Source organism: Candidatus Enterococcus murrayae (assembly GCF_017315985.1).
Lineage (GTDB): Bacteria > Bacillota > Bacilli > Lactobacillales > Enterococcaceae > Enterococcus_A > Enterococcus_A murrayae.
The window spans coordinates 115,343-157,006 of the sequence record NZ_JAFLVR010000021.1 but is presented as its reverse complement, the minus strand read 5'-3'; the positions used below and the strand labels follow the sequence as shown (position 1 = coordinate 157,006).

Sequence of the window (41,664 nt, the reverse complement as noted above, 5' to 3'; positions counted from 1 at the left end):
TGTTTTATTTAAAAATAAGAAATCTGATATATAACCAGAAAAAACACTTGATATTTTGTTATCACCATCATTACATTACAAATTATAAGATATTATAAAAGGAATTGCAATATTAATTTAAATATTAAAATTCGTTTTTAATTTTTGGTATCAGAAAATAGTAGAAACTATCTTGAAAGTATACAGAAAAAGTGAATTATTAATAAGTCGTCAAGAATACTCGTCAACGAGGATAGAGAGAGTGGTTATTTTATGAATGAGCAAGTGCGCAAAGGCGAGAACATTTACTATAGAAGGGACGGTCGTTGGGAAGGACGCTACGCGATTGGTCGAAAAAGCGATGGCCGATTGAAGTATGGCTATGTCTACGCCAGAAGTTATCAAATCGTAAGAGAGAAGCTGTATCCGTTAAAACAGCGAGCGGAGAGAATGCTCCAATTATATGGAAAAAGTTTAATGAGCTACGATGAATGGATCGTTAGCTGGAAGAAAAGCATTCAAACAACGGTCAAAGCTTCGACATTTTCAGACTATTGCTACAAGCTGCGTCATTACATCTTACCGTATGTCGGAGAAAGCCCGTTGTATCAATTAACTTCGGAAAAGATACAAGAATTAGTAAATCAGCTATGTGATGCAAATTTATCTCCAAATAGCATCCAGATCATCATTTGCTTAATGAAAAAAACATTGAATGATGCAAAAAAACTCGGATTAATAGCGGAAAATCCCTGTGATATCGTTCAATTACCAAAAAGAGCCGTGAAAAAAATCCACGCTTTAACAGTCAACGAGCAGCAAACCTTGATGGAAGCTGTAGAGACGATTGGAAGCGACAAAGGCCAAGCAGTGACGCTTGCTTTAAATACAGGTATGCGAATCGGTGAGATATCCGCATTAACTTGGGACAAGGTTGATTTTAATAGAGGGATGATCTATGTCGATCAAACCTGTCAACGTTTGACTAACGAGGAAGAACATCAAACAGTTGTGCACTATGATTCAGTCAAAAGCGCATCCTCCAATCGCATCATTCCGATGAACCAAAAGGTAAAACGAGTCCTAAAAAGAATAAAGGAAAAAAGTACTAGCAACTATGTTTTCTCTATAAAAGAAAAAGGCTGTGAGCCAAGACTATTGACATACTACTTCCACAAAATCCGAAAAAAGGCGAAGCTAGAAAACATTCATTTCCATCAGCTTCGCCATACCTTCGCGACCAGATGCTTAGATGCCAAAGTCGGGATTACATCCGTCAGCGCCCTATTAGGACACGCATCTACAAAGATGACACTGGACGTCTACTCAGATTCCATGCTGGAAGAACGTATCACCGCTGTCTATGCAATCGAAGGACTCATAAAACAGACCTGAAAATAGTCATATGATAGAAATAAATTTAAAAAAAACGAAAAAACGAGTCCATAGGGGAGAATCGTTTTGCCCTTTTAAAGTAAGCGCTAACAACATGATCCGACTTATTTCGCATCCCAATCATTCACTAATCCCAAATTGTTAAGAAAATATTAAGATTAAAAACCGTAAAAACCCATATTTTTGTTATTTTAAATTTCTTAATATTTGAAAACGAGCCGTCAGCTCAAACCGTCACCAAAAAAATAAGTACTGAGAATGCTTCTTTTTAAATACTACTTATTTTTAAATAAAACAGGAAAGAATAACATCTTAGTATTAACAGACTATTAAGCCATTTTACCACGTAATTGTACTATTTTTAAATATTTTTCGGTATCAACGGCAGTCAGCCTTTTGATATAAATCTCAAAAAAATAAAAAAGAGGGAGAGATTAAGAGATGAAGAAAAAATTATTTGCGGGCATGTTGGCTAGCGCAACCGTCTTAGGAATGTTTGTGGCAGGAGGAACGGTACTAGCGACAGAAGTGGATACGGTAGATACTGAGGTTGGGATCGGATTTAGTGATCATATTCCTGGTACAAAACCTGGACCGTTAAAAATCCAATGGGCGCCAATTAGTTTGGATTTCAAAAATGACAACCAAGTAAATACAGCGACACACAATTTTGCAGAGAAAAGCGGAAAGAACAGATATGTAGTAATCAGTGATGAGCGTACCACCGCAACACCAGGGGATAATGTATGGAAATTAACCGCTGCTTTAAGTGATTTGGAAAACGCTACGGCAACCGAACAATTAACAGGAGCTACGCTTAAATTTAATGCAGCTCTTCAAGGATTCCAAGGAACGGACGCACCGGAAGCGCCTGGATCAGTGGTTGCACCTGGTGCGCGCACCGCAGATATCGGGGTTGCTGCAAAATCAATTGCAGCTGGTGCACCAGCAACGCAGATGATGGAAGATGGTACGACTGGTACAGCAGATGCGTTCCAAGGAAAATCCGCTATGGAAATGACAGGAATCAACTTGGAAGTACCGGCCAGTGCCGCTAAAGAAGGGGTGCAATATAAAGGAACCCTGACTTGGTCATTAGACGATACGATCTAAATCATTACTTCATTGGGGGAGGAGGGCATACTTCCTCTCCCTTTTCCATTTCTTATTGAAATGGGACGTGATGAATAGACATGACAAGTTTTCAGGAGGACACACGGTGAGACGAGAAAAACGACAGATAATCATCCCATGCCTATCTTTATTTCTGCTATTTCTGTTTCCAACTATTAGTCATGCGGATGACACTTCGACAGAATCTAAGATGGGGTTTTCGATAGAAAGTGTGATTCCCGAGAATCAGTTGGACAAAACAAAGTCCTACTATTATTTATCGATGCAGCCCGGACAAAAACAAACGATTCAGGTTAAAGTCAAAAGCTTACAAAAAGATCCAGTGACTGTGACGGTCGCAGTTCACGATGCGGTGAGCAGTTCGGTGGGTGCGATTGATTACGCCAAAGAAAATCCTAAGCTAGACAAAAGCTTGAAGAACCCAATCACTAGCTTGGTCAAACCGCAAGATGGTGTGAAGGAAGTCACAGTAAAGGATAAAGAGGAAAAGCTAGTTTCCTTTGATATCACCATGCCGGAAAAAGCATTTGAAGGAGTAAAGTTAGGTTCTCTGCGCTTCGTTAAAAGAGACAAAGTGGCCGAAAAGCAAAAAACAGGATTGGTTCCGAAGTATGCGCGAGTCGTAGCGTTGATGCTGACGGAAGACGATGAAACCTTTAATCATGGGGCAGACATAAAGTTGAAAGATGTTGGGCTGCAGCTTTCTAACGGCAGAAAAGTCATTGCGGCGAGAATTCAGAATAATCAACCGAAAGTCTTGCAAGAGATGAAGATTCAAGGTGATATTCGTAAAAAGGGTGAACAAAAAAACTTGGATAAACATAAGATAGATAATTTTTCGGTTGCCCCCAATTCGAATTTTGACTTTGAGATTCCACTAGGCTTAGAGAAGTTTAATCCAGGAACATACATTTTCACAGGGAAGGCAGAGGGAGACGGACGGATCTGGAAATGGGAAGAGGAATTCACGATCGGCAAGGAACAAGCAGATAAGGTTAATGATGAGACTGTTTACAAAGTGGTTGTTCCATCATGGGTGCCATGGGTAGCTGGGCTGCTGATTCTAGCTCTTGTTGGCTTGATTGTTTCGCTTGTGTATCGTCAACGACAATGGCAGGAAAGGAAGTGAGGGGTGTGATACGAAAAAAAGGGTTGTTGTTAATGGTAGTATTCTGCCTATTAAATCCGATCATCGCAAGAGCTGAGGGGCAATCAGGGACAGTCGGAATCGGATTTAGAGAAAGTCAGAAAGTTCCCAAAGAAACACCCGAAGCACCAATCGAGAACGTTCTACCCATGACAACAGGCAGAAATTATTACCAAGCAAGAGGAAAGAGCTTACCGCAAACAGGCACCTACCAGAATCATTGGTTTCAATACATCGGCTTGTTTTGTTTGATCAGCTGGTTTTGGTTATTCCTATTCTTTCGATTCAAAGAAGATGAAGAATCAGAAGAAGGGAGGAGTCTGAATGAGGGTGAATAAACAGAAAGCAGTTCGTACGGTATTAGTGGGGTACTTATTGGCGAGTACTTTTATTCTGAGCAGTGTGGCATTCGCCAATACAGAGTCAAGTACGGAAGTCAGCACAGTACCAAGTACAACACAGTCGAAAAAAGCAACCTCTTCTGTTGGGCCTGAGATACCGACGATTGCTTCTTCAAAGGAAGATGTTCCAGAAGTAACGGCATCAAAAATTGAAGAACCTAAGCGCGAGTTGACTTATGAGGATCATCAGTTGTTGGAAGAGGCAAAGGCTGATTCGGCTGTTCCTACGGTGGTTTTTGAGGAAAAACAATTAGATAAGGAAGTTCATTTTCATGGAACCGTTTCAGCTGGTTCAGAGATTCAAGGAAATGAATCCAGTGAGACTGCACTTCAATCATTAATCCTACAACGAAAAGATCAAAATGGAGAATGGAAGAATCATTATATATTTTCGATTGATTCAGAAGGAATTCAACTTTTAAATGCCCCCTATTCTTTTGTGTTCAATGAAATGCTTGAAAATTTTGGTGAGTATCACTATCGATTGGTTGCGGATTACGTAGTTAAGCGATTGGAAGACGAACACCACCAGAAAGGTTCTTTGGAGTTGGGGTCGGTAACTGTTGTTGAAGAAGTAAGGGAATCCATACCAACAGTTGAATCATATACTTCGATACCAGAGACAGGGAAATCAATAGAAACAACAGAATCGTCCGCAGAGGAAGCCAAGAAAAGCGCTGATTCTGAGGAGATAGTACCAAAAGAGGATGAGAAGCCGCTGATTGGGACTCCCTCGGAAACGACAGAAAAACCAAAAACACTGATAAACAATCAGCAAATTCCGGAAATACAAAATAATTTTATGAATGCGTTTCAACGTGGGATGGGGATAATGCCGCTTGCTTCCGCTACTTTCAAACCAGTAGGATCAAACTATAAGCCATATTTTTCTGGTAGTCATACACAAATCGAATCTCAACCAATAGCGAAAGCGAGATATACAAGTAAGACCAAAATCGAATTAACACTTAATTTTTTCTGGAACTATCTTAGTTATGGTGTTAATGGTACGAATCTGAGCTTAGAAGACGCGACTGTCGGAATTGATACAAATATTGCGGCTCGAAAATATGGGTTGGACTTTCAATTTGGAGAATCAAAATGGACCACATATGGCAGAACTATTTTAGGAATTGTAAAGCAATCTGACATGGTAAAACAATCAGGAACGGATGCTGATGGGAAGCTAAAGAAATTTGAAAATTTACGAACTGTCAGAGTTGATGTAACATCCGATAATGGCTATCCAACTTGTAACGCTTGGTCAGATAACGTCACAACTATAGTGTTATCTGATATACCAGTTAATACAAAAAAAACTTTTAGCTACGACCTGATCTATGCTTGGAGTGCAAATGCGCGGATTGATTATGCATTACCTGCACCGAATTTTATTGATCTCTCCTATGTTTCTACTCCGACTTTTAAAGCAATTGATGAAGTAACGGATAAAGTTGTGATGCAACAAGGAACATTCGTTGGTGAAACAACAGACGATACTACGGATGGGGTTTTAAAGGCTACGAGCAACGGAGTAAGCTTGGATTTAACAGTCCCAAAAATTGAGCATTCAAAAGATCCGAATGATAAATACTATGCAAAAACTATCGGAGGTTTGACACCCGGCTCTGAGTATAGAGGCAGAGTAGAATTACGAAATTGGCTTGAAGATTATTACGTACAATCAGGGTATGGTTATTTTTACACACCAAATGCCGTGAATAAACCTACTGTACATTCTAAAAATCAACCTACTCATTATGGAGATGCTAGTTTAACTATGGTTGGAAATTATACCGTAGGAACTAAACCAGCACATCCGACTGAGTTAGAAGCTCAAATAAGTACAAATAATGGAGCAACATGGACAGGTCTTGTTCCTAGTTCAAAAAAAATTAATACAAGTAGTAAGAGTGTTTCCTATACTTTTTCAAACCTCAGTGCAAACGTAAATTATTTAACACGATATAGGGTGAAAAATAAAAGTGATGCTTGGTCTCCGTGGGCTCAGAATCAGAGTGAGGTTGCTACAAATGCAGTGAAGCTTATCATTAGTCCTCCTGTTGTAGATAAGACCGCGACCACGACTAATCAATTAGTTGTGAGGGATGGTACGTATATAGGAAATATAACTAATAAGCTCACCGAGGCTAATTCAGGTCGTTTGCATTATTATAATGGACTTGGAGGCTGGCAGACTGTGACCACATCGCTAAAACATGATCAAACTTTAGGCGGAACCTATAAGGGAGAAACGATAACAGGATTACAACCAGGCACTATGCATATCCTGCAACTCCAATTAATGGATACTAATGGCGTTCTTCAGCGAGCCGATTCACAGGCGGCCACTTTAAATACGGTTACTAATCCAGTAATCGATACGATTCATCCTAGTACCAGCAAATACAATGCCTCTGTAACTATTTCAGGTGTATATGGTATTGGACCAGCAGGAACAACTCCAGCACATCCAGATAAAGTGAAGGTTCAAATAAAGCAAGATGGAGCTCCGAATTGGACGGATGTTACTAGTATTTCAACTCCTAGTTTGGACAATCAATCAATTGATGAATCGAGTACAAAAGGTATCTTCAAAATTAATAAGTTAAAGGCGAGTACAAAATATCATGTACGTTATCAAGTTGAAAATAAAGGTGGCTGGTCTGAATGGTCCGCTTCTGAAGAGTTCACGACGTTAGGTGCGCCACCAGCACTGGAAATCATCGATGCACCACAACTTGATTTTGGCTTGTTGGAAATCAAAAATTACGCGCAAACCGCGAATCTTTCAGCGGCGAGTCAGAAAAACCATTTGATTATCGATAACACCGACACGACAAAAAGGTGGAAATTGACCGCGTCATTAGAACAACTGAAGAGAAGAGATGATCCAAGTATTGTAATGCCATGGGCAATCTTATCAATGAAGATCAATTTACAGGATTCTTCAGATGATGGGGCAACGTGGGGAAACAACAGTAACGGAGGCACACCAAGAACAGTCAGCTTTAATTCTGGTGATCCTGCACAAGATATGTGGGAAATGGCGAATTCAACAGATGCACAGGGGTTGTTCCGAACCGAGATCGATTGGAATAGTGTCGAGCTCCGTGTTCCCGAAAATCAAGTGGGACATTACAAAGGAAATCTAGTATGGAGTCTCGACGACACACTCTAGTGAAGGGGGAAAGAAAGAGATGACGATTCCAATGTGGCTGGGTGTCTTTGGAGCGATTGCGTTGATCGGTTTGATCAGCTTCTTGCTTTTCTTTATCAAGGACAGCCGATTACGAATAGAGCATGGGAAGAAATCGATGGTATTACTCGTCGACTGCGGCTTATTGTTCGTCATGCTATTGGCGATTGCCGCCGCGATCTTCTTATACCTCGATTGGCAAACACAGTTGAATTACTTTTTAGGAAATTAAAACCTGAGGGAGTGAGTCAAGTGCTCGCTCCCTTAAAGAAGGAGAGGGTCAAGGCATGCGACCAATTTTGATTTTGACCAAGAATCTGGTCATCGAGCAAGAACTGCAGCAACGTCTTCAGCATCTGAACTACGAGGTGTTTTGCTCAGTAGAATTATTTGACCGTTTACGAATCAGCGAGTATGACCAGAAAGAGCAGAAGGAATGGCTGGACCAATTTTTAGCCAATTATCAGGTGGTCATCATCAGCGAGACGATCTCAGATAACGAGATCCAAGCGATCCTACCGAACCTGCGATCAGAGGAACGCATTCTTTTACGCAAACTAGGTGCGCATCCTTCCGCAAAAGAAGAGGAGCAGATCAGAGCTCTAGGCCTGAATGACTGGATTACCGCCGATCAATCGATTGATGTACTGCGGGAACAGCTGTCTGAAAAGCTAGTGACACTCCCAAGAGAAGAACCCAATATCGTTGTTCTTTATTCAGGGCAAGCAAAATCAGGCGATATAGACAACCTGAAAAACAATCTCTCCAATCGTGAACTGACCGTACTGGACTGCTTGATCCAAGCACAAGGCGAGGTCGTCTCACGCGAGGCTCTGTGTACCCACTTGTGGAATGAGGCGCCGAATAATTCTCACCTGTCTCAGGCATCTGTCCTGATCAAACGCATCAAAATGAAGCTGGAAATTGCCGGCTATGATCCAGAGCTGCTCAAGACGATCTGGGGCAGAGGCTACCTATTAGCCAAAAGCAATCTAAGCAACAGCTTTTCCGTTCAAGCGAGATGACCGATTCATTGGGCATCTCTTTTTTTTCGTTATCCGTTAATTATTCGAACATTTTTCTTATCCATCATCTGGTAAAATAATAGGAAGAAAAGAAAGGATTGAGCCCCTTGAAAAAGACAGATGATTTTTCCTCCTAGTAAGGCATGAATAGATTATTAGGAGGAAGCTGAAATGAAATTTATTGTAATCAATTTATCAGAATGGGAAAGAACTGAGGTCTTCAACCATTTTTTGGCTCAAAAAACATCCTTTAGCATGACAAACGAGATGGATATTACGAATCTGTACCACTATTTGAAGGAACAGGATCACTCATTTTATCCAGGCTTTATTTATCTTTTGACAACGATTGCCAATCAGGATAGTCACTACCGGATGAGCTTCGATGAGAAGGGACGGCTAGGGTACTGGGACAAACTAGTCCCCCTCTATACGATTTTTGCCGAAGAGACTCATCAATTTTCAACCTTATCCACCGACTTTTCTGCTGATTTTAATACCTTTAAGCAAAACTATTTAACGGACGTAGCTGCATTTAGCGCTACGGGGAAACTATTTCCGCAGCCCTCTGTGCCTGAAAATGTCCTGAGTATCTCGATGATCCCTTGGGTTTCTTTTACAGGCTTCAATTTGAATGTCACGAATGGCACGCCGTATCTTTTGCCAATCGTTACCGGAGGAAAATTTATTTTTCGCAACGAGCGCGTCTTTCTTCCTGTATCCTTGCAGGTTCATCACGCCGTCTGTGATGGGTTCCATGCGGCTAATTTCCTTAATCAATTTGGGGAGATGTCTGCAGCTCCTTGGAAGTATTTTCAATAAATGACAACAAGTAATAGCTATTTGTACCGAACTCCAGAAGTTAGATTTTTGGTCTAACTTTTGGGGTCGGTACATTAAATCAATGTTACTTTTTTTGAATGTTCACTACTCAATGACTTAGTGACAGGGGATTCTGTGTTTTTCGACGTTGATATTCTATAAATTAGATTGGACGGATAGATATGAATCATTCTATATCAACAGATAAACAAATTGAAAGTATCCTTCAGCTACTCTCTCAGGAGTTATCTGAAGGAATTCTTGGAATATACTTATGTGGTTCTGCTGTGCTAGGAGGTTTGAAACAAAATAGTGATATAGATATCTTAGTCGTCGTTTCTGAAAAGCTTAGTAAGGAAACGAAAAAGAGTTTAATAAAGAAAATAAAGCCATTATCTAGAAAAATTGGAGAGAATAACGCATTAAGATATGTTGAAATCATAATAATTGTTGCAAAACAAATAGCAACGTGGGAGTATCCACCATATCAAGACTTCATTTATGGCGAGTGGCTTCAAGAGGACTATGAAAAAGGATATGTCCCAAGCAACGAACAGAATGCAGATCTAACAATCATACTATATCAGTCAAGGAAACATTATAAGAGGCTCTTAGGAAGCTTTGAGTTAGAAAAAATTATTCCTGAAATACCTATTGAAGATGTTAAAAAAGCCATAATGGATTCGGTTAGCGACCTTTTAACTCATTATGACGGTGATGAAACGAACGTACTTCTAACCCTCTGTAGAATGATATTAACTTTAAAGGAAAATAGAGTTTATCCTAAAGATTTGGCTGGTGCAATACAAGCTCGAACTTCACCATTCAATCACCGCCAACTAGTTCTATTGGCGGTGAGCGATTACAAAGGAGAAAAATTAGTAAAATGGGAAAATTACAGTATCAACGAAACGATAAATTATCTTTACCAACAACTAAAAAAAGAGACGTAAAGTGAGCAAAGTAAAATTTTTTACCTAAACTCTTTCTAAATGATTTTGAACTATCCAGGATTTGAAGCCATTTGGCGAAGCTAGAAGCATCCAATTTTCTAAAAATGCTTATGTAAGTTGAAAGTGAAAGATAAGTGAATTTTTTCGAACTTAATTTGTTTTTTTAGTAACTATTGATATAGCAAGTTGGATCAGATAAAGTACAATGATTTCAAAATGGACTTTATTTCGATTTATTCAGGATTAAGTTAGAAGAACTATATTATAAGTAAAAATTAAACAGTCGAGCAACCATTAATAGAAGATGGTCAGTTCGACTGTTTATTTCGATTGATTTAGAATCACTCTTCTAACAAAAGTTCTTTACACGCTAATTCAATGAGTATTTGGGTGAGACTCAGCATATTGATACGTGAATTGACATCTGTTCCATTATAGGTCAACGGCGTGTCATTGCTGAATAAGCAGTGATCGGCCAATTTCTCATTTTTTTTTGTTTTTTGAGAAGTAATAAGAATAGTTTTGGCTTTATTTTTTCGAGAATTCTCAAAAACTTCTTGGTAAATATCAGTAGGGACATTGGCGGAAGTGATTACAATGATCGACTCTGGCTGGATCGTACGACTGATACTCTTGATCAAATGCAAATCTTCTACTAGTATACAACGGCGATTCAATGTATTCAAAACAGTATGAAGATACTTTGCAGGAATAGCGCTTAAGCTTCGCCCGTGAATGTATAGTGGCTGATCGTTGCAAAGCAGTTGAACGATTTTATCCAATTCATCTAAAGGAACGAATTCTAAGAAGTAATTGAACTCATTGATCTGTTGGTCAACCTGTTCACGAAAGAAGTTATGGCTTTTTTTCTGCATCTTTAAGTCATTTTTGATTAGATATTTTAATTCGCTAAAGCCGCTAAGGCCAAGCTTCTGGCAAAAACGAAGCATGATTGTATCGGATACATATAGTTTGCTAGCTAAGTCATGAAGTGTCATCTGAATAATTAAGGCTGGATTTTTCTGAATATAATTTAGCATTGTCCGTTCATTTTCGGATAATTCTTCCATTACTATATTTGTAAAAAAATCATTCAATTGAGATCCCCTCCAACGATGCAAGATAAGCTTTGAATATTGTGTCAATGATGAAGAAAATCGGTAGCCGTGAAGTAAACTCAGTATTTTTGTTTTGTCGTGGATGCCCAAAGAAGCGAAAAGTTAGATCAGCAGTTGTCGCCAAGACATTATCGGTATATGGCGTAATCGCTACGACTGTGGCTCCTCGCATTTTTGCCAAATTAGCCATGCGAATTGTAGGCTCATACGTACCGCTGCAGCTGATTACAAAAAGAACATCTTGTTCAGTCAAGGTTTCGGCGATGTGAAAAGCTAGTCGAGAGGCCTCGTAGCGATAGACATTTTGTCGTCCGTAGGAGAAAAGCATTTTCTCCCAATAGTCCAAAACTCTACCAGAAATTCCGCCACCGCTGTAGAGATGAATATGTCTGGAACTGTTCAGGATTTCGATCATTTGCTGGACAGTTTGATTTTTCATCAATAGCAGTGTATTTTCGATCTCCTGTGACATTTCTTGTAAAAGGGCAGAATTGGGTTTCTTTTTCAGTGTTTCTTTTGTATAAAAAGCTTTGTCTTGTTTGATTATATATTTTAATTCACTGTAGCCGGCTAGTCTGATTTTTTTGCAAAAACGTAAAATAGTTGTAGTAGAAACGGTTAACTGGTCAGCCAGTTCTCTAATTGTTGCGTTTTCAACCACATGAGGATTGGTATAAATATAGTGTAAAATCGCTCGTTCATTGGGATTAAGACTGGTCAATACTTCATTATCTAAAATATCTGCTAACATACAAAACCTCCTATTTTGAAACGAAATGTTTATCGCAATTTGTCACACAAACAGTAACAAATCACATTATTAGTGATCCTCACGTAAAATAATACAGGATATTGTATTCGGTTTCAATTGATGGCATAGTAAATCTATATTAAGTGGCCATTAATAGTGAAAATAAATTTTATATAAAAGGACTGTTGAACATGAGAGAATATAATGTTTGTATCGTTGGCGGAGGAAGTACCTTCACATTGGGGTTCTTAAAATCCTTCGTTAAAATGAAAAAGGATTTTCCATTAAAAAAATTAGTGTTGTTTGATATTGATAAAGAACGTCAAAATCTAGTTGGCAAGTTTGGAGATATTCTTTATCGGGAGCAATTTCCTGAATTAGATTTCTCTTACACGACAGATAGTAAGGAAGCTTATAAAGGAATGGATTTTGTCTTCATGCAGATGCGCGCTGGCGGATTACCAATGCGTGCCCAAGATGAACATATTCCCTTGAGTATGGGATTAGTTGGTCAAGAAACATGCGGAGCAGGTGGAATGGCGTATGGTTTGCGTTCGATTGTTCAAATGATTGAGGCTGTTCATGACATTCGGAAATATGCCCCTAACGCTTGGATTTTGAATTATTCAAATCCAGCAGCGATCGTAGCGGAGGCTTTACGTAGAGAATTTCCAAGAGATCAGCGGATTTTAAATATTTGTGATCAGCCAGAAAATGTAATCCGTTCATGTAGTCGTTTACTAGGTTGTTCATGGGAAGATTTAGATCCTGTTTATTTCGGATTGAATCACTATGGCTGGTTCACACATATCTATGATAAAAATACTGGGGAAGATTTATTACCGAAGATAAAAGAGTTAATAAAGAAACAAGGTTTCCTACCGCAAGATGCGGAACAGAGAGATCCTTCATGGTTAGATACCTATGGCATGGTCGAGACAATGATGAATGATTATCCAGAATATTTACCGAATACTTATAATCAATACTATTTGTATCCAGATTATAAAGCAGAAACGTTAGATCCTAATTTCACTCGTGCTGATGAGGTGATGGCAGGTCGTGAAAAACGAGTTTTCGCTGAGTGTGAAAAAATCATTGCTGATGGTACTTTAGGAGATAAATTTGATGATATTAGCGATGCTCACGCTGAAATGATGATTGAAGTCGCAGTAGCAATTGCATTTAACAAGAATAGCCGTCATATCTTGATTGTTGAGAATAATGGTGCAATCGCAAATATGCAGGACGATGCTATGGTGGAAGTTGTCTGTGAATTAGGGGCAAATGGACCGCGACCAATGGGTGTTGGGAATATTTCTCAGTTTTACTTAGGGTTACTGGTTAATCAAGTATCCAGCGAAAAATTACTAGTGGATGCCTATTATGAAAACTCTTACTTAAAAGCACTACAAGCTTTAACGTTAAATCGACTAGTCAACGATGGGAAGAAAGCACGTCAAGTGTTGGATGTATTGATTGAGGCAAACAAGGGCATGTGGCCTGAGTTAAGTTAAGCCGGCGAGGCGAGGAGGAAAAGGGAATGAAGAAGAATAAAATAATGGATTTTTTCTCAACATTGGGCAGTAGTTTAATGATGCCGATCGCCGCTTTAGCAGCCTGTGGGATTCTATTAGGAATCTCAGGGGCTTTGCTGAAGGATCAAGTAGTTGCGGCATTACCATTTTTAGAAAATCCAGCGGTCTTTTATATCATTGATACCTTGCGAACGATCTCTGGTGTAGTATTCACGTTGATTCCAGTACTATTTGCGATTTCTATTTCGTTAGGTATGGCGAAAGAGGATAAGGGAATCGCTGCCTTTGCTGGTTTTGTCGGTTATTATACTTTTTTAGTGAGTGCCAGCACCGTTGTCAATTCAGGGTTTGTTAATTTTGATTCTCTACGTGTTGCGCCAATTCTGGGCATTGAAACAATCGATATGGGAGCAGTAGCGGGAATATTGACTGGGATAATCGTAGCTTTTTTGCATAATAAATATCATAAAATCCAATTTCCAGTTGCTATTGCCTTTTACGGAGGAAAACGTTTTGTAGCCATTGTCGTTATTTTAGTGATGGGGCTTTTGGGTCAGGTCGCACCGTTTGTTTGGCAGCCGGTCTCAGCTGGGATCACAGCATTAGGGACATTGATCGGAAGCGCGGGCTCAGTGGGAGTATTCTTCTTTGGATTCTTGGAGCGGCTGCTGATTCCTACTGGGTTGCATCATGTGCTGAACAGTATTTTTCGGACAACTGCAGTCGGAGGAGTCTATGAAGGAGTCGAAGGCTGTCTGAATATCTTCCTGCAATTCTTTGATAAAGTAGATATTGATACGTTACGACCCTTTACACAATTTTTAGGTCAAGGAAAGATGCCATTCATGATGTTTGGGCTTCCTGCAGCGGCGTTAGCAATCTATCATTCCAGCCCTTCAGATAAAAAGGATCGTGTGAAAGCTTTGATGATCGCTGGTGTAGCCGCCAGTATCATTTCAGGAATTACAGAACCGTTGGAATTTTCATTCATGTTCATTGCACCTATGCTTTTCTTGTTCCATGCTTTAATGGGCGGGATTTCTTTCCTGCTTATGTCGGTTTTGGGTGTAGCGATTGGAAATACAGGCGGTGGACTGATTGATTATATCGTTTGGGGCGTGATGCAGCCGGGTTCCCGTTGGTATATGGTTCTGATTGTTGGTCCGATTTACGCGGTACTATACTATTTTGTCTTTAAGAAATACCTTAGTGCGAAAAACTTATCGATCGATGTAGCAGAAGAAGTTGACGAGGATGAAGCTATTGAAACTATATCATCTAATGGAGATAATTCGTTGGCGCTGCAAGTGATCGCTGGCTTAGGCGGTAGAGAAAATATAAAAGTAGTTAATAATTGCATTTCAAGGTTGCGGGTGGATATAGGAGATATGAACTTGGTTCAAGAGAGTATCCTAAAGAAGACCGGCAGTTTGGGAATCATCAAACCGTCTGAAACTCATATCCAGGTAGTTTACGGTCCCAAAATTGAAAAAATAGCAGATGCTGTCCGCAAGTCATTATAAGAAATTGAAGTCGCTGAGTGATGAGAAATCATCTCTCTTAGCGACTTTTATTAGGTCCAATTATTCAATATTTTAGTGATTGAAAACTTGCCAGTCGCCAAGAGATTTAGGAAGCCCTTGATTTACAAAAAAAGTAATACATTAGAAATTATATCTATTTTGAAGAAAATGGATATCACTGGTTCTGAAAATAGAGGCCAGCTATTAGATGCAGTTTAGAAGTAATGGAAAACAATAAAGTGATACTCATTAGTTGTCAGGCAAACGAAGCAAAAAAATTACAGAGAATAAATAATTATTTTCCACTGGTGTAAGCTATATATCTAGCATTACACTAGTGGTTTTTTTCTATTTCCAGAATATATCCTAATAGAAAGGTTTGTAAAAATACCATTAACTAGTGATTAGGTGACTGATTTGTATTGATATCATAGTTCTTTTGGGAGAAAATGCAGGACTAAATGATAATGATACGGGTATTATTGTTGATCCGCAAAGAAATCAAGAGGTAGAGAATAAACTTGTCTAGAAGAGGAGGTAGTTCAAACATGAAAAGAGTTTACCAGTAATCAATGACAAGGGAGTTGAAAGAATTTTGCAGCTAGGGAGCATAGAGGAGCTAATAATATTCCCACTTTCAGTTGAGCAGTGCCATGCGGATTGGAAAATAGCACAAAATATATGCGTTGAGTTGTCGAACGATTCTGATGAGCGAGTTCGAGCAAATAGTGCATTAGGGTTTGCTTATATTGCTCGTAAAAAAGGTAAAATAGAAAAGCACATTGTTAAACCAATCTTGTTGGGATTATTGAAAAATAGCAGTGATCGCTGGGCTAGAGTGGTTGATTCGATTCAAGATATAGATAGTTACATGAACTGGCAAAGGCTATTGAGCGACTAGAGAAGTGTGATTAAAGCAACATCGAATAATTGAACTCAAAACTAAAGTAGCTTAAATGATATAAAATAGCCGACAAAATCTTAGAGCAAGATTTTGTCGGTTTCATTTTATCAAAAAGTATCGTATTTAACTGTACAAGTACCTCGCTTTTTTGAGGGATTAACAGTTTAGCCTACCGATTAACGAATTGCCAAGTCCTTATAAGTAATACTTTTTTTAGTTTTACTGGTTACACAGAGAAGGTTGACGGATATCAAAGGTCTGCTATTTCATAGAGATCAAAAAAATTAGAACTGTTTATTGGATAATCCATATCAGAGAAAGTTTACTCTAAATCAAGAGTCATTTGCTTGCACATTAATTATTGAAAAAAAAGCTCTTATTCTTTTTGCGATAACAAAAGGAATAAGAGTTTTGCTATAGAAATATATTTTTACAAAATTCGACTGTATTCTTATTGCTACACTACAAATTATTAAAAAATAAATGTATAGTCCTTTTTATTACATAGTTTGATTAAAACTACGAAACAAAAACACCTTAAATAATAAGATATTAATCAAAAGTCTAAAGTTATTATAGAATATAATCAATTGATAATCAAGTTGATTATTAAAATTTATTAGAAAATATTCATGACAATGAAAGATTGTCAATTTCATACAGTATGGAAGAAAAATAGACGGAAACAGGGTGATTAGAGCTTTCTATTCACCGTCATTTAAGCCGTCAAAAGGAGAACATTTATGCGAAGAGGAGAAAACATTTACAAAAGAAAAGATGGTCGTTGGGAGGGAAGGTATAAAAAAGGATACAAAGCGAACGGACAGATCAAGTACGGATATATCTATGGAAAGAAGTTGGGGGAGGTTCGTATGAAGCTTTATTCGTTGAAAAATTATTACCATACGCATCAGGAGACCCATGGAGCAGCTTGTATTCCGCTAGAAGAATGGGGCAATATTTGGCTGCAAGATATACAGTATCAAATAAAACCATCGACTTATAGTTCCTATCACTACAAACTGACTAAGTATGTATTTCCTTATATAGGAAAAATATTTCTTAGTGATTTGACTGTAGATAGCGCAAAAAACATAGTCGAACAGTGGGAGAAACAGGGGTTGAATCCATCGACAATGCAGGTCATTTTAAGGGTGATTAATCAATGCTTAACTAGTGCCCAACAAAAGTCCCATCTAAAAGTGAATCCTTTCCAATCGGTAAAGCTGCCAAAGAGAAAGAAACAGCCGATTCGTTCTTTAACAAAGAAGGAGCAGAAGAAACTAGAAAAAGCAGCATTGATGGAAAAGAGTACAGGTTTGCCGACTTATTTATCTTTGTATACAGGGCTTAGAATTGGTGAGATAGCCGCGTTGAGGTGGGAAGATATTGATTTCGATCAAAATATGATCTATGTAAAACACACCTATCAGCGCGTTTCATTAAGTTTGGAAAGCAGAGCAACACAGCTGATTTTTGGTCCAACAAAAACGGAATCCGGTGTTCGTTCCATACCGATGGGAAAAACTTTACGACGCTATTTGATAAAGCATAGACGTCAATCCAAAGGTTCCTTCGTTTTTACTAGTAATAATCGTCCTATGGAGCCCCGTTTATTGACCTATCATTTTCATCGAATTCGTAAGAAATGTGGTTTAGAAAAAATCCATTTTCACCAATTGCGTCATACTTTTGCAACGAGATGCTTGGAAGCGCAGAGCGACATATTATCTGTCAGTGCACTTTTGGGGCACGCATCCACTAAATTGACACTGGATACCTATGCAGATTCAATGATAGAACAGCGAATAGAAGTTATTTATCGTATGGAGTCAGCGATTAACTAAAACGTTTCTGAATATAAAGCGATTTCGAAAAAAGCTTTTTTAGCTTCACTAGACTATTCTTTTTTCTTTTTCAAAGAAAGCGCTTACTTCATTTCGCAAACATATGATAGGGAATATTTTTTGAAGATTCAGTATTCAAAACTTTTTTGTTTTTTTTATAGCCGTCAGCTCTCGTCAAAAACAAACTAGAGAAGTTGATGTACTAAGGATTGTGAATGAGATCTTAGTTTTAATCAGACTAGGAAAAGCGAGTGAATCGAAAGTACTGTATTTATTTTAATATCAATTGTACGAATTGTACATTTTTTGATATAAAAAAAATTATTGAGGAGAGAAAAGAAATGAAAAAAAATAAGATTGTAGCAGGATTAATAGGGACAGCCTTTGTCGGCAGTGTTCTGATTCATACGGGAGGAACGGCAAGCGCGGCTACCTTTAATGGTTCGTCAGATGCGTCGGTATCATTCAAATCAGGTTCACTTATTACCCCGCCTATTACACCACCAGTTGTGCCGCCAGTAACTCCGCCGGCGTCTGATTTTGGACTTTTGCATGTGCCAAAAGAATTTAACTTCCAAGAAACAGCTGTTCCTGCAGCAACGGTTACGGCTAATACGTCTATTCCAATTGATAGCAATTGGGAAGGTAGTCCTGCGAGTGATACGAGTGGAGCAGGCGGGACAAACCCAACGACGAAACATGTTGGCGTTGGGGATGTTCGAGGAAAACGTGCAGCAGGTTGGAAACTAGAAGCAAAATTATCGTCAAGTTTAGCATCAGGTGCGAAACAGCTGACTGGTGCAACGATTCAAATGGGACAAACCTTGAATGAGTTGAATCCAACTACATGGGCTCAAACACCAACCGCTGTCGGCAGTGGTGTACACGCGCCTGATACTGTACCGACATCAGTAACGATTAGTACGGCTTCATCAGTTGTTGCAAGTGCTTCTGCTGAAACAGCTTCTGGAGCAGCGGATGGTCGTGGTGAAGGATATTGGGAAACAGAATATACAAATATCAATTTGGTAGTACCAGCGGCAGCGATGAATAGTGTAACAGCTGGCGAGCAATATTCTGGAACTGTTGATTGGACTTTGACTGACGCAATTTAAGCGAATAATGACAGCTGGAGATGCATAAGAATCTTCAGCTGTTTTTAGGAGAGACGTATGAAGCAACGAACAAGATTTTTGATTGGATTGTCTTTGTTATTCCTGTTTCTATTTTTACCTGATAGAGGCTATGCAAAAGAACAAAATAGAATTGATGAGACAGAACAGCGTGCAGGCTTTACTATTCGTGCAGAAATTCCAGAAAACCAAGTTGATAAAGCAAAAAGCTACTTTCATTTGGCAATAGGAAAAGACCATGAGCAAACGATCAAGGTTAAGATTTTCAATAACACTGATAAGGAACAAACTTATCAGATTCTGGTCAATCCTGCTAAAACCAATAAAAATGGAATCATTGTTTACGATGATTTAGATACACCTTTGGATTCTAGTTTAAAATTGCCTATCACTGATATTGTCAAACCAGATAATAAGACGGTGACTATCCCGGCTTGGAGCGAAGGTGAAGCCAGCCTTACGATTAAACTAAACGATCAAGTTTTTTCAGGAGTGATTCTAGGCGGTGTTCATATTAGTCAAAAAGAATCCGAAGAGAAGACACAAAAGGGAATGTCTGTCTCAAATCGCTACGGGTATGTAAGTGGAATTGCACTGGTACAAAATGCAGAGACAAGTATTTTTGGGAACACAGAACTTAAGCTCAAAAAAATTAATCCTATGGTTGACTATGGAAGTAAGGTTGTTGAGGCACAAATTCAAAACCCAAATGCTGAGACCTTTGATAAAGTCAAAATAGAAGGAAACATTACAAAAAAAAGCAGTCAAAAGATATTGGCGGAACATACCATCGACAGCGCACGAATCGCCCCTAATTCATTTTTGCCTTTTCAAATTGATTGGGGAAAAGATAGTGTAGCCCCAGGAACTTACATCTTCGAAGGTGAGGCCAAAGATAAAGAAAAAAGCTGGAAATTCAAGAAAGAATTTACCATTACAGCGAAAATTGCAAAGGAAATGAATGAACAAGCTGTCGTGAAATTCATTTTGCCGGATTGGTGGAAGCAATGGACAATCATTTGTAGTATTTCTTCTGTTTTAGTCATTGGTTACCTTGTGTATCGAAGGATTCATCGATCGAAAAAGGAGGGGGAAAATGAGTAAAAGAAAAAAAGTGTATATTTTTTTTGTTGCGGCTTTTCTCTTAGCAAGTTTAAAAAGTGGCATATCTGAAGCTAGTACTACTATAGGGAAAACAGAAGTTGGCGTGGGGTTTGTCAAGGGGAGCGACAGTTCTAGCAGTAGCAGCTCTACAAATACTGAGCCATCTACTAGCCATACTCAAGACAGCAGCAGTTCCTCCACTAGTAGTGATTCACAGAGCGAATCGAATAATCTTCATCGAGAAATACCTAAAGATGGTAACGGGACTGGAGGTAATACGCCTGTCTCAGCTGGAGCCAATAAGATGCTGCCGACAACAGGAGAGAAGAGTACTAGTCTCTGGATTATAGTGGGAATACTTGTCCTATTGATGGCGTTTGTATTGAATCGGTTGTATGAAAGGAAAAAATATGAGTAGCTCAACCAAACGCTTCGTTCGATTTTCGCTACTTATATCGTTAATGGTAACTTTTTTTCCTGTGAATCAATCTGTTTATGCCGAAGAGAAAACGGAGCTGACTAAAGAAAGCACAATAGAAAAAACTAAAGAAACAAAAAATACAAATGAAAGTCAAGAAGTAACAACAAAAACTTCTGATACAAAGGAAGTCGAGAAGGGGAAAGAGGAGAGCAGCGAGGAAGCGATCAAAATACAACCGTTTGCAGCGGGCCAACCATTAAGACCAGAGCATTTATATTATCCAGATACTCTGGTACAGGTTCGATTTCAGTATCCTACTGGGGCACCAGTAGAGAATCTAGATGTTGAACTGGAGCTTAGGGATACCACAGTTGGAGGTGGTGGACCTATGCCATCCAGCACTTATAGGTTTTCATATAATAGTACAACTCAATTATATGAATGCGTAGTTCGTTATCCCTATGCATTTCCTTATTCACCACCTCCGTCGGTTAGTTATTCAATAACAATGCAGAGTTATTTAATAATCAGAAATTTAGATTTAGCTACCTCAATTACTGAAAATTATAAAAATACGATTACTACTACAACTAGACGTAGTGGTTTCTATGGAGGGATAACCATTCCTTCATTCGATCCAGATAACCCTACGGTTGGTTCGATAACGAATAATCCAGTGGGGCTATATAAGCAAGCTGACAAATCATGGATAGGCTATCTTTCCCCTAGTACTAGTATCTCGTATTCTGCATCTAGAGAGCCAGCTTCTATAACTAACTATAAACCTGCAACCCCTTTTTCTTTCAATGTTAATTATAACTATATGACAGAACATATTGTGAATGAAAAAGGTGATACGATTGCGGCGCCGACTGGTTTTTGGAACTATCGGCAATGGTATATCAACACGCCAACAACACTATATGAATTTGGTAGAACAAATGTGGTCGGGCCTAAGGAGACGGATGTTCCCATGAAATATGTAGCTGGTGGAATCACGTATAATTATGAAGGCTGGTATACAGGGTGGACAAAGCCATCTACTTTGAACACGGCTCATCCGATTACTGTAAATGTAAAACAAAATGAAGGATTCCCAATCACAGTGGTCTATAGTTCTCATGTACTAAAGACAGAGAAATATTATAAAAGTGATGGAACCAGTTTGGAGTCTGGACTTCATGATAAAACTGCGGAAGAGGTTCCTTTGGATTCTACTTTTACGGGAACACCTAAGAATATTATAAAGGCTTCAAATGGGGACTATTATGTTTATCAAGGATGGCTAAAAGATACCGAATTACCTGGAACAGATACTCCTCGTTCTGGAAAGCCAAATGAAGCCATGACACAAAATACAGAGTTCAAATATGTTTACAAAAAAGCAACTCCTAGTAGAAGTCTTTCCTTAACACCAAACACTACTCATATAGCAAGCGGAGATCAAGTAACATGGACAGCGAAGGTGAAAAATACTTCTGTAGAAGCGATAAATTTGGATGATACTGACATGCGCTTACTCTCAGTTCCCGATTACGTCTCTGGAAGTACAGTGGTGGATGGAGTGCCACAATCGGATTCTTTTTGGACAGGCACGTCTATTCCATTGATAGGACCTGGCGGAGAGGTGACTATCCAATTTAAAACACAGCATGTTGGTGTTCCTAATTCCTATCACGGGACAGTCATCAGTGCAGAATCCACGAAGGTAAGTCGTGATATTGCACGTGGAAATGTACGTATTAAGGATGAGGACTCCAAACCGGTTCCCCCTACGGCAGATATCGGGCTAGAAAATGTACCGAGTAAGTTTGTCTTTGAGGATGTAACGGTCAATAATTACTCTCAAGTTTCACTATTAAAGCTAAGTTCGTACGCATCTCACACAATCAGTGATGGACTGTTCGTTCGATTGTTTGACGATCGAGCGGGTGCACCGGGGTGGAGACTGACAGCCAAATTAGATAGTTTCAAACAAGCAGCACATCCTTCACGAACTTTGAGTACAGGGGTTTCTATGGATTTCAAATCAAAACTAGAACAGGTGAATAATCCAAATACTTCTACAGAAACGATTGATCCGAGCCCAGCTGGAAGCTTACCGACCATTCAAAGCACGGTTCATTTGTCGTCAAATAATACTGATGTCTTAGTGATGAATAGTCCTATAGGTATTGGTGATGGGACTTGGCAAGCTAGGATACCACTAAATGATGTGCAGCTGACATTGCCAGCAAATAGTGGAATAGCTGGGGAAACGTACGAATCAACATTAACTTGGACATTGAGCGATGCTCCTTAAAGGAGAAAAAAATCATGGTTAAAACATTGAAAAATATTTTGTTTTATTCGATTCTATTTTCTCTGCTCTTAACCTCTGAAGGATTCTACTTTGCAGAAAAATTGACAGAAGAAAAACAAGTAAAGACAACACAATCCTCTACTACTGGAGAAAAGCAAGAGAAATCTACAGTGGAAACTCAAGTTGAGGAAGTTGAACAGGTAGAACCAGCAGAAAAAGGCGGGACAAAGAAACAGCAACTAGGAACAAGAGCGCTTGGTGATCCATTCAAACCTCAGCATCTTCTTATGCATCAACGTTCAGTTCGCTTTAAATTTCATACTCCTGATGGAACACCTATTGAAGGATTGGACCTCAATGGAGAGATGGTTGATTATCTTGCAGGGAATACTCTGCCTACTGGCTATCAAGTAAATCTAGTATATAATAGTGCGACGCAGTTTTATGAAGGATGGATGGATTATCCACATCCAATTCCTCCAACGACCACGCAGTCTCAAGGTGTTGCTCTACAAGTAAAGATTGAAAATATTCCAAGTGTTACAGCAATTACTGAGGATTACCCAAACACGTATACCCTTTATGAAAGAAGAGCGGGAACATCCTCTATGGATCCAGATAATATGCTTAGTATTACTGGAACTGCCAATGTTCAATTTGCTAATTGGGGATCAGGAAATTGGGGGAAAAGACTTGATGATTCAGAAAGTTTTAGTGCGGTAGTTTGGAGCTCGCCTACGCCAATCAGTTCAATAGCTTATGTACGAAATAGGCAAACTTCAACGCCTTACTCTCATACATTAAAAATGAACATGAGTGAACACTTCGTGGATGATCATGGGAATTCAATTCCGGCGCCATCAGGATTCAGTAATGGTCGTCAATGGGATGTACCTGGACCAACAACTTATCAGTTTGGGATAACAGGGGCTGGTGGAATGCCACCTGCTGATGTTCCAATGGAATATGTATCAGGCTGGAAGACTTATAAGTATGAAGGATGGTATAAGGGCTTGAAAAAGCCTGCTACTTTAAATACTACTCATCCGATTACAGTGCCTGTTAATGCTGGATCTGGATTTCCGATAAGCGTTGTATATAAAGCGCATTATAAAGTGACTGAGAAATATCTTCACGAAGGTGGCGGGGGAAGTCTAGATAGTGGGGCTTTCGATTCCGTCCAGCCAGTTCCTGAAAATAGTCTATTTGCTGGGACGCCGCAAAATGTAAAAAAAATTTCCAATGGTGATTATTATGTGTATCAAGGTTGGTTAAAAGATAATGAGCATCCATTGTATGATATGCCTCGTCTTGGGAGACCAAATGAAACCGTGACAAAAGATGTCATTTATAAATACATCTATAAAAAGGCTACACCTAACAGGAGTCTTACTTTAGCACCAGATGTTTCTGTTGTAGCTAGTGGCGACCAAGTAACATGGACAGCAAAGGTGAAAAATACTTCCTCAGATCCGATTAGTTTGGATGATACTGATATGCGCTTGGATTCAGTTCCTGATTATGTCGCAAACAGCACGATTGTAGATGGTGTTCCTCAAGCAGATTCGTTTTGGACAGGAACTTCAATTCCGCTTATCGGTCCTAGTGGAGAGATAACTATTCAATTTAAAACACAACCAAGTGGAGCACCGAATTCGGTCAAAGAGACAGTTATCAGTGCTCAATCAGTAAAATTGGCTCAGGATATTGTGAAAGGTCAGGTTCGTATCAAGGATGAGGATTCAAAACCAGTTCCACCTACGGCAGATATTGGATTAGAGAATGTACCGAGTAAGTTTACCTTTGAAGATGTAACGGTCAATAATTACTCTCAAGTTTCACTATTAAAGCTAAGTTCGTACGCATCTCACACAATCAGTGACGGATTGTTTGTTCGATTGTTTGACGATCGGGCGGGTGTACCTGGGTGGAAACTAACAGCCAAATTAGATAGCTTCAAGCAGGCAGCACATCCTTCACGAACTTTGAGTACAGGGGTTTCTATGGATTTCAAACCAAAATTAGAACAGGTGAATAATCCAAATACTTCTACAGAAACGATTGATCCGAGCCCAGCTGGAAGCCTACCGACCATTCAAAGCACGGTTCATTTGTCGTCAAATAATACTGATGTCTTAGTGATGAATAGTCCTATAGGTATTGGTGATGGGACTTGGCAAGCTAGGATACCACTAAATGATGTGCAGCTGACATTGCCAGCAAATAGTGGAATAGCTGGGGAAACGTACGAATCAACATTAACTTGGACATTGAGCGATGCTCCTTAAATAGGAAAAATTGATAAAAGCGGGAGGGAAGGGATGAGTAAAATAGCGAAAGTTTCTTCTCTGTTTTCATTAATTCTATTGCTTTCGGTAGTTTTAGTTCCCTTAAATTCAGATGTTTACGCTGATGGGGAAACCACAACAACGAAGGAAAGTGCAATAGAAAGCTTCGAAGAAACAAAAAGTACAAGTGAAAATTCAGAGGAACCTGATACAACATCTTCTGATTCAAAAGAAACTGGAGAGGGAGAGAAAGAAAAAAAGTCTGCCATGGAGGAAGAGGGAATAAAGATTCAACCTCTCGCAGCTGGAGAACCATTTGGACCTGAACACATGCGTCCATTTAAGCGGTTTATCCAACTCCGTGTTGAGTATGCAACAGGGACCCCAATAGAAGGTTTGGATATTTGGATGGTGGCAAAGGAAACATCTTCTCCAGCTTATGGAATGCCGAAGCACGAGTTTCAGCTGGAATATAATAATGCGACTCAGCTTTATGAAGGCTGGTATGATTATCCGTATCAGTTTCCAAGATATTATTCGCAAACGTATATTACCCTAGATTTGTCTGGTGAAATTAGAGGGCTGGAACACGGACCTACTAATATAACTGCACCTATCAGTCCGGTAACAGTATATAGAAAGCTAAGGCAGAGTGGAGTTATTCATCCTTCAAAAGATCCAGATCTTTTGACTGGAAGTGTCACCTATACACTTTCAAATGCAGGGAACTTGTCTCTTTCTGCGTCCATACCAGGGCAATATAGTGGAGCAGTAGGAAGAAATGAGACTAGGATGGAGTATGTACCTAGTTATGGCGGAGAAGGACTTCAGATTCGTGAAGAATATACAGATGTAATCCCTAAATATCCAGTTCTTTACAACTTGATGTCTGAATACTTTGTGGATGAAGAAGGAAACGATATTCCAACTCCTGTATCTGAAGGTTTCATTGATGGCTACATTTGGGGGATTGATTCTCCAACTGCAACTTATAAGTTTGGTCAGACTGGAAGATGGGGATTAGTGCCTCACGATGTCCCAATGGAATATGTCTCGGGGGGAATTACTTATAAATATGAGGGCTGGTATACAGGGTGGGTGAAACCCGCTACTTTAAATACGGTACACCCCATTGCTGTACCAGTTAAAAAGAATGAGGCGTTTCCAATAAAGGTAGTCTATAAATCCTATGTCAAGGCTGATGAGCAGTATTTTGACGAAAATGGCAACAGTTTGGATGGTGGTTCCCATGACATTAGCCAGCTAGCAGGTTTAAATTCTACTTTCAATGGAGCACCACAGAATATTATTAAGGATTCTAATGATGATTATTGGGTATATCAAGGCTGGTTAAAAGATTCAGAAATACCTGGAACAGATACTCTGCGTGTTGGAAAACCTAGTGAGTCAATGACGAAGGATACTGTTTTCAAATACATCTATAAAAAAGCGACACCTAACAGGAGTCTTACTTTAACACCAGATGTTTCTGTTGTAGCTAGTGGAGATCAAGTAACATGGACAGCGAAGGTGAAAAATACTTCCTCAGATCCGATTAATTTGGATGATACGGATATGCGCTTGGATTCAGTTCCTGATTATGTTGCAAATAGTACGATCGTAGATGGTGTTCCTCAAGCAGATTCGTTTTGGACAGGCACATCAATCCCGCTTATCGGACCTAGCGGAGAGATAACTATTCAATTTAAAACACAACCTACTGGAGCTCCAAACGCTATTAAAGAGACAGTTATCAGTGCTCAATCAGTAAAATTGGCACAGGATATTGTGAAAGGTCAGGTTCGTATCAAGGATGAGGATTCAAAACCAGTTCCACCTGGAACAGATATTGGATTAGAGAATGTGCCGAGTAAGTTTTCTTTTGAAGATGTAACGGTCAATAATTACTCTCAAGTTTCACTATTAAAGCTAAGTTCGTACGCATCGCACACAATCAGCGATGGACTGTTCGTTCGATTATTTGATGATCGAGCGGGTATGCCTGGGTGGAGACTAACAGCCAAATTAGATAGCTTCAAACAAGCAGCCCATCCTTCACGAACCTTGAGTACAGGGGTTTCTATGGATTTCAAACCAAAATTAGAACAGGTGAATAATCCAAATACTTCTACAGAAACGGTTGATCCGAGCCCAGCTGGAAGCTTACCGACCATTCAAAGCACGGTTCATCTGACATCAAATAATACTGATGTCTTAGTGATGAATAGTCCTGTAGGTGTTGGTGATGGAACCTGGCAAGCAAGGATACCGCTAAATGATGTGCAACTGACATTGCCAGCGAATAGTGGAATAGCTGGTGAAACGTACGAGTCAACATTAACTTGGACATTGAGTGATGCTCCGTAGAAAACGGATAAAGGAGAATTTCTATGTATAACTACATCTGGTTTACAGGAGTGATGGGAGTAGGTCTATTAACGGTCGCAATAATTACATTGATGAAGGAAATGGTGTATTGCGAAAGACACGGTTTGAAAAAGTTAAAAACCCTCATTCCTAATGGATTATTGGTCGTTTGTTCTATTGGCTGGTTTGTATTGACTATCTGTCTCTATCTTTCTATCCAGAACCAAATTTGATTTGTATCAGCATCGAAATACCGTTCGATGATCTCGGACGGTATTTACATAATAGTGAAAACTAGAAGGTGGGAGTTTTAATGAGTCAGATATTAGTGTTAACAAAAAATACATTAAATGAGGAATCCTTTGAAAGAAAAATACTTCAATTGGGACACGAGGTATTTATTTCCTCTGTAATTATTGATGAGTGCCTTATGGATCGATTGAACATCAGGTTTTTTGAAATGTTTCAATTCATTGTGTTAAGTGAAACAATTGATAATTCAGAAGCAATTCAGATAGTAAAAAAAATGAGCCGATTTTCAATAAAAATACTTAGAAAGTCAGATGAACAGCTAGACGATCATCAAATGCAAAAGTGGATAGATCAAGGAATTGACGATTGGATCGAAAGAGATCCAAGAGTTGAGGTATTAAGAGAAAAGCTAAGTTGTAAGAAAACAATAAAAGAGGGGAACGTTGTATTACTACAAAAATCGATAGAGAGACGGCCATTATCCGGTTTATCCTTAAGCGGTGGAGAATTAAAGCTGTTTATCATTCTCTATCAACAGAAAGAGAAAATCGTCTCTCGAGAAGAACTATGCTTACGTATGTGGAATAGAAAAAAATGTAATTCAACAATGTCTCAATTATCCGTACTAGTTAAGAATTTGAAAAATAAGTTAGCTATGCAAAATATTGATGGCCCAATTATTAAAACCTGTTGGGGACAAGGATATAGAATGGATGAAGCTGTTTATGATCAAGTTCGTTTAGACTCTCAAGAGCTGCAGCTTGCGCATAAATAAGAATAAGAGATGACAAGAACGCAGGAGTCTTCCAAAAGAGAATGGGAGACTCTTCATTTTTTGTAGGGATACAAAAATGTTTTTAATGTGCTTAGTTAAATTAACTGAACCACAAGTGAAAAATCGATCCATCTATAAGAATAGTGATTTGATCTTAAATGGTGTGTTTGGGATTTCTCCTAGCTATGCTGCCCTTGTTTTAGTGAGAAGACATAATATCAAATAGTAACAGAATAACTTAGAAAAGCTTGATCGACCGATGTGATGATTTCATCGATTGATCAAGCTTTTTTCTATTTGTAGAGAGTGTAAAAACATTAAATTAAAATTCGGCGAGAACAAAAGCGGGTAAAAAATGGAAAGATTTAGTTTGTGAAATGTTTGTAATGCTTCGTTAAATGAGAGAAAGATATATAAGTAGGTTTTCAATTAAAAAAACATCACAAAACATAACTAACTTCATTGCGAGCGCTTAACATTTCGCTTAATTGCTTATTATTAGTTAGTTTTAAAAGAATTTATAAGCATATTTTTTGCCTAAAATAACGAGTCGTCCTATGCTGAATAGTGTAGAGATTAGAGACAATTTAAAAAAGGAGCTGATTTTGTCAAAAAATAGGGAGCTGATTTACCTTTGCTGGCTGCATATTTCTGATTAGCAGGAGGCGATATTAGTAATGGTGGACCATTATTTTGTTGATAAGAAAAAAGCACTAATGACGGATGAGACGCATTTCAATTGGCTGATCGTTGATAGCAGCAATACTGAAGAAATCGAAAAAGTCATTACAGAGTATCGGCTGCCAAAGGATCTTTTTATGGGAAATGCTTATCCTGAAGAGGTATCAAGAGTCGAGCGGCTTTCAGGGACTACGTTAAGAAACCCGCTTTCGTTGATCGTGATTGATCTTTCTAGTAAACAGGAGCGGATCGAAAAACGGCTGACGCCTATTTCCTTTATTCTCTCGGATGAATTATTGATCACCAGTCTGGATAGGGAAAGCAATTTTGTTGAACATCTGATTAAGAAATATCCGAAACAGCTTAACTCTTTCGAAAAAATCATCGCCTACGCGATTTTAGATATATACACGCATTATGTAAAAGAGTTGAAGGAAATGAAAAAAACGATTGATGCGTTGGATAAGGAAGCACGCAAGACGACAGAAAATGAGGAGCTCTATAAGCAAGCGGATTTAGAGCGTGACGTCGTGTATATCGACCACACGTTAAGAGATCAGAGAGAAACACTGGACAATTTATGGGCTTCAGATAATTTTATCCAGCGATTGGCTGATGAACGCTTGTTGTACGATGTCCAATTACGGCAAAAGCAAACAGAAAAAATGATCGCGATCTACCGCGATTTATTGGAAAGTATCGGAGACCTTTTTAATGGCATGATGGACAATAATTTGAATCATCTGATGAAATATCTTGATTCAACCGCGCTGGTCATTTCGATTCCAGCGGTGATCGCTGGGCTCTGGGGTATGAACACTGGCGGCTTGCCGGGGAAGAGCTCGACTTTAGGGTTTTTACTCGTCGTCGCAGGTGCGGTCGTTGCCGCAGTGGTGGTTGGCTATTATCTGTTTAAAAAGGATTATACAAAATAAATATTTCAAGGAGGATAACTATGAGTGAACCAAAATTAATTGATCCACGTAGACTTTATCACACGGAGGAATTTCAAAAACAAGATCAGGACACTCCGGCGCTGCAGCAAAACATGCAGCCTGTACCTGATTGCGGAGAGGAAACGTATGTAGGATCGAGCCAGCTAGAAAATCGCCGTGTATTAATCACAGGCGGAGATTCTGGGATCGGGCGTGCCGCAGCGATCGCTTATGCAAGAGAAGGTGCGGATATCGCGTTGCACTTTTTCCCTGGTGAAGAGGCCGACGCAGAGGAAGTGGCGAACTATATCAAGGAAGCTGGCTGCAAAGCGGCATTGCTGCCATATGATTTAAGAGACGAAGCCGCTCCGAAGGAAATGGTTGAAAAGGCCGTTGCGGAGCTAGGCGGTTTAGACACGCTGGTATTGAATGCTGGCCAACAGATTTCATCTCAATCAATCGTTGATTTACCGATGGAGCAGGTCAAAGATACCTTCGCAGTGAACATTATCGCGATGTTCGCCATCGTAAAAGAAGCGGTACCGCATATTCCGGCAGGAGGCGCAATCGTAACTACGACGTCTGTTCAAGCGACGAATCCAAGTGATCATCTGCTTGACTATGCCTCAACCAAAGCAGCGATCGCCAATTTTACAATCGGTTTAGCGAAACAGCTGGCGCCTAAAGGCATCCGAGTAAACGGCGTAGCTCCTGGTCCAATCTGGACACCGCTGCAACTGGACGGCGGACAGCCGACAGACGCGATTCCAGAGTTTGGTCAAGATAGCTTGCTGGAAAGAGCGGGACAGCCTGCTGAATTAGCAGATGTGTATGTCTTCTTAGCTTCTAATAAGGCTAGCTATGTGACCGCTCAGATCTATGGTGTTACCGGCGGAGAAGCGATCAATCCATAAGCGACGCTTACGTCATTTGGAGGTGCAAAAAATGAATAGAGGAATAAAAGCAATTGGAATCATCGTCTCCATCGTTCTTATAACAGTGCTGCTGTTTTCAATACTGCTAAGCTCGGTCTATCCATTACCATTTATGCTGGAACGTTTCCGTTTCTTCTCGGTGACGAACAACATCATGCAGCAATATATCTTTTGGGCAGCGGTAGTTTTTGTGGCCATTCTTTTGATCGTGATTTTGGTGCTGCTTTTCTATCCGAAAACGATCAGTACCTTTACCCTAAAACGCGGCGATGGTCAGCTGACGCTGGACAAATCGGCGATCGAGGGCATGGTGCGTTCTTACCTGCGTGACGAGGAGTTTGTCGATTCACCTAGAGTAGTCGTTCGGGCGACACGCAATAAAATAAAGGTAAATATCAAAGGAAAATTAAAACGGACCTCCTCATTGATTGGAAAAACAGGAACGTTGATGAGTGAGATCGAACAAAAGGTAAAACAAATGCTTGGAACCGAGGAACCAGTGAAGGTTGCTGTGAAATATACCGGTTATCAAGAGACAGAGCACAAGCAATATTCAGATGACACTCGTGTAAAATAGGAGGTTTGTGACATGAATGAATTTTTATCGACCTACAAGCTTCCGATTCTTTTCGGAGTGCTTGGCCTGATCTTAGCTGTTTTATGGCTGTCAGTCGGTTTTTTCAAAACACTGCTGATCCTCCTTATGGTAGCGATCGGGGTCAGAGTGGGTTTCTATTTAAAAGAAACCAAATTAATGGATCATTATTTTAAATCATAGGAGGTTTTCAATATGGAAAACAATAAAAATACGAATCAAACACACACACCAGTCACACATGCGGAGCCAGTAATACCGCCTAATGCAGAACAAAACGCCCGTACACACAGTAATGACGGAGCAAAGCCAACGCATAACGGATTTGATCAAGCTAACGAAAGTGGTGCATCAATGAAGGGTGAAGTCACTTATGACGATAAAGTCATTCAAAAAATTATTGGGATCGCACTAGAAAACGTCGATGGTCTATTGACGGTTGATGGCGGCTTCTTTTCTAACGCAGCTGAAAAATTAGTCAATACGGACAATGTTACAGCAGGCATCGAAACCGAAGTCGGCAAAGAACAGGTCGCAGTGGATATGGAGGTTGTTGTTGAATACGGAAAAGATATCAATGACATCTTCGAACAAATCAAAAAAATTATCGCTAAAGAAGTTCAAGACATGACGCACCTGGATGTGATCGAGGTCAATGTGAAGGTCAAGGATATTAAAACAAAAGAAGAGTTTGCAAAAGATAGCGAAACCGTTCAAGACAAAGTAACAGATGCTGCCAAGAAAACAGGCGACTTTGCTTCAAAGCAAACGGATAAGGCTAAAACAGCAGTAAATAACGGCGCGGATAAGCTTAAAGAAAACAATGAACCGCGAGTGGATTAATCAATACTAAAGGAGGAAATAAATCATGGGATTTATTTGGTCATTAATCGTAGGGGGAGTCATCGGTGCCATCGCTGGAGCGATCACTAACAAAGGCTCTTCAATGGGAATCATCGCAAATATTATCGCCGGACTGATAGGTTCAGCGATCGGACAAGCCTTATTAGGAACGTGGGGACCAGTCATTGGCGGTATGGCAATCGTACCATCGCTGATTGGAGCGATTGTCTTGGTATTAGTCGTTTCATTCTTTGCCAGAAAAATGTAGTACGGAAATACAAAACATACTAAACACAAAAGCAGGAGAGTTGCCAATTCAGGGAGCTCTCCTGCTTTTTTCGTGTGCTTCTTATTGCTTAGGAGTCTATTAAAGCAGAACAGCTGCTAAAAGAAAACATAGTGAGGGTCCATAAATTATTCTTTTAGCTAAAAATGATTTATGGACTTTTGCTATCCCTTCCTTTTCAAACGAGAAGACCGATCCCGCAATCAGTGACTGGATAAAAAATTTGAATACTATCTCCTATTAGTTCTCGCTATAATAAGAATTGAGGGGGGATTTGGAGAATGGATATTCAGAAGCTGAGGTATTTTGTTGAGATTGCGCGGACAGAGAATATTTCAAAGGCAGCGAAGGCCTTGTATATCGGACAGCCATCGTTAAGTATGGCTTTAAAACGAATGGAGGAGGAGCTGGATACGACACTTTTTGATCGGAAGGGCAAATCGCTCCAGCTGAATGAGAATGGACGAAAAATTTTAGTGCCGGTGAAGGAAATCGTCGAGCTGATGGATCAGGTCGAAGCGATCGCGTCTAAACGACAGGAGCATCATCTCTCGTTAGCAGTCGCAGAAGATGTCGTTTTACATAATTTCAAGGATGTGTTTGAGCGGGAGCATCCAGACATAGTGATTGATTTTTGCTTTGTCACGACGCAGGAGGCGATTGAGATGCTGGAGCTGGGGCAGGTAGATCTGGCGATTACTACCACAAAGGTTGATTTGAAAAATATCGAGCCGCTTTTTCAGTTTGAATTGCCCTTATTGCTGTGTATTCCAAAATCGAATCCATTATCGAATAAGAAGAAGCTGTCCTTTCTGGAGACTAGGGATGAAACGTTCATCTTTTCCTTATTTCAAAAGAGCTTTATCGCCTTCATCAACAGCTATGCGGCAGCGAATAATTACATCCCCAAGTTAGAATACGCGACTGCAGACCCGCTGTTTGTTTTTCGCTTGTTGAAGCAGGGGCGAGGGATCACAGCGATCTCTGAATATGATGAAGTAATCGTGGAGGAGATGGACATTGCCATTGTTGAGGTCACGGATGTGGCTCGAAAAATCGTAGGCTATTCCATGATTGCTGAGGCGGATTTTTCTCCAGAGCTGAAGATCTTTAAGGATTTTTTTATTCATTATTACAGCTAAAAAGCAGAGGAATTTTTTTCCTCTGCTTTTTTGTCTATGAAAGTACGATCGTAAAGAGCTCTTCGGAGAGGGAGATAGTGTCCTCCTCATTGATGATGATATCTAAAAAGTCTTTAGGATTGGTAATAACTACCGGGCTGGTCAAATCGTAGCCGGCTTTTTTTATGGACTCTACATCGTATTCCAGCAGCAGCTGTCCAGCCTTCACTTTTTCGCCTTGTTTGGCAAACGTTGTAAAGTGCTTTCCTTCTAATTGAACGGTATCCAGTCCAATGTGGATCAGCAGCTCGATTCCCTCATCGGTAGTAAAGCCCAAAGCGTGACCGGTTGGGAAAAAGGAGGTGATGGTTCCGTCTGCTGGTGCGACGACTCTGCCATCTGTCGACTCGATCGCGACACCGACTCCCAATAATTCAGAAGCAAAGGCCTCATCATTGATTTGTGAAAGCGGGATAACCTGGCCTTCGATCGGACTTGACAGCTTTGTATGATTTATCGGATGAGCAGGTGCTGCTTCAACGGGCTTCACTTCTTCCTTAAATAGGAAAAACTCGAGCGCGAAGCCGACGATGAACGCGACGATCATTGCCAATAGACACATATAGAAGGAATGATTGATTCCGTTTTTCGGATCTACGTAGCTCGGTAATTCAAAAATTCCTAATCCGCCAGAAACGAAATTAAGTGTCCGCGTGCCGCCTGTAATTGCACCGCCGACTGCAGCACCGATACAGCTATAAATGAACGGCCATTTTTTAGGCAAGGTAATCCCGTAAATCGCTGGTTCTGTGATCCCGAAAACACCTGAGATAAAGGCAGGGAAGGCCAGCGTTTTTGTTTTCTTATCCTTTGTTCTCAGCATTAAAGCCAAAACAACGCCGATTTGAGCGAAGGAGGCAGGCACGATCAAACTTAGTAACGTATCCTGTCCGTAAATAGCTAAATTGTTGAGCGCGATCGGAATGATCCCCCAATGAAGACCGAAAATAACCATAATTTGCCAGAAGCCGCCCAGAATCACACCAGAGACTACGGGACTTAGGTCATAAATTGCCAGGAATCCTGAACCGATCAATTGACTGACCCAAGTAGCGATCGGACCGATGACGATGAAGGTTAAAGGCACGATACATAATAAGGTCAATAACGGCAAAGCAAACATCTTGATCACATCAGGAATGATTTTTGAGAAGCCCTTTTCAATTTTTGATCCTACATAGGTCGCGATCAGGATCGGGACAACACTAGAGGCATAATCCATCAAAATGACAGGAACCCCTAAGAAGGTAGCGTGAATGGGCGATTCCATGAAGCTGCCGCCAAAAATAGTGAATAAAGGCTCTAAGGCGTTAATCGAGCCGATGGTTGGATGCAGCAGGCTTGCTCCGATCGCCATTCCGACGAAGTGATTCAGCTTAAATTTTTCCGCGGCGGTATAGCCTAAGAAGATCGGGAAAAAATAAAAGAGTGAATCGCCTAGAGCATTGAGAATAATAAAGGTTCCTGATTGATCTGACAGCCAGCCGATGGAAAGGAACATCGACGCGAAGCCCTTGATCATCCCTGTAGCGCAAAGCAAACCTAAAACGGGAGTAAAAATACTGGATACGATATCGATAAACGCGTCAAAAGGGTTTTGCTTTTTAGCAGGAGCCGGATTTTCGGAAACCTTACTGACGCCTAGTCCTAAAATAGTATCGTAGACATCTGTTACATGGTTTCCGATAACGACTTGGTATTGTCCGCCGCTTTGCATGACGGTCACGATTCCCTCCATGTTTTTGAGAAAATCGGTGTCTGCGAGGGCTTCATCCTTCAGTTTAAAACGCAATCGGGTAATACAATGGGCGAGGCTGTTAATATTTTCCTTCCCGCCAACCTTTTCGATGATTGTTTCTGCTAGTGCTTGATATTTTTCTGTCATTTTTCTTTCCTCCATTTCTTAAAATGAAGGTTTGGCCAACTAAATGTCACCATCCACGTACTACGTTTTACTTGTGTATGTATGGGCTCGCTATCCGCGAGCTTCTTTGATCAATTTTTCAATGTGAATCGTTAAGTATAGTTGATCATCTTCAGTGATCGTAAACTGATATTTTCTGTGCAGGAACTCCTCGATTTTCTTCACACATTCGAAGGCGTCCGGATACTTCGCGGTCACCAATGAGAACAGATCAGGATCTGTTTCTGCTGGCTGCTTATCCATCGTAAAGAAGCGCTTTGCGAAGAATTTTAAATGCGTCACAAAACGAAAATAGGAAACCGAATCCGGCGAAAAATCCATTTTAAAATGATAGCGGACGAAATTGGATATTTCTTGGATCAGTTGGGTGACTTCGTTGGCGATGGATTCCTCTGTATTTAATTCTGCGTCGACGATGTGCAGGGCGATGAGTCCGGCTTCGTCCTCGGGAAGCTGAACCTTGAAGCTTTCGTTGATCCATTCCAAGGTCAACAGCCCGATCTGGTACTCGCTAGCGTAGAAGCGTTGGATGTCCCAAAGCATGACATTTTTAGTGACGTTTCCTCCGATGAAACGCTGGACAGAGGAAAAAATGTGATCCGCCAGTGAGATATATAGGCTTTCACTTAACTCCTTGTTTAAAACTTTTTTTGCATGAGAAATCACACGATCTGCCAGCATGACATATTCAGGTGGCAAACTAGTGAGCAGCTCTTGAAGTTGTTTGGTTACTAATTCATTTGTGAGCGTGAAGACCTTTTCTGCGTCCTCGGCATCGATGGAATCGCCGACCTTCTTTTGATAAGCGACGCCTTTTCCCATAAGGACAACTTCTTCATTGCTATTATTGACAGCTAAAACAACATTGTTATTTAAGGGCTTGACAATCTTCATGTTTACCACCTCGTTTTTTGTCTTGCCTAACGATAGACAGAAAGTGTTTTGGGACTTAACAGGGCTGCGGCTTCCGCATCCAGAATGACGGTTAAGGATGGGTGCAGCGGCAGGATCGAAGCAGGAACCATCTCATCCACTTCGCCTTCGAGGATTCGTTTTACCATTTCCGCTTTTTCGCTGCCATTAACGATCAGGACAATATTTTTGGCGTTCATGACACTTTTTGGTCCCATCGTGACAAATTCGTCTGGAACGAGGGACGTGTCGCCATTCATATCGGTATCGGCGATGGATTGGATCTCTTCAGGAAGAATTTTTCCTTTGACCGTCGAATCACCGAATTTGGTGGCTCCTGGTGAATTGCCGCAGTAATGACCATCAGCACCTAAGCCGATCATGATCATGTCGAGCCCGTTCACAGCGCGCAGATTTGCGTCGTGCTCCGCATAGTTTTCCATTGTCAAGGGATGAATGTTCTCTTCAGGAATTCGAGCGGGAGTAAAGTAACTTTCGCGCAAATGACTGATTGTTACAGGTTCGCAATCTAAGCCTTTAAAGGGAATCTCATCAAAATTGTAATAATGAACATTTTTGAAGCAGGGCCGATTTTTTACGAGCGGTACTAACAGCTCATACATTCTTTTCGGGGTTCTGCCAGCTGTAATCGCTAAGTTTACTGGGCGATTTTTAGTCATATAATGCAGCATGTAGGTAGCCGCCATCTGACTCATTTCTTCGTAATTTTTTTCTACTATAATTTTCAACCTAAATCTCCTTTCAATCTTTCAGGCATAAAAATAAACCAAATAACAGGACGAATGAGAGAAGCGTCTCCTGCTTTTTTGGTTTTGCCCGAGTGGTCACAATCCTTTTTTTATACAAACACAAGTAAAAATTTAGAATTAGAAGTAGTTTCGCCCAATAAGGTCACGATCTTTTCTATAGCTACATTGTAGCATCCAGTCCGTATTAAGCTCAAACCAGTGAGCAGGCTGTAAGCATTGATCTATCAGCATATAGCACAAAACAATATCGATATCACAAATTTCAATGGGGCCTTTTCCACCTAATAAGCGGACAAAAAATAACCCATTTCTCCGTGAAAATGGGTAGATGGGTTATCGATTAGTCTTCCTGCTTCTTAATAGGAAGATACATCTCAGTTAAATAGTCATTTTCAGACTGTTCTTCACCATTCAGATAATGATAGTAAATTCCGCCGATGGCCTGATAATCATGGTCAGGCACCCATTGCATGAGTTCTTCCAATGTCGGATCTTGCTTTTCGTAGGGGCCGCGATCAATAGTCAGTGCGACTGTGCGAATCGGATGAGTCAACGAGCGAATTTCATCCTTTGCTTCAATTGATCTGGGGGTAGCAAAGCCGATCTCAACATCTAGTTTCTCTAAGTCAATATTGTGAAAGCAGACGATTGGTCCGCTGCTGGGCAATGCCTTGTTTTCTTCGATCAGCTGGAGGATATCGTTGATCGTCTCGCCCATAAAATCTGCGTATTCTGCGAAGAAGTTGATGGTTTTACGATGCGTCAGCATGTGTTGTTCAGGGAGCTGCTTGAGCATGATGTCGGCTATTCTTGTCATAAGGGTGTCCTCTTTTCATTATTGTCTTTAGAAAAAGCATAACAAAGCCGGCAAGTCTTCTCTTGATCAGCAGTGCTCAATTTGATCACCTTCGATTTACTTTTCAGCAAAATCCCGAAATAGATACACCCCTAAAACAGCATTGAACCCCATCGCCGCAAAAACACTAAAGCGTTCGGGAATCCCAAAATATTGGCTGGGGGCCGCATTGAGGCTAGTAGCTCCTGCGTATAGCGACTCTCAATCAGATTAGTGGAAGAGGGCAAGAGAATTCAACTATTCATACAAAAAACACAGAATTTGATTTGACCTAAACCTGACTTTAGGTGATAAAATGAAAAAAATTATTGGCTGGGGGGCGAGATGGATGAAAAGAGCGGTTGTTTTTATCGTTTTCTTAAGTGTATGTTTTGGCCTTGCTGCTTGCGGTGAAACGACTCAACAGGCTGGTAACGATCCAACCCCAACCACGAAGGCGAAGGAGGGAGAGAAAAAAATGGCAGAAAGAGCATTTAATTTTGAAACGCAAACCGTAATGCTCAATAGCGGGTATGAAATACCTCTAAATGGCATCGGTACTTACAGCTTGCTGGAGGAAGAATGCGAAAATGCGTTAACAGAAGCAATGTCCCGCGGGGTCCGTTTAATTGATACGGCGTTTATGTACCATAATGAGGAAAGTGTGGGAGCGGCTGTTCGGAAATCGGGCATCCCTAGAGATGAGCTATTTGTGACGACAAAGCTGTACCCTAATCAGTTCAATGATCCGGAGGCGGCGATCGATGAAGCGATGAAAAAGCTGGATATTGAGTACATTGATCTGATGCTGCTGCATCATCCGGGGGATGGCGATGTTGCCGCCTATAAGGCGATGGAGCAGGCAGTCAAGCAAGGAAAAATTCGTTCGATCGGATTATCCAATTGGTACATCAAGGAGCTCAAGGAATTCCTGCCGCAGGTCGAAACGACTCCGGCACTCGTGCAAAACGAGATCCATCCGTATTATCAGGATGATGAGGTGATCGAGTACATTCATAGCCTCGGCATCGTCGTTCAGGGCTGGTATCCCCTTGGTGGTCGAGGGCATACTCGTGAATTGCTGGGAGATGAGACGATCGTCAAAATTGCTGAAAAGCACAAAAAGTCTGCGGCACAGGTCATTCTCCGCTGGAATCTGCAAAAAGGAGTGGTCGTCATTCCCGGTTCAAGCAACCCGGATCATATTCAGGAAAATACAGAACTGTATGATTTCGAGCTGACCAAGGAGGAGATGAAGCAAATCAATGCCCTAGACCGCCATGAAAAGCATGATTGGTATTAAAAATTAAAAAATCAATCTGTCGTTCTTTTGATCCAAAGAATTAGAAGGACGAATACCGGAATTTAAAAACGTTTGTTGGAGGTTCCATAGAATGTCCAACGATGAATAGATGGAGGAACACTGTGTTATTAGAAAAAATAAAAAGTCCTAAAGAGTTAAAAGAAATGTCGATAGAAGAGCTGAAAATCCTTGTGAATGAGGCAAGAGAGGCATTGCTCCGAAAGGTCAGCCAGCATGGCGGCCATAATGGACCGAATCTCGGTGTGGTGGAGATGACGATTGCACTGCATTATGTTTTTGATTCACCAAAGGATAAATTTGTATTCGATGTGTCTCATCAAACTTATATCCATAAGATGCTGACGGGAAGAGGGCAGGCCTTCACAGATCCAGCGCACTATGAGGATGTATCAGGCTACACGAACCCGCTGGAAAGTGCCCATGATCTTTTTTCAATTGGCCATACTTCGACCTCGCTTTCACTGGCAAATGGGGTCGCAAAGGCACGCGACTTAAAACAGGAGGACTATAATGTTGTCGCGATCATCGGGGATGGCTCACTATCTGGCGGTCTTGCCTATGAGGGACTCAACAATATTGTCGAACAAGCCACCAATACGATCGTGATCGTGAATGATAATGATCAGTCCATCGCAGAAAATCATGGCGGCCTTTACCAGAACCTCAAAAATCTGAGAGCCTCTAAAGGTGCAGCACAGGATAATTTCTTCAAGGCTTTGGGATTTGAGTATCATTATTTAGATGCCGGAAATGATGTGAAGGAGATGATCGATCTATTTAAGACGGTAAAAGACAGCGATCATCCTGTTGTGCTTCATGTGCATACGATCAAAGGTGCTGGTTTCAAGCTGGCAGAGGAGAATCGTGAAGCCTTCCATGCAGGCGGACCATTTAGTTTAGAAACAGGAGAATATCTTTCAGCGGGAGGAGCTGGGGCAACCTATAACAGTGTGACCGCTGATTTTCTAATGGAAAAAATGGCGGCTGATCCCAAAGTTGTTGCGATAAATGGCGGCACGCCCATGATGCTATTTTCTCAAGAACAACGAAAGAAAATCGGCAAGCAGTTTGTGGATGTTGGGATCGCGGAGGAACATGCGATGACGATGACTGCTGGACTAGCTCAAAATGGTGCAAAGCCGGTCTGGGCAGTATTCTCCACCTTCATGCAGCGAAGCTATGATCAAATTTCGCATGACTTGGCCTTAAATAATCTGCCTGGCACGATATTGGTTTTCAGCGCATCGGTGAATGGCATGAATGACGAGAGCCATTTGGGCATTTTTGATATTCCGTTTTTGAGTCATATTCCGAATATCGTATACTTAGCACCGACAAATAAGGAAGAATATTTAGCTATGCTGGATTGGTCGATCGAACAATCCGATCATCCGGTTGCGATTCGCGTGCCAGTCGGAAAACTAAAGGAAGTCAGAGCGGCGGATACCACCGATTACTCACGCCTTAATAAAAATGAAGTGACACAAACAGGCTCGCAGGTCGCATTATTTGGCTTGGGAAATTTCTACGAGCTGGCAGTTAAGGTCGCTGATAAATTAAGTGAGGCTCACGGTATTAAAGCAACGATTATCAATCCAAAATTCATTTCAGGCTTGGATAAGCAACTACTGGACAGCTTAGAAAAGGAGCATCAGACAGTTGTCACGCTGGAGGATGGTATTTTAGAGGGAGGCTATGGTCAAACAGTGGCAAGCTATCTTGGCGATAGTGAGCTGAAGGTACTCAATTATGGAATAGACAAGCAATTCCACGACCGCTACGACGCGAATGAGCTGCTTATTCAAAATGGCCTCTCGGTCGATAGTATCGTTCAAAGAATTTTATCTACTATTTAAAAAATGTCAAAACAAATAAACGTGTTAGCCAAGAGCGCTAACACGTTTATTTGTTCAACTGGTTAAATCGCTGTGGCTTGGCCTTCGCCTAGATCCTCATCGTTTGGCAGGAGATCACCCGGAATGTCATCTAGAATATCTTGGATGCTGGGAATTTCGTAGCCCTCAGGTTTTTCTTCTGTCCAGGTCTTGCCGCCATCAGTGGAATA

37 protein-coding genes (1 of these 37 running past the window's edge) are annotated in these 41,664 nt (G+C 40.5%); 30 read left to right on the top strand and 7 right to left on the bottom strand.

The window, feature by feature from the left end; all coding sequences use genetic code 11:
• The first annotated feature begins 252 nt into the window (after window positions 1-252).
• From JZO85_RS10410 to JZO85_RS10370, 9 genes are all read left to right on the top strand, one after another.
• The gene (locus JZO85_RS10410) at window positions 253-1,374 is read left to right on the top strand and encodes a tyrosine-type recombinase/integrase (RefSeq protein WP_207108457.1); all 1,122 of its coding nucleotides are present in this window, start codon (window positions 253-255) and stop codon (window positions 1,372-1,374) included.
• A 441-nt stretch (window positions 1,375-1,815) separates the two neighbouring features.
• Window positions 1,816-2,487, top strand: a complete 672-nt coding sequence (locus JZO85_RS10405; RefSeq protein ID WP_207108456.1) for a WxL domain-containing protein — start codon at window positions 1,816-1,818, stop codon at window positions 2,485-2,487.
• A gap of 106 nt (window positions 2,488-2,593) precedes the next feature.
• Window positions 2,594-3,637: a WxLIP family cell surface protein gene (locus JZO85_RS10400; RefSeq protein WP_347401796.1), complete on the top strand. Its 1,044-nt coding sequence runs from the start codon at window positions 2,594-2,596 to the stop codon at window positions 3,635-3,637.
• Between the two features lie 5 nt (window positions 3,638-3,642).
• Entirely contained in the window at window positions 3,643-3,993 is a 351-nt protein-coding gene (locus JZO85_RS23435; RefSeq protein WP_207108454.1) for an EF2685/EF0750 family sortase-dependent surface protein, read from the top strand.
• Window positions 3,980-7,237 carry a fibronectin type III domain-containing protein gene (locus tag JZO85_RS10390; protein WP_207108453.1) on the top strand — a complete coding sequence of 1,086 codons (3,258 nt, stop codon included), beginning with the start codon at window positions 3,980-3,982 and terminating at the stop codon, window positions 7,235-7,237. The genes JZO85_RS23435 and JZO85_RS10390 overlap by 14 nt, the downstream gene beginning before the upstream one ends.
• Before the next feature lie 19 nt (window positions 7,238-7,256).
• Complete coding sequence (locus JZO85_RS10385) at window positions 7,257-7,487, top strand: hypothetical protein (protein WP_207108452.1); 231 nt, start codon at window positions 7,257-7,259, stop codon at window positions 7,485-7,487.
• A 55-nt stretch (window positions 7,488-7,542) separates the two neighbouring features.
• Window positions 7,543-8,280, top strand: a complete 738-nt coding sequence (locus JZO85_RS10380; RefSeq protein WP_207108451.1) for a winged helix-turn-helix domain-containing protein — start codon at window positions 7,543-7,545, stop codon at window positions 8,278-8,280.
• A 171-nt stretch (window positions 8,281-8,451) separates the two neighbouring features.
• Window positions 8,452-9,102: a type A chloramphenicol O-acetyltransferase gene (catA, locus tag JZO85_RS10375; protein WP_207108450.1), complete on the top strand. Its 651-nt coding sequence runs from the start codon at window positions 8,452-8,454 to the stop codon at window positions 9,100-9,102.
• 182 nt (window positions 9,103-9,284) lie between these two features.
• Window positions 9,285-10,055, top strand: coding sequence for an aminoglycoside adenylyltransferase domain-containing protein (locus tag JZO85_RS10370; RefSeq protein ID WP_207108449.1), 771 nt, complete (start codon window positions 9,285-9,287; stop codon window positions 10,053-10,055).
• Window positions 10,056-10,396: 341 nt separating this feature from the next.
• On the opposite strand, the gene JZO85_RS10365 is transcribed toward JZO85_RS10370, so the two are convergent.
• Together JZO85_RS10365 and JZO85_RS10360 are read right to left on the bottom strand one after the other, a co-directional pair.
• Window positions 10,397-11,152 carry a MurR/RpiR family transcriptional regulator gene (locus JZO85_RS10365; protein ID WP_207108448.1) on the bottom strand — a complete coding sequence of 252 codons (756 nt, stop codon included), beginning with the start codon at window positions 11,150-11,152 and terminating at the stop codon, window positions 10,397-10,399.
• On the bottom strand, window positions 11,145-11,924 hold the full coding sequence (locus JZO85_RS10360; RefSeq protein WP_207108447.1) for a MurR/RpiR family transcriptional regulator: 780 nt from the start codon (window positions 11,922-11,924) through the stop codon (window positions 11,145-11,147). Before JZO85_RS10360 ends, JZO85_RS10365 begins: the two co-directional genes overlap by 8 nt.
• A 191-nt stretch (window positions 11,925-12,115) precedes the next feature.
• On the opposite strand from JZO85_RS10360, the gene JZO85_RS10355 reads away from it, so the two are divergent.
• The 19 genes from JZO85_RS10355 to JZO85_RS10265 all read left to right on the top strand — a co-directional run bounded on the left by JZO85_RS10355 (window position 12,116) and on the right by JZO85_RS10265 (window position 33,795).
• A complete protein-coding gene (locus JZO85_RS10355; protein WP_207108446.1) occupies window positions 12,116-13,441 on the top strand; it encodes a 6-phospho-alpha-glucosidase in 1,326 nt (441 codons plus the stop codon).
• A gap of 26 nt (window positions 13,442-13,467) precedes the next feature.
• Window positions 13,468-14,985: a PTS transporter subunit EIIC gene (locus JZO85_RS10350; protein ID WP_207108445.1), complete on the top strand. Its 1,518-nt coding sequence runs from the start codon at window positions 13,468-13,470 to the stop codon at window positions 14,983-14,985.
• A 595-nt stretch (window positions 14,986-15,580) separates the two neighbouring features.
• A complete protein-coding gene (locus JZO85_RS10345) occupies window positions 15,581-15,886 on the top strand; it encodes a hypothetical protein (RefSeq protein ID WP_207108444.1) in 306 nt (101 codons plus the stop codon).
• 746 nt (window positions 15,887-16,632) lie between these two features.
• Window positions 16,633-17,736 carry a tyrosine-type recombinase/integrase gene (locus JZO85_RS10340; RefSeq protein ID WP_207108443.1) on the top strand — a complete coding sequence of 368 codons (1,104 nt, stop codon included), beginning with the start codon at window positions 16,633-16,635 and terminating at the stop codon, window positions 17,734-17,736.
• Between the two features lie 341 nt (window positions 17,737-18,077).
• Window positions 18,078-18,851, top strand: coding sequence for a WxL domain-containing protein (locus tag JZO85_RS10335; RefSeq protein WP_207108442.1), 774 nt, complete (start codon window positions 18,078-18,080; stop codon window positions 18,849-18,851).
• A gap of 57 nt (window positions 18,852-18,908) precedes the next feature.
• Entirely contained in the window at window positions 18,909-19,973 is a 1,065-nt protein-coding gene (locus JZO85_RS10330; RefSeq protein ID WP_207108441.1) for a WxLIP family cell surface protein, read from the top strand.
• The gene (locus JZO85_RS10325) at window positions 19,966-20,391 is read left to right on the top strand and encodes an EF2685/EF0750 family sortase-dependent surface protein (RefSeq protein ID WP_207108440.1); all 426 of its coding nucleotides are present in this window, start codon (window positions 19,966-19,968) and stop codon (window positions 20,389-20,391) included. Before JZO85_RS10330 ends, JZO85_RS10325 begins: the two co-directional genes overlap by 8 nt.
• Window positions 20,384-22,696: a WxL domain-containing protein gene (locus JZO85_RS10320; protein ID WP_207108439.1), complete on the top strand. Its 2,313-nt coding sequence runs from the start codon at window positions 20,384-20,386 to the stop codon at window positions 22,694-22,696. Before JZO85_RS10325 ends, JZO85_RS10320 begins: the two co-directional genes overlap by 8 nt.
• Before the next feature lie 14 nt (window positions 22,697-22,710).
• Window positions 22,711-24,984, top strand: coding sequence for a WxL domain-containing protein (locus tag JZO85_RS10315; RefSeq protein ID WP_207108438.1), 2,274 nt, complete (start codon window positions 22,711-22,713; stop codon window positions 24,982-24,984).
• 33 nt (window positions 24,985-25,017) lie between these two features.
• On the top strand, window positions 25,018-27,351 hold the full coding sequence (locus JZO85_RS10310; protein ID WP_207108437.1) for a WxL domain-containing protein: 2,334 nt from the start codon (window positions 25,018-25,020) through the stop codon (window positions 27,349-27,351).
• A gap of 23 nt (window positions 27,352-27,374) precedes the next feature.
• On the top strand, window positions 27,375-27,584 hold the full coding sequence (locus tag JZO85_RS10305) for a hypothetical protein (protein ID WP_207108436.1): 210 nt from the start codon (window positions 27,375-27,377) through the stop codon (window positions 27,582-27,584).
• An 80-nt stretch (window positions 27,585-27,664) separates the two neighbouring features.
• The gene (locus tag JZO85_RS10300; RefSeq protein WP_207108435.1) at window positions 27,665-28,378 is read left to right on the top strand and encodes a helix-turn-helix domain-containing protein; all 714 of its coding nucleotides are present in this window, start codon (window positions 27,665-27,667) and stop codon (window positions 28,376-28,378) included.
• A gap of 677 nt (window positions 28,379-29,055) precedes the next feature.
• Window positions 29,056-29,994, top strand: coding sequence for a magnesium transporter CorA family protein (locus JZO85_RS10295; protein ID WP_207108434.1), 939 nt, complete (start codon window positions 29,056-29,058; stop codon window positions 29,992-29,994).
• A gap of 20 nt (window positions 29,995-30,014) precedes the next feature.
• On the top strand, window positions 30,015-30,908 hold the full coding sequence (locus tag JZO85_RS10290) for an SDR family oxidoreductase (protein ID WP_207108433.1): 894 nt from the start codon (window positions 30,015-30,017) through the stop codon (window positions 30,906-30,908).
• A gap of 31 nt (window positions 30,909-30,939) precedes the next feature.
• Window positions 30,940-31,506, top strand: coding sequence for an alkaline shock response membrane anchor protein AmaP (gene amaP / locus JZO85_RS10285; RefSeq protein WP_207108432.1), 567 nt, complete (start codon window positions 30,940-30,942; stop codon window positions 31,504-31,506).
• Window positions 31,507-31,518: 12 nt separating this feature from the next.
• The gene (locus tag JZO85_RS10280; protein WP_207108431.1) at window positions 31,519-31,707 is read left to right on the top strand and encodes a DUF2273 domain-containing protein; all 189 of its coding nucleotides are present in this window, start codon (window positions 31,519-31,521) and stop codon (window positions 31,705-31,707) included.
• A 171-nt stretch (window positions 31,708-31,878) separates the two neighbouring features.
• Window positions 31,879-32,367: an Asp23/Gls24 family envelope stress response protein gene (locus JZO85_RS10275; protein ID WP_242550319.1), complete on the top strand. Its 489-nt coding sequence runs from the start codon at window positions 31,879-31,881 to the stop codon at window positions 32,365-32,367.
• A gap of 25 nt (window positions 32,368-32,392) precedes the next feature.
• Window positions 32,393-32,635 (top strand): GlsB/YeaQ/YmgE family stress response membrane protein, encoded by a 243-nt coding sequence (locus JZO85_RS10270; RefSeq protein WP_207108429.1) that lies wholly within the window; start codon window positions 32,393-32,395, stop codon window positions 32,633-32,635.
• Window positions 32,636-32,934: 299 nt separating this feature from the next.
• Window positions 32,935-33,795, top strand: a complete 861-nt coding sequence (locus JZO85_RS10265) for a LysR family transcriptional regulator (protein ID WP_207108428.1) — start codon at window positions 32,935-32,937, stop codon at window positions 33,793-33,795.
• A gap of 34 nt (window positions 33,796-33,829) precedes the next feature.
• Here the strand turns inward: JZO85_RS10265 and JZO85_RS10260 are convergent, their stop codons facing one another.
• The 4 genes from JZO85_RS10260 to JZO85_RS10245 form a co-directional block, all read right to left on the bottom strand.
• Window positions 33,830-35,719: a beta-glucoside-specific PTS transporter subunit IIABC gene (locus JZO85_RS10260; RefSeq protein ID WP_207108427.1), complete on the bottom strand. Its 1,890-nt coding sequence runs from the start codon at window positions 35,717-35,719 to the stop codon at window positions 33,830-33,832.
• Window positions 35,720-35,809: 90 nt separating this feature from the next.
• On the bottom strand, window positions 35,810-36,652 hold the full coding sequence (gene licT, locus JZO85_RS10255; RefSeq protein WP_207108426.1) for a BglG family transcription antiterminator LicT: 843 nt from the start codon (window positions 36,650-36,652) through the stop codon (window positions 35,810-35,812).
• Between the two features lie 26 nt (window positions 36,653-36,678).
• Window positions 36,679-37,419 (bottom strand): glucosamine-6-phosphate deaminase, encoded by a 741-nt coding sequence (locus JZO85_RS10250; protein WP_207108425.1) that lies wholly within the window; start codon window positions 37,417-37,419, stop codon window positions 36,679-36,681.
• A 361-nt stretch (window positions 37,420-37,780) separates the two neighbouring features.
• Window positions 37,781-38,257 (bottom strand): GyrI-like domain-containing protein, encoded by a 477-nt coding sequence (locus tag JZO85_RS10245; protein WP_207108424.1) that lies wholly within the window; start codon window positions 38,255-38,257, stop codon window positions 37,781-37,783.
• Window positions 38,258-38,591: 334 nt separating this feature from the next.
• Here JZO85_RS10245 and JZO85_RS10240 point away from each other — a divergent pair, with 334 nt between their 5' ends.
• Together JZO85_RS10240 and JZO85_RS10235 are read left to right on the top strand one after the other, a co-directional pair.
• A complete protein-coding gene (locus JZO85_RS10240) occupies window positions 38,592-39,578 on the top strand; it encodes an aldo/keto reductase family protein (protein ID WP_207108423.1) in 987 nt (328 codons plus the stop codon).
• A 122-nt stretch (window positions 39,579-39,700) separates the two neighbouring features.
• Window positions 39,701-41,455, top strand: a complete 1,755-nt coding sequence (locus JZO85_RS10235) for a 1-deoxy-D-xylulose-5-phosphate synthase (protein WP_207108422.1) — start codon at window positions 39,701-39,703, stop codon at window positions 41,453-41,455.
• 62 nt (window positions 41,456-41,517) lie between these two features.
• Here the strand turns inward: JZO85_RS10235 and JZO85_RS10230 are convergent, their stop codons facing one another.
• Window positions 41,518-41,664, bottom strand: the 3' end of a protein-coding gene (locus JZO85_RS10230; RefSeq protein WP_207108421.1) for a beta propeller repeat protein. Its footprint extends 801 nt past the window's final position; 147 of the gene's 948 nt are visible here — the last part of the coding sequence; its start codon lies beyond the right edge, outside the window — the gene reads right to left on this strand; it ends in the stop codon at window positions 41,518-41,520.

Excerpts from the sequence above, each read along its gene's own strand:
- JZO85_RS10335 (WP_207108442.1), top strand. The coding sequence starts at position 18,078 with ATGAAAAAAAATAAGATTGTAGCAGGATTAATAGGGACAGCCTTTGTC.
- JZO85_RS10280 (WP_207108431.1), top strand. The coding sequence starts at position 31,519 with ATGAATGAATTTTTATCGACCTACAAGCTTCCGATTCTTTTCGGAGTG.
- JZO85_RS10380 (WP_207108451.1), top strand. The coding sequence starts at position 7,543 with ATGCGACCAATTTTGATTTTGACCAAGAATCTGGTCATCGAGCAAGAA.
- JZO85_RS10315 (WP_207108438.1), top strand. The coding sequence starts at position 22,711 with ATGGTTAAAACATTGAAAAATATTTTGTTTTATTCGATTCTATTTTCT.
- JZO85_RS10305 (WP_207108436.1), top strand. The coding sequence starts at position 27,375 with ATGTATAACTACATCTGGTTTACAGGAGTGATGGGAGTAGGTCTATTA.
- JZO85_RS10240 (WP_207108423.1), top strand. The coding sequence starts at position 38,592 with ATGAAAAAAATTATTGGCTGGGGGGCGAGATGGATGAAAAGAGCGGTT.
- JZO85_RS10340 (WP_207108443.1), top strand. The coding sequence starts at position 16,633 with ATGCGAAGAGGAGAAAACATTTACAAAAGAAAAGATGGTCGTTGGGAG.
- JZO85_RS10320 (WP_207108439.1), top strand. The coding sequence starts at position 20,384 with ATGAGTAGCTCAACCAAACGCTTCGTTCGATTTTCGCTACTTATATCG.
- JZO85_RS10360 (WP_207108447.1), bottom strand. The coding sequence starts at position 11,924 with ATGTTAGCAGATATTTTAGATAATGAAGTATTGACCAGTCTTAATCCC.
- JZO85_RS10355 (WP_207108446.1), top strand. The coding sequence starts at position 12,116 with ATGAGAGAATATAATGTTTGTATCGTTGGCGGAGGAAGTACCTTCACA.
- JZO85_RS10295 (WP_207108434.1), top strand. The coding sequence starts at position 29,056 with ATGGTGGACCATTATTTTGTTGATAAGAAAAAAGCACTAATGACGGAT.
- JZO85_RS10275 (WP_242550319.1), top strand. The coding sequence starts at position 31,879 with ATGAAGGGTGAAGTCACTTATGACGATAAAGTCATTCAAAAAATTATT.
- catA (WP_207108450.1), top strand. The coding sequence starts at position 8,452 with ATGAAATTTATTGTAATCAATTTATCAGAATGGGAAAGAACTGAGGTC.
- JZO85_RS10390 (WP_207108453.1), top strand. The coding sequence starts at position 3,980 with ATGAGGGTGAATAAACAGAAAGCAGTTCGTACGGTATTAGTGGGGTAC.
- amaP (WP_207108432.1), top strand. The coding sequence starts at position 30,940 with ATGAATAGAGGAATAAAAGCAATTGGAATCATCGTCTCCATCGTTCTT.
- licT (WP_207108426.1), bottom strand. The coding sequence starts at position 36,652 with ATGAAGATTGTCAAGCCCTTAAATAACAATGTTGTTTTAGCTGTCAAT.
- JZO85_RS10350 (WP_207108445.1), top strand. The coding sequence starts at position 13,468 with ATGAAGAAGAATAAAATAATGGATTTTTTCTCAACATTGGGCAGTAGT.
- JZO85_RS10385 (WP_207108452.1), top strand. The coding sequence starts at position 7,257 with ATGACGATTCCAATGTGGCTGGGTGTCTTTGGAGCGATTGCGTTGATC.
- JZO85_RS10265 (WP_207108428.1), top strand. The coding sequence starts at position 32,935 with ATGGATATTCAGAAGCTGAGGTATTTTGTTGAGATTGCGCGGACAGAG.
- JZO85_RS10325 (WP_207108440.1), top strand. The coding sequence starts at position 19,966 with ATGAGTAAAAGAAAAAAAGTGTATATTTTTTTTGTTGCGGCTTTTCTC.
- JZO85_RS10330 (WP_207108441.1), top strand. The coding sequence starts at position 18,909 with ATGAAGCAACGAACAAGATTTTTGATTGGATTGTCTTTGTTATTCCTG.
- JZO85_RS10405 (WP_207108456.1), top strand. The coding sequence starts at position 1,816 with ATGAAGAAAAAATTATTTGCGGGCATGTTGGCTAGCGCAACCGTCTTA.
- JZO85_RS10290 (WP_207108433.1), top strand. The coding sequence starts at position 30,015 with ATGAGTGAACCAAAATTAATTGATCCACGTAGACTTTATCACACGGAG.
- JZO85_RS10245 (WP_207108424.1), bottom strand. The coding sequence starts at position 38,257 with ATGACAAGAATAGCCGACATCATGCTCAAGCAGCTCCCTGAACAACAC.
- JZO85_RS10310 (WP_207108437.1), top strand. The coding sequence starts at position 25,018 with ATGAGTAAAATAGCGAAAGTTTCTTCTCTGTTTTCATTAATTCTATTG.
- JZO85_RS10270 (WP_207108429.1), top strand. The coding sequence starts at position 32,393 with ATGGGATTTATTTGGTCATTAATCGTAGGGGGAGTCATCGGTGCCATC.
- JZO85_RS10300 (WP_207108435.1), top strand. The coding sequence starts at position 27,665 with ATGAGTCAGATATTAGTGTTAACAAAAAATACATTAAATGAGGAATCC.
- JZO85_RS10370 (WP_207108449.1), top strand. The coding sequence starts at position 9,285 with ATGAATCATTCTATATCAACAGATAAACAAATTGAAAGTATCCTTCAG.
- JZO85_RS10410 (WP_207108457.1), top strand. The coding sequence starts at position 253 with ATGAATGAGCAAGTGCGCAAAGGCGAGAACATTTACTATAGAAGGGAC.
- JZO85_RS10260 (WP_207108427.1), bottom strand. The coding sequence starts at position 35,719 with ATGACAGAAAAATATCAAGCACTAGCAGAAACAATCATCGAAAAGGTT.